Source organism: Streptomyces sp. NPDC093071 (genome assembly GCF_044754545.1).
In the GTDB taxonomy this organism is placed as follows: domain Bacteria; phylum Actinomycetota; class Actinomycetes; order Streptomycetales; family Streptomycetaceae; genus Streptomyces.
Genome location: NZ_JBIVPH010000008.1, coordinates 114140 through 171478, shown reverse-complemented (window position 1 = coordinate 171478; position 57339 = coordinate 114140). Strand labels below are relative to the sequence as shown.

The window sequence follows — 57339 nt, the reverse complement described above, 5'->3', positions numbered from 1 at the left end:
CGCGAAGGCCCCCGGCGTCACGGCCGTCTCTCCGCAGCAGGCCGGCGCCCTGGAGCTGAAGGGCTCGTTCGTCTCGGCCTCCGGCGTCACCCCCGGCGACATCGAGAAGGTCCTCAACCTCCACGTCGTGAACGGCTCGCTCGCCTCGCTGGGCAAGGGCCAGATCGCGGTCGCCGACAAGACCGCCGAGAAGCGCGGCCTGAAGGTCGGCGACACGGTCCCGGTCGAGTACCTGGACAAGGCCAAGGACAAGCTGACCGTCGGCGCGATCTACGAGGAGAGCGAGTTCGTCTCCCCCGTCATGATCGACCGCAAGCTGATCAACGCCCACGAGCAGCAGCCCTACACGCGGGAGGTCTACGTCGCGATGGACGGCGGCGCCTCCGCGGCCAACGCCAAGGCGCTGTCGAAGGCCATGGGCGACAACCCCGGCATCACGGTGATGAACCACAAGGACATCCGCGACGCCTTCGGCGGCCCGATCAACATGCTCCTGAACATCGTGTACGGCCTGCTCGGCATGGCCCTGATCATCGCCGTCCTCGGCGTGGTCAACACCCTCGCGATGTCCGTCTTCGAGCGCCAGCAGGAGATCGGGATGCTCCGCGCGATCGGTCTCGACCGGCGCCGGGTGAAGCGGATGGTCCGTCTGGAGGCCGTGGTCATCTCGGTGTTCGGCGCGGTCGTGGGCATCGGCCTCGGCGCCTTCCTCGGCTGGGCGCTCGGCGAGACGTTCAAGAGCAGCCTGCCGGGCTACGCCCTGGTGCTGCCCTGGGAGCGGATCGGGATCTTCCTGCTCCTGGCCGCCCTGGTCGGCGTCCTCGCCTCGCTGTGGCCGGCCCGCAGCGCGGCCCGTCTGAACATGCTCGCCGCCATCAAGGCCGAGTAGCCGCCCGCACCACCGGCGAAGGGCCGGCCTCCCGCCCGGGAGGCCGGCCCTTTCCCGTACGTCCGTCAGTCCGTCCCCCCGGTCCACGCGCGCGGTCGCAGCGGCATCCCGCTCGTCCCCGGCGCGGGGGTCTTCACGGCGAGGAACTGGTTCACGCCGATCCGGTTGCGCTCGAAGGATACGGCGGAGGCGGCCATGTAGAGCCGCCAGACCCGGGCCCGGCCCGGGGAGACGAGCCGGACGGCCCGGTCCCAGTCCGCCTCCAGGTTGGCCACCCAGCGGCGCAGGGTGAGGGCGTAGTGCTCGCGGAGCGCCTCCACGTCCCGGACCTCGAAGCCGGCGTCCTCCAGGGTCGTCAGGGTGCGGCCCATCGGGGCGAGTTCGCCGTCGGGGAAGACGTACGCGTCGATGAAGGGGTCGATCGCGTAGGCGGCCTCGTCGGGCTCGGGGCGCCGGGAGATCTGGTGGTTGAGGAGCCGCCCGCCGGGCCTGAGGAGCCCGTACAGGACGTCGGCGTACTCCCGGTACTTCACGGCGCCGACGTGCTCGGCCATGCCGATCGAGGAGATCGCGTCGTACGGGCCGTCGACGACGTCCCGGTAGTCCTGGACGCGGATCTCGATCCGGTCCGTCAGGCCCTCCTCGGCGACGCGCTTGCGGGCGTGGGCGGCCTGTTCGCGGGAGAGGGTGACGCCGACGACCCGGGCGCCGTACTCCCGGGCGGCGTGCAGGGCCATGGAGCCCCAGCCGCAGCCCACGTCGAGGAGCCGGTCGCCCTCCTTCAGGTCCAGCTTGCGGGCGACCAGGTCGAGTTTGTCGCGCTGGGCCTCCTCCAGGGTGCCGCCGGGCGTCCAGTAGGCGCACGAGTAGACCATCGAGGGGCCGAGGACCAGCGCGTAGAAGTCGTTGCCCACGTCGTAGTGGTGGCCGATCGCCTGCCGGTCGCGGCGCCGGGTGTGCCGGCCGCCGCTGCGGCCCCGGACCTCCTCGGCCGGCGGGCGCGGCGGGGGGACGGGCCCGGCGAGCCGCAGCAGCTCGCGGGCGGCGGCGCGCAGCCGGGGGTCGCGGGCGGCGGCGAGCGGGCCCGGGGAGCCGCCGTCGCGCTCCCAGAGGAGTCCGGAGACCCGGTCCAGGACCTCGTACAGGTCCCCCTCGACGTCGAGTTCCCCGGCCACCCAGGCGCGGACCAGGCCGAGTTCGCCGGGCTTCCAGATCATCCGCCGCAGGGCGCGGCGGTCGCGGAGGACCAGGACGGGGGCGTCCGCGGGACCGGCCTCGCCGCCGTCCCAGGTGCGCAGCCGGACCGGGAGCGGTCCTCCGAGGAGCTCTTCCGCGAGATTCGCCAGCCGCGAAGCGGCGTCGGCCATGGTGCCCACCTCCGTGATCGGTGTCCCGGAAACGTCCGTCCCCCAGGGAACACCGTGGGTGGGCGCCGGCACTCCCGCCGGGGCGCAACGAGTCGGCAAAACACGCGAAGGGCCGCCCGCACCACGGATGGCGGGCGGCCCTTCACAGGGGTACTGCCTACTGCTGGCGGAGCGTCAGGAGGCCTTGGCCTTCTCCTGCACCGGGGCGGCCGGGGCGGGGGCGGGCTTGGCGGCCTCGTAGAACTCCTCGCGCGGCGACTCGATGGCGCCGAGGGAGACGACCTCGCGCTTGAGGAACATCGCCAGGGTCCAGTCGGCGAAGACGCGGATCTTGCGGTTCCAGGTCGGCATCGCCATGCCGTGGTAGCCGCGGTGCATGTACCAGGCGAGACGGCCCTTGAGCTTGATCTTCACCTTGCCCATGACGATCATGGCGACGCCCTTGTGCAGACCGAGTCCGGCCACCGCGCCCTTGTTGGCGTGGCTGTACTCCTTCTGCGGGAAGCCGCGCATCCCGGCCACCACGTTGTCGCCGAGGACCTTGGCCTGGCGCAGGGCGTGCTGGGCGTTCGGCGGGCACCAGGCGTTCGGGTTGCCCGCGCGGCGGCCGACCATGTCCGGGACCTGGGCGTTGTCGCCCGCGGCCCAGGCGTAGTCGAGGCCGTTGATCTGGAGCTTCTCGTTGCAGTCCACGTGGCCGCGGGGGCCGAGCGGCAGACCGAAGCGGGAGAGCGCCGGGTTCGGCTTGACGCCGGCGGTCCACACGATCGTGTTGGAGTCGACCTCCAGGCCGTTCTTCAGCACGACGTGGCCGTCGACGCAGGAGTCCATGGAGGTCTCGAGGTAGATCTCGATCCCGCGGCTCTCCAGGTGCTCCTTGCCGTACTGGCCGAGCTTGGGGCCGACCTCGGGAAGGATCTTGTCGGCCGCGTCGACCAGGACGAAGCGCATGTCCTCGCGCGACACGTTCTGGTAGTACTTCGCGGCGTCGCGGGCCAGGTCCTCGACCTCGCCGATGGTCTCCGCGCCGGCGAAGCCGCCGCCCACGAAGACGAAGGTCAGCGCCTTGCGGCGGACCTCCTCGTCGGTGGTCGAGTCGGCCTTGTCGAGCTGCTCGAGGACGTGGTTGCGCAGGCCGATGGCCTCCTCGATGCCCTTCATGCCGATGCCCTGCTCGGCGAGGCCGGGGATCGGGAAGGTCCGGGAGACCGCGCCCATCGCGATGACGAGGTAGTCGAAGGGCAGGTCGTACGCCTCGCCGACGAGCGGCGCGATCGTGGCGACCTTGCGGTCCTGGTCGATGGTGGTGACCCGGCCGGTGAGCACCTCGGCTCCGCGGACGACGCGTCGCAGCGGGACGACGACGTGGCGCGGCGAGATGCTGCCGGCGGCGGCTTCGGGGAGGAAGGGCTGGTAGGTCATGTACGACCGCGGGTCGACGACCGTGACGGTCGCCTCCGCGTAGCGCATCTTCTTGAGGATGCGCCGAGCTGCGTACAGGCCTACGTACCCGCCGCCTACTACGAGGATCCTGGGACGCTCCGTGGTGCTCATGCCATCGAGTATCCACCCCGTCCGGGGGGTGCGTTCGTGCGCCCCTTCACAAGGTTGGTGGACACCTCTGCTACACTCCGCCGCCCACGTGATCCAGGTCATGTTCCTGCAAAGGAACCGGGGTGCAGTGGCGAACGTTGTTCACCCCCCGTGAACTGGACCGGAGAGCCTCCGTTAACCCTGAACCGGAGGCCCCGTTCACGCGATGGAAACACCGGGCGGATCGGCCTCCGCACCTGCGAAAGGGCCCCGAGACACCCCTCGGAGGGCCCAACGGCCCCCTTCGGACTCCCTCAGGGCCCTTTTCCTTGTGAAGAACTTCACGAACTTTCCCGGCGGAACCCCTCGGGAAGGCTCGATAGCGCCCCCCTATGCGACGCATAGGGCCTTCCCATCGAGGTCCGCGCGACCGACTACGCGACGGACAGGGCGATCCCGTCGAGGATGTCGTGCTCGCTGACGACCACCTCGCGGGCCCCGACGCGCTCGACGATCTCCCTCAGGACGAGGGCTCCGGCGACGATCACGTCGACCCGCCCGGGGTGGATCACGGGGATCGCGGCCCGCTCGTCGTGGGTGGAGGCGAGGAGCCGGTCGGTGACCTCGGCGACCTGCTCGGCGGAGATCCGGGAGTGGTGGACCTTCTCGGAGTCGTACTCCGGGAGGCCGAGGGCGATGGCGGCGACGGTGGTGACGGAGCCGGCGAGTCCGACGAGGACGTCGGCCGTGTCGATCGGCACGGCCCCGGCGGCCAGGTCGAGCGCGGCCCGGACGTCGGCGCGGATCGCCTCGGCCTCCTCGGCGGTCGGCGGGTCGTGGCGGACGTGCCGCTCGGTGAGCCGGACGCAGCCGATGTCGACCGAGCGGGCGGCCTGGACGCGGTCGGTGCCGGTGACGAACTCGGTGGAGCCGCCGCCGATGTCCACGACCAGGTACGTCTCCGTGCCGGGCAGCTCGCCGGTGGCGCCGGCGAAGGAGAACGCGGCCTCCTGGTCGCCGGTGATGACCTCGGGCTCGACGCCGAGGATCTCCACGACCCCGCGCACGAAGTCGTCGCGGTTCTCGGCGTCGCGGGAGGCCGAGGTGGCGACGAAGCGGATCCGCTCGGCGCCCAGCTCCCGGATCACGGCGGCGTACTCGCGGCAGGCGGCGAAGGTCCGCTCCAGGGCCTCGGGGGCGAGCCGGCCCGTCCGGTCGACGCCCTGGCCGAGCCGGACGATGGTCATCCGCCGGTCCAGCTCGACCAGCTCGCCCGTCTCCGGGTGCACGTCGGCGACGAGGAGGCGGATGGAGTTCGTACCGCAGTCGATTCCGGCGACCCGGGTCACTTCTCCTCCCCCTCACCGGAAGCGTCGGCGGCGTCGTCGTCGACCGGCTTGAAGGCGAAGTGGCCGCTCTCGTCGCCCTCGACCGTCCAGCCGTCCTCCTCCTTCGGCACCACGCACGGGGTGACGCACGGGCCCTTGGCCCACCACTCCGGCAGCATCGCGAGGGCCTCGTCGCCGAACGGGTTCACGCCCGGGCCCGCGACCAGCGAGTGGCCGACGAGGACGTGCAGGCACTTGACCCGGTCCGGCATCCCGCCGGCGCTCGGGAAGCCCTCCAGGACCTCGATGGCGTCGCGGCGGGCGAGGTAGTCCTCGTGCGCGGCCCGGTAGGCGTCGGCGAGCTCCGGGTCGGTGGCGAGCCGGGCCTGCATCTCCTTCATGACCCCGTTGGCCTCCAGGGTGCCGATGGCCGAGGCCGCCCGGGGGCAGGTCAGGTAGTACGTGGTGGGGAAGGGCGTGCCGTCGGGGAGCCGGGGCGCCGTCTCGACGACGTCCGGCTGCCCGCAGGGGCAGCGGTGCGCGATGGCGCGCAGGCCGCGGGGCGGCCGTCCGAGCTGGAGCTCGAAGGCGGCGACGTCCGCCTCGGTGGGCTCGGTGCGTTCGGTCTGCGGAGGGGGCGTTTGCATGTCTGCCTTGGGTGCCTAGGTCGTCGGTCGTACGGGAGGTCAGCGGCGGTCGGCGTTGTCCACGCCGTCCCAGAGGTTGTCGTACCAGGGGCGGTCCGCCGCGCCCTGATCGGCGCGGGGCCGCCGCTCCGCGCCGGGGTCGTTCACGGTGAAGCCGGTCTCGCCGGGAAGCACGTAGTGCAGGTGCTCGCGGGCGAGGCGGCGGACGTAGGCCGGGTCCTGGAGGCGGGCCTTCTCGTCCCTCAGCTCCTGCACCCGCCGGGCGGCCTCGGCGGCCCGGCGCTCCTGCTCGGCGATCTCGCCCTGCTGGGAGACGTAGCTGCGCATGGGATAGGCGAGGGCCACGACCAGAGAGCAGACGACGAGGGCGAGGAAGGCCGCGCGGCCGGTGAGCCGGGAGCGGCGGGCCTGACGGCGGGTCTGGGAGCGGTAGACACGGGCGGCGGTCTGCTCGCCGAGCAGCCTGATCCGGGTCGCGGTCGAGAACCGGTCCCGGTCCTTCACGGCCATGTCGTGTCGCCTCCCCTGTTCACGCGGACGTCCCCGCACACGGTACGGGACCGAGTGCGGGGACGTACGGATGAGAGCGGGTGTCCGCCTTCGATCAGCCCTTGCCGTGGCGATCAGTTCGCAGTGCGAAACCGCGGGAAGGCGCTGCGGCCGGCGTACACCGCGGCGTCGTCGAGGATCTCCTCGATGCGCAGCAGCTGGTTGTACTTGGCGACGCGCTCGGAGCGGGCCGGGGCGCCGGTCTTGATCTGGCCGCAGTTGGTGGCGACGGCCAGGTCGGCGATGGTGACGTCCTCGGTCTCGCCGGAGCGGTGGGACATCATGCACTTGAAGCCGCTGCGCTGGGCCAGCTCGACGGCGTCGAGGGTCTCGGTCAGCGAGCCGATCTGGTTGACCTTGACGAGCAGGGCGTTCGCGGACTTCTCCTCGATGCCCCGGGCCAGGCGCTCCGGGTTGGTGACGAACAGGTCGTCGCCGACGAGCTGGACCTTCTCGCCGAGCTTCTCGGTGATGACGTTCCAGCCGGCCCAGTCGTCCTCGAACAGCGGGTCCTCGATGGAGACCAGCGGGTACGCGGCGACGAGCTCCTCGTAGTACTCGGTCATCTCGGCGGCCGAGCGGGCCTTGCCCTCGAACTCGTACTTGCCGTCCTTGTAGAACTCGGAGGCGGCGACGTCGAGCGCGAGCGCGATGTCCTTGCCGGGCACGTAGCCGGCCTGCTTGATCGCCTCGAGGATGAGGTCGAGCGCCTCGCGGTTGGAGCCGAGGTTCGGGGCGAAGCCGCCCTCGTCGCCGAGGCCGGTGGAGAGGCCCTTGGACTTCAGGACGGACTTGAGGGTGTGGTAGACCTCGGTGCCCCAGCGGAGGGCCTCGGAGAAGGACTCCGCGCCGATCGGGGCGATCATGAACTCCTGGATGTCGACGTTGGAGTCGGCGTGCGACCCACCGTTGAGGATGTTCATCATCGGAACGGGCAGCAGGTGCGCGTTCGGGCCGCCCAGGTAGCGGAAGAGCGGGAGGTCGCTGGCCTCGGAGGCGGCGTGCGCGACGGCGAGGGAGACGCCGAGGATGGCGTTGGCGCCGAGCGAGGACTTGTCCGGGGTGGCGTCCAGGTCGAACATGGCCTGGTCGATCAGGCGCTGCTCGGTGGCGTCGTAGCCGACGAGCTCCGGGCCGATCTGCTCGATGACGGCGAGGACGGCCTTCTCGACACCCTTGCCCTGGTAACGGTTCGGGTCACCGTCGCGAAGCTCCAGGGCCTCGAACGCACCGGTGGAGGCGCCGGACGGAACGGCAGCACGGCCGGTGCTGCCGTCGTCGAGGCCGACCTCGACCTCGACCGTGGGGTTGCCTCGGGAGTCCAGGATTTCCCGGGCTACGACGACGTCGATGGACGGCACGAGCATCTCCTTCTGGGATGTGACGCTGGATGTGACGCAGGGCCTGTGCTGGGTCGCTCGGCCTTGCGACAAGAGCCTAACCGCCCCGGAGGCTCCGACCGGCCGGGCGCCCGCCCCCTGGGACGAAAAAGGACCCAAGGGCACGCACAACGGGGCGAAGGGCCCCAGATCTACTGGGCGGTAACCATCAAGTGGGTCGCGGAGGGGCTCCGGAGCCCCCTCGATACCCGCAATGCACAGCCCTCTCAATAAGGGGAACCCCGGTCCGGCGCGCACGGGGAAGCGCGCACCGGACCGGGGTGGTCACCGCGGGAGGGTCGTCGGGGGCGCGTGAGCCGCCGGACTCACGCGACCCGCCGGGCTCACTTCAGGTGGAGCTGCTGGCCCGGGTAGATCAGGTCGGCGTTCTCGACGACGTCCTTGTTCAGCTCGAAGAGCTGGGCCCAGCCGCCCTTGACGCCCTGGGCGTCGGCGATCTTGCTGAGGGTGTCGCCGGCCACGACCTTGTACTCGCCGTCGCCCTTCTTGACCGTCTTGCCGGTCGGGGTGGTGACGGTCTTCTTGGCGGCCTCGGGGGCGGCCTGGCGCTCCTTCTTCGGGGCCTGGCGCTGCTCGCTGCGGGTGGTCGGCTGCTCGGCCTTCCGCTCCTGCTTCGGCTGCTCCTGCTGCGGAGCGCTCTCGGCGGCGCCGCCGTCGTACGAGGCGCCGGAGAGGCCCACGCCGCAGCTCGGCCAGGCGCCCTTGCCCTGGCCCGCGAGGACCTTCTCGGCGATGGCGATCTGCTGGGACTTCGACGCCTGGTCGGCGGTGGAGGCGTAGGCGGTGCCGCCGTACGCGGCCCAGGTGGAGGCCGAGAACTGCAGGCCGCCGTAGTAGCCGTTGCCGGTGCTGATGGACCAGTTGCCGCCGGACTCGCACTGGGCGACGCGGTCCCACTCGGAGGACGTGGCGGCCGAGGCGGTGCCCGCGGTCATCAACGGGGCGGCGACGGCGATGCCGGTGACGCCGACGAGCGCGGCGAGCTGGGTGGCCTTGGAGGGACGGCGGTGTTTGCCCTTGACGGAAAACAGCATGGGGATTCTCCTCACCGACGCCTGCGAGGTGAGCTGTCGGGTTCGGGCCGAAGAGTTGCCCGGCCGCGTGTCCTAGCACGCGGCTTCACCCCAAGCCGGTCGTCGGCCGTCCGTCTCGACGGCCGGGGCCGGCACTTACCTTGGGTCCCCCGCTCCTGCCTACGGCGCTTGCGCGACGACTGTTCCCATCGGCCGACGGCAGGATTCGGCGTTTCGGTCGACGGGGCCCGCGGTGGCGAGCGGTGACGACCGTAGACACAGAACCCTCCGAAGTTCAAAGAGGCTCATACGACGAATTTCGCCTCTTCTTGCCCTTCGGAGGGGACTGTTTGCGCAGGTGAGGAGTGACGGAAGCGGAGTTTGCGGGCGCTGTGGGCCAGTTGGGGCAAAGAGACCCATGTCTCACTCGCCCGGAACCGGACATAAGCCGTCGAACTACCCCTCCGCCGGGACCGAACCCTTCGTCAGGTCGAGGTTCTGACCAGGGAGGATGAGGTCCGGATCGGTGCCCACGGTCCGCTTGTTGGCGTCATAGAGGGCGGTCCACCCTCCGGGCAGTTCGTTCGCCTGGGCGATGTCCGAAAGGCTGTCACCCGGACGCACGACGTATTCACCCGAAGAGCCCTGGCTGTCCGTTGCGTCCGAATTCTTCGCTTCGTCAGCAATCGGGGTCGAGTCAGGCTCTTCGGAAAGCTTGTCCTTGCCCGAGGCATGTCTACCGGATTCGGTGGAGCTGTCCGGCTTGTCGGTTTCATCCGGGGCGGCATCGCCCCGGTGCTTGCCCGTACCGGGCTCGGTCGACGACCCCTCGTCGCCCGGGACACCGGGCGTCACGGGCGCCACGGAGCCGTCGGGGGCGACCGGGACCGTCGGGTCGGACGGGTCGGACGGGAGCGTCGGGTCCGCCGGGTCCGCCGTCCCGGTCGATCCGGACGGCGCGGACGGCGTGGCGGGGGCGGTCGGCGCGGTCGGGTCCGCCGGGGTGGCGGGAGCCGTCGATCCGGCCGGCGCGGACGGGGTGGCCGGAGCGGTCGTCGGGACGGAGGCCTTCGGCGTCCCGGTGGACGGCGTGGTCGCGGAGGCGGCCGGCGAGCCGGAGTTCCAGCTCGACTCGGGGACGGGCGCCACGGAGGGCGCCGGGGCGGTGGCCGGACCCGGGTCCACCCCGGTGGGCTTCCCGTCGTTCGTCAGACCGGCGATCGGGGCGCAGGTGGCCCAGGCGTCGCTGCCCTTGGCGAGGGCCTTCTCGGCCACCGCGATCTGCTGGGCGCGGCTGGCCAGGTCGGGGCTGGGCGCGTACGCCAGGCCGCCGTGCCGCTCCCAGTCGCCCTGGGTGAGCTGGAGGCCGCCGTACATCCCGTTTCCGAAGTTGGCGCTCCACTGACCGCCGGACTCGCACTCGGCGACGCGGTCCCACGTGGCGGCGTCGGCGGCGGACGCGGATCCGGTGGCGAGCAGGGGCAGCGCCATGGCGGATCCGGTCACGCCCGCGGCGACGACGATGGCGGGGGCCTGACGGGGGCGACGGTGTCGTCCGTTCCCGGAACGCATAGGTACGCCTTTCGCGTGACGGCTGAGACTGCGGCGAAACGTAGCGGCATTCGAACGTCCGTCACAAGTCGATGGCCACTCGATCACATGAAGATCACATTTCTGACGGTCCGTTAGTGTGCGAGAGGGGTACGGAAGGGGAGAACTCCACCGGAAGCGTGCGCAAACCGCGCATGATGAGCCCGCCGCGCCACCGGAGTTCGGCCGGATCGGCGGCGAGCCGCAGGTCCGGCAGACGGGTCAGGAGGGTGGCGAGCGCCGTCTGTCCTTCGAGGCGGGCGAGGGGCGCGCCGAGGCAGTAGTGGATGCCGTGGCCGTAGCCGAGGTGCTGGTTGTCGCGCCGGGCGAGGTCGAGCACGTCGGGCCCGTCGAACCGCTCCGGGTCGCGGTCGGCGGCGGCGAGCACCACGAGCACCGGGTCGCCCGCCGGGATCTCCTGCCCGCCGATGGTCAGGGCCCGCGTCGCGTACCGCCAGGTCGCCATCTCCACGGGCCCGTCGTACCGCAGCAGCTCCTCGATCCCGGTCTCCAGGAGGCCGGTCTCCCCGGCGGCGAGGGAGGTCTGGAGGAGTCCCCTCTGTACGGGATCGCGGAGCAGCGCGTACAGACCGTTCCCGATCAGGTTGACCGTGGTCTCGAAGCCCGCGAAGAGGAGGATGAAGGCCATGGCGGCGGCCTCGTTCTCGGTGAGGTGCTCGCCGTGGTCGGAGGCCTTGATGAGCCCCGAGATCAGGTCGTCCCCCGGCGCCTCGCGCTTGCGGTGGATCAGCTCCGCGAGGTAGCCGCGCATCCTCTTCACCGACCGGGCGACGCCGCCGCGCGGGCCCCCGCCGTGCCGGATCATCATCCCGGCCCAGTCCCGGAAGTCGTCCTGGTCCTCCTCGGGCACGCCGAGCAGGTCGCAGATGGCGTAAATGGGGAGCGGGAAGGCGAACTCGTGGATGAGGTCCGCGCTCCCCTTCTCCGCGAACGCGTCGATGAGCCGGTCGGTCAACTCCTGGACGCGCGGGGCGAACTCGGCGACCCGGCGCGGGGTGAACGCCTTCGACACGAGCCGCCGGAGCCGGGTGTGGTCGGGCGGGTCGATGTTGAGCAGATGGGTCATCAGCTCGGCCTTGCGCTCGCCCGGAATGCCCGTCTTGCCCTTGGCGTGCGGGGACTCGTCGTGGTGCGCCGGGTTCTTCGACAGCCGCTGGTCCGCGAGGGCCTGCCGGGCGTCCGCGTACCGCGTCACGAGCCAGGCCTCGACCCCGCTGGGCAGCGTCGTCCGGTGCACGGGCGCGTGCTCCCGCAGCCAGGCGTAGGCGGGGTACGGATCGGTGGCGAACTCCCAGGTGAAGAGCGCGGGAGCGGGGTCCCTGCCGGGGGCGGGGTTCGCGTCGGGGGCCGGGGCCGCCCCGGAGGTCGGGCAGGAGGTCGGTGCGGGGTGCGGCGCGGGGTCCGGGGCGGTGCTGTCACTCACCCCCCGACCGTACAGCGCGCCCCCGCGCGCCCCCGGCGGCCCCGTACGGGACGGCCCGCACCTCCGCGCGTCCCGGCGGCCCGGACCGGACGGCCCGTGCCCTCACCGGGCCCGGCCCTCCCCTCTGTACGGCCGTACGGCGCTACCGCCTCACAGCCCCTCCGCCGCCCTGATCGCGTCCCGGTACGTCCGGGCAGCGGCCCGCAGCGCCGTCTCCGGGTCGACGCCCGCCGCCTCCGCGCGGGCCGCGAGGGCCAGGAGTTCGTAGCCGACGCCCCCGCCCGCCGGGACGGGCACGTCGAGGCCGGCCGACCGGACCCGGCCCGCGAGCTTCGCGGCGAGCGCGAGGCCGGGCTGGCCGAGCGGCACGCCGTCGGTGACGGACTCCCGCCGCTTCTCGACCGCCTTGGTCCGCTGCCAGTGGGCGTGGACCTCCTCGGGGGTCTCGGCGGTCGCGTCCCCGAAGACGTGCGGATGGCGGTGGATCAGCTTCTCCACGAGGGCCCCGGCCACGTCGTCCACGGAGAACGGATCCTCCGGGTCCTCCTCGGCGATCCGGGCGTGGAAGACGACCTGGAGGAGGACGTCGCCCAGCTCCTCCCGGAGCGCGGTCCTGTCCCCGTCCTCGATCGCCTCCACCAGCTCGTACGCCTCCTCGATGGCGTACTTCACGAGCCCCTCGTGGGTCTGCGCCGAGGTCCAGGGGCACTCGCGCCGGACCCGGTCCATGACCTGGACGAGGTCGAGGAGGCGGGCGCCGGGCAGGTCGTACGAGCCCGGCAGCAGTTCGAGCTCCGGCATCGCGATCCGGCCGGAGCCGGCGAGCCGGGCGAGGCCGTCGGTCAGGCGCCGGTCGCCCTCGCCGGAGGCGAGGAGCAGGACCGTGCGGCCCCCGGCGCAGGCCCCGACCAGCTCCTCGGCGGTGGGCAGGGCGTGCTCGACGGCGACGTCCGCCTCCCGCAGGTACGGCAGCTGGGGGTGGTGTCCGTCGGGGCAGAGCACCCGGTCGGCGGCGTGCAGCGCCTGCCACGCGGGCCAGGACAGGAGTCCGGGGGCCACGCGGTGGCTGGCGGTGAGCAGGACGATGCGGCCGGGGCTTTCGGAAGTCACCCCCCGAACCTACCCGGCCTCAGGCGCCGGTCCCGACGGCCTCCGGGGCCTTGCTGATCTGCCGCAGCCAGGGCGTGGAGGCGGCGGCCAGCCGGATCTGGGCGTCGTCCCAGGCGCCGAAGCGCGGGTTCACGTCGATGGCGAGGTCCTTGGAGGCCGCGGTGAAGACGTCCGTCAGCTTCTTCTGGCCCTCGGGGCTGTCGTCGGCGCCCACCTCGGCGGCGATCTTGTTGAGGAGGACGTTGCGGCGGACGACGCCGTCGATCTGGCCGGGGGCCACGCCCTGCTCCTGGAGGAGGGCGGCGGCGAGCCGGTCCTCGCCGCCGCTCTGGCGGACGAAGGCGGTGCGGGTCTGCTGGAGCTCGGCGCGGCTGGCGGTGACGCCGTTGTCGCGGGCGACCTTCTCGACGACCCGGTCGAAGATCATGCTGTTGAGCTTGCGGCGGCTGAGGTCGCCGGTGGCCGCGACGAGCTGCGCGGACTCCGGGGAGGCCGCCTGCGCGTCCCGGACGTCCTTCACCTGCGCCTGGAGGCTGGCGACGTCGATGCGCTCGCCGCCGACGACGGCCGCGGCCCCCGGGTGGGCGTCGTTGCCGCAGGCGGTGAGCAGCGGGGCCGCCGCGAGGAGCGCGGCGGAGACGGCGAGCGCCGTGCGGCGGTGCGTGCGGGGCTGCGTGCGGCGGAGCGTGCGGCGGTGCAAAGGAGCCTCCCGGGCTGGTCGTGCGTCAGTTGAACGACCTTGCGGTGATCGATGGTAGGGAGTCGCCGGGGCCGGAGCCACTACTTCGGAGCGACTGTTTCCCACAACGACTCACCCGTCACCCGGGTGTCGGCCCGCCCCGCCCGTTCCCCTCCTTCGCCCCCGGTCTCCTTCAGCAGGTAGTGGGGGCGGCGCTTCACCTCGTAGTAGATGCGGCCGACGTACTCCCCGATGAGTCCGACCATGACCATCTGGACGCCGGCGAGGGCGGTGACGGCGACGAGGAGGGTGACGTAGCCGGGGGTGTCGACGCCGTTGGCCAGGGCGTCGCCGACGATCCAGGCCGCGTAGCCGAGGGCGACGACGAGCAGCAGGAGGCCGAGGTGGACGGCGGCGCGCAGCGGCTTGTTGTTGAAGGAGAGGAGTCCGTCGAGGCCGTAGTTGAGGAGCTTGCCGAAGGTCCACGCGGAGCGGCCCTGCTCGCGGACGGCGTTCTCGTAGGAGAAGGTCGTGGTGCGGAAGCCGACCCAGGCGAAGAGGCCCTTGGAGAAGCGGTTGTACTCGCCGAGGTCGAGGACGGCGTCGACGGTCCGGCGGGAGAGGAGCCGGAAGTCCCCGACGCCGTCGACCAGTTCGACGTCCACGAGCCGGTTGACCGCCCGGTAGTAGAGGCGGGCGGTGAGGGTGCGGGTGACCCGGTCGCCGTCGCGGGTGCGGCGGGCCACGACCTGGTCGTACCCCTCGGCGTGCAGCGCGACCATGCGGTGGACCAGCTCGGGAGGGTGCTGGAGGTCGGCGTCCATGATGACGACGGCGTCGCCGGAGGCGTGCCGGAGTCCGGCGAGCATCGCGGCCTCCTTGCCGAAGTTCCGGCTGAAGGAGAGGTAGCGGGTCCGGCGCGGGTCGTGCGCGGCGAGCTCCCGCAGGAGCGGAAGGGTCCCGTCCCGGCTTCCGTCGTCCACGTAGACGATCTCGTACGCGCCGTCGAGGCGGTCGAGTTCACCGGTCACGCGGTCGTGGAAGCGGGCGAGGACGTCTTCCTCGTTGAAGCACGGCACGACGATCGAGAGCAGCACGCGGACCACGACAACGGAGCGCGGTGACCCGCCCGGTCCGGACGGATGGCCTCCAGGAGACCATCGCGTGAACGGCCCCTCCGGGCCCTGGCCTTCCCCGTTTTCGCTGGCATATTCGACCCGTCATGCCGAAGAACAGCCGCGCCTGCCTGCTGGCCGCCCTCCTCTCCGCCGTCGCCGTCTGCGGCGGGGACGCCGTCGCCCGGGTCTTCCCCTTCGGGCCGCGCCACCGGGCCGTCAACGACCTCGCCAACCAGTTCGTGCCGTTCCACGCGCACCTGTGGGACCTGCTGCGGGGCCGGGCGGACGGCGGGCTCCTCCTGGACTGGCGGGCGGGCTGGGGGACGTCCTTCCTGCCCGACTACGGCACGTACCTGTCGAGCCCGTTCGCCCCGCTGGTGGCGCTCTTCCCGCGCGCGGACGTCGAGTGCGCGGTGTACGCGATCACGGTCCTGAAGACGGCGGTCGCGGCGGCGGCGATGACGTTCCTGCTGCGCCGCCTCGGCCCGGGGGCGTGGTGGTGGGCGGCGGTGCTCGGGGCCTCGTACGCGCTGTGCGGCTGGTCGCTGGCGGAGGGCGCGTACAACCCGATGTGGCTGGACGGCCTGATCGCGTTCCCGCTGCTCTGCCTGGTGGGCGAGTGGGTGCGGGAGGGGCGGCGGCCGCTGCTCGGCCCGCTGGTGGTGGCGGTCTGCTGGGTCGCGAACTTCTACACGGCGTACATGGCGACGCTGGGCGCGGCCCTGGTCCTGTTGGTCCGGCTGGCGGCGACGGACTCCTTCCGGGCGCGGACGCTCGGGCGGGCGGCGGTGACGGCCGGGACCGGGGTGGGCCTCGCGGCCCCCGTCCTCCTGCCGGTCCTCCTCGGCTCCCGGCACGCCCACCCGGGCCTGGTGCGGGAGTTCGCCCCGGTGGCCGGGACGGACTTCCTCGCCCGGCTGCTCCCGGTGACGTACGGCTTCGCGACCCCGGCGGCCTTCGTCTGCACGGCGGCCCTGCTCCTCGCGGCGGCGCCGGCGTTCCACCGGGGCGTGCCGGTCCGGGAGCGGTGGCTGTGGCCGGGGCTGTGCGCGGCGGTGGCGGCGTCGATGCAGTGGGGCCCGACGCATCTGCTCTGGCACGCCTTCGCGACGCCGAACGGCAGCCCGTACCGGCAGACGTTCGTCCTCTCCGGGGTCCTGGTCCTGACCGCCCGGACGGCCCTGGCGCACGGCCGCCCGGACCGCCGGGCGGTGACCGGCGGCGCGGCCGTCGTCCTGGTCCTGGCGCTCGGGGCGCTGCCGAGCCCGGTCCTCACCCCCTGGGCGCTCCTCCTCGCGGGCGCGGGCCTCGCGGCCGTGGCGGGGGCGCTCCTCCTCCCCCGCCGGGGCCGGTACGGGGTGCTGGCCGCGCTCCTGGTGACGGGCACGCTGCTCGGGCAGGCGTCGGCGACGACGGCGTACGCGGACCGGGAGCGGCTCGTGCGGCTCGACGACTACCCGCCGCTGGGCGCGGAGCAGGAGCGGCGGGCGGCGGCCCTGGCGGCGGCGGACGGCTGGCCCGCGTACCGCACGGACCCGGGTCTGCCCCGGGTCGCGGGCAACGATCCGCTGCTCCTGGGCGGGCAGGGCGCCGCGTACTACAGCAGCCACACCCCGGCGGTCCTCACGGCCACCCTCGACGCGCTGGGCGGCGGCTGGACCTCGCGGGGCCGGAACCTGCTCGGCCTGGACAACCCGGTGACGGACGCGCTGTTCGGGGTGGGGGCCCGCTGGCGGGACGGCCGGGTGGTCCGTACGGAGACGTTCCTGCCGCTGGTGACGGTACGGCCGCCGGGTCCGCCCCCGGCCTACGGCCGCTCGCCCTTCCGCAACCAGGAACTCCTGCTCGGCTCCCGGGTGTACGAGGCTCCGCACGCGGGCGCGTGCCGGGTCGGCACGGAGGTCTTCCTCTGGGCCCCGGACGCCACGGGCCCGGCCCGCCTGGGCGGGCGCGAGGTCCGGCTCCTGGGCGGCCGCCCGAAGCGGCGGGCGGCGATGGTGTCCCTCGGCTTCCAGCGGACCCCCGGCCTGCGGCCGTCGCTCCCGGGGCCCCTTCCGGACTCCGGCGCGCTCGGCTGCCTGGACCACGACCGCCTGCGCACGGCGGTCACCGCCCTGCGCGCCCGTGCGGCGACCTCGGTGGAGGTCACCCCGTCCGGCCTGCGGGCCGTCCTCCCGCCGGGCGGCGGCACGGCGGTCGTGGCGGCCCCGCGCCTCGCGGGCTGGCACTGCGAGGGCGCCGAACCGACCGCGTACGGCGGCCTCCTGGCGGTCCCTCTCGGGGACGGTCGTACGGAACTGGCCTGCTCCTTCCGCCCGCCGGGGCTGCGGGCGGGGCTCGCGGTGGGGGCGGCCGCGGGGCTGGTGCTGCTGCTCCGGGTCAGACCCGGGTCCCTCCTCCGGCGCCGGAGGGCAGCGGCGGGGTGAGCCGCCGCGTCCGGGGCCGCCGGGTCCAGCGCCGGACCAGGACGGCGCCCAGGGCGGCGCCGGAGGTGTTGAGGAGGACGTCGTCGACGGAGCTGACGCGGCCCAGGGAGAGCGCGTACTGCGCCACCTCGACGGTGACGGAGAGCGCGGCCCCGGTGAGGGCGGTCTTGAGCACGCGGCGGCGGCCCGGCCAGACGAACGCGGCGGCCGCGCCGAACGGGACGAGCAGGAGGACGTTGCCGACGAGGTTGACGGCCCGCACGTCCGAGAGGTCCACGTCGGCGTGGGCCGAGGCGTCCAGGATCTCCCGGAGCGGGACCGCCGAGATCCGGTTCTCCGTCCCGTACCCGTGCGCGAGCGTGACGAGCAGGAACGGCACGAGGGCGAGGAGCGCCACGGCGGCGAAGACCGCCCTTCCCCGCCCCCGGTCGGCGGTCGGCGGACGCCCCGCCTCCCGCCGCGCCCGGCGGGCGCCGATCGCGGCGGCGAGCGCCGTCAGGCAGACGGAGACGAGGATTTCTCCTCCATGCGTTCCCAACACGGTCCTCCCGGAAGATCTCCTCCGGCGGCTACCCGGGCGCGGGGCTCGCAAGCCCGTCCGGGGGCGCGTCCGGGGAGGCCGTCCGCAGCTCCCAGCGGACCTCGCCGTCCTCCGTCCGGTCGGTGGGGGCGAGGCCGGCCGCGCGGGCGACGGCGGCGGAGGCCGCGTGGCGGGGGTGGACGTGGGCGACGACGGTCCGCACGCCCCGGGCCGCGAGGAGCCCGACCAGGCCCCCGGCGGCCTCGCGGGCGATGCCCCGCCCCTGCCAGGCCGTGCCGACGACCCAGGCGACCTCGGCGGTCCGGCCGCCGTCGGTGACGGTCGCCTGCACGGTGCCGGTGAGCCGGTCCTCGGCGCGGAGCCGTACGACCCAGTTGTGCCAGGTCACGGCCGGGTCGGGCGATCCGGCGGTCAACCGCTCGTAGCGCGCCCGCAGTTCGGGCGGGGGCAGCGGGGCGCCCCCGATGAAGGCGTGCAGGGCGGGGTCGGCCAGGACCTCCGCCATCTCCCCGGCGTGCGCGACGGCGAGCGGGACGAGGTCGAGTCGCGCGGTCCGTACGGTGCCGGGTCCTGGGGTCGGTTCGCTCACCCCGGGATCGTCGCACGCGGACCGTTGATCGGAACCCCTCCTCCGGAGTATCTTGCATAACATGGTTCCTGGCGAAGCAAGATCAGAGGCGGCCGGCAAGGTCGCCGTACAGCTGCGCAAGGGCGTCCTGGAGTACTGCGTCCTGGCGCTCCTCCGGGGCGGCCCCCGCTACGGCGTCGAGATCCTCGACGAGCTGGCCGCCGTCAGCGTCATGACCACCAGCCAGGGCACGATCTACCCCCTGCTGTCCCGGCTCCGCCGCGACGGTCTCGTCGACACCGAACTGCGCGAGTCGGCCACCGGGCCCGCCCGCCGCTACTACACGCTCACCTCGTCCGGCCGGGCCGCGCTCGCCGAGTTCACCGAGGACTGGCCGCGCTTCCGCGACGGCGTCGACCACTTCCTGACCGCGACTCCCGGAGGTTCCGCATGACCCGCACCGCACACCCCCTCGTGACCGACTACCTGGCCACGGTCGAGCGGGAGGCCTCCTTCCTGCCGGCCGGGCGCCGCGAGGAGCTCGTCGCGGACCTGCGCGAGCACCTCGACGTCGCCGTCGGCGAGGAGCGGGACCCGGAGCGGGTCCGCGCCGCCCTCGAACGGCTCGGCAGCCCGGCCGCGATCGTCGCCGCCGCCCGCGCGGAGGAGCCCGAGGCGGCCGTCGCCGCACCCCGGCCCGAGGGCACGGCCAAGAGCCGCACGACCCACACGGCCGTCGCGCTCGGCGCCACCGGCGTCGCCGGATACGCCCACCCCCTCCTCGGCCTGGCCGTCCTGATCGCGGGCCTCGTCATGCTGTGGACGTCCGACGCCTGGGACCGGGGCACCAAGGTCTTCGCGACCGTCCTCGTCTCCCTCACCCCCGTCGCCCTCCTCTTCGCCTTCGTGCTCGGCGGGGCGGGACGCATCGGCGTGTTCGAGCTGCTCGCCCTCCTCGTGGCCGGGGTCGCCCTCCCCGTCACGGCGGCGATCCGCCTGATCCGCGCCGCCCGCCGGGCGGGGACCCCCTGACGGACCAAGATCATCACGGGTGCAGAATGACCCGTATGCCCCTGACGAACACACCGAAGACGGCCGTGATCGACGACGCTCCGGTCATCGGCCGCACGCTGGCCTCCGCCTTCGGCGACGACCCGATGATGCGCTGGTTCTTCCCCGACGACGCCACCCGCGAGGCGGGCCTCGGCCGGTACTTCACCACCCTCTTCACCCGGCAGTACGGCCTCCACGGCGTGTGCGAGCGCACCGACGCGGCGGCGGCCTTCTGGGTGTCGCCCGAGGGCGCGGAGAAGGCCGTCCCCGACGCGGAGACGATACGGGAGCTCCAGGAGATCCTGGGCGACCGGGCCGGGGCCTTCCGCGACGCGGTCACGGCCGCCGCCGGGCACGGCCCGGCCGAACCCCACTGGTACCTCGCCGTCATCGGCGCCGACCCCGCCGCCCGGGGGCGGGGCCACGGCTCCGCCCTCCTCCGCTCGGGCCTCGCCAAGGCCGACGCGGCGGGCCTGCCGGTGTACCTGGAGTCCTCCAAGCCGGACAACCTCCCGGTGTACGAGCACTTCGGCTTCGTCGTCCGCGACGAGTTCCGGCTGCCGGGCGGCGGCCCGGTCCTGTGGGCGATGCGGCGCGAGCCCCGGGCGGCACTGGGCGCCTGAGCCTCCGGGAGCACACGGTCCGCACCCCCTCTTCCGGGCGGGGGTGCGGAGTTGCCCGAACGGCCCGCCGAGTGTGCGCGAACCGCCCTTCACCGCGCCGTCCCGGCCGCGATGTCCAGGAACGGAGACCCCGCCCCCCAGGAGAGGCCCGTTCCCCATGCGTACGCGAGAACCCGGCAAGTCGTCCGCCGAGGGGGAGGCCCGCCGTCCGCCACGCGGGGCCGGGACGCCCCCGGCGGCCTCCCCCTCGGCGCTGCTCGCCCTCCAGCGCACCGCGGGGAACGCGGCGGTCGTCCAGCTGCTGCGCGGGGCCGGGCGCCTCGGGGCGAAGGCTCAGGGGGCCGGGGAGGCCGGGGAAGCCCGGGAGGCCGGGGAAGCCCGGGAGGAGCACCGGCACGGCGCCGACTGCGGCCACGAGCGGACCGAGCGAACTGGGCCGGCCGAACGGACCGAGCGGACCGAGCCGACGGGTCAGGCCGAGTCGACGGGTCAGGCCGAGTCGACGGGTCAGGCCGATCCGGCCGGTCGACCCCCGGTGCAGCGCTCCACCGTGCACGACGTACTGCGGTCCGGCGGCAGTCCCCTGGACGAGGCGACCCGCACCGACATGGAGGCGCGGCTCGGCGCCGACTTCTCCGACGTGCGCCTGCACACGGGCGCCGCGGCCCGGCGGTCCGCCGCCGAGATCGGCGCCCGCGCCTACACCTCGGGCAGCCACGTCGTCATCGGCGACGGAGGGGACGACCGGCACACCCTCGCGCACGAGCTGACCCACGTCGTCCAGCAGCGCCGGGGCCCCGTGGCCGGCACCGACAACGGCGGCGGACTGAGCCTCTCCGACCCCTCCGACCGCTTCGAACGCGAGGCGGAGGCGACCGCCCACCGGGTGCTGTCCGGCCCGGCGCCGACCGGAGCGGTGTCCACGCGGCGCCGTGCGGGGGCGCCCGCGCGGGACGTCGTGCAGCGGCGCAGCGACAACCCGCACGCCAAGCCGAACAGCCACCAGGGGTGGGACACGACCGCCCACCACGTCATCGCCCACTCGACCCTGGCGAAGGCCCTGGAGAGCCTCTCCGCGGAGGAACGCAAGGAGGTGCTGATCGCCGCCGTCCCCTCCGAGATCACCGAGGAGATGCTGAGGAACCTCCGGGTGACCGTCCCGGCGGGCGAGGACGGCAAGGCGTTCAGGAAGCGGCTGCAGGACGTGGACCGCCTGGCCGAGGACACGAAGCTGAACCGGGCCCACATCAGCGGCTACACCTTCTTCAAGTTCGCGGAAGGCGACATCAAGGCCGGGAAGCACCGCTACCTGGCCTCCGACGGCAGGACCTACACGTTCCACGGCGTCCCCGTCACCGGAGCGCAGGAGCGCGGCGGGTACGTCTACGTCCCGCACCCGGGGGCCGAGGACGTCGCCGCCCCGGAGGGCAAGGGGGGCGCGGAGACGCTGTTCGCCAGCTGCGAGCGGACCGGGATCCCCACGTCCACCTTCCTCCCCAAGGGGGTGTACAGCCCCAACACCCGGCGCTGAGCGACCCCCTGGCCCCCGCGCCCACTCCGGGAAAGCCCTAGAAGAGCAGGTCGTAGGTGTTCCATCCGGAACCGACGCGGGTGCGGGCGGTGAAGGGTGCGGTGGCCTTGCCGGTGCCCGTGTACAGCCACAGGGTCCCGGTCCTGTCGCGGGCGACGGCGTCGGCACGCCCGTCGTCGGTGAGGTCCCCGGTCACGACGAGCTGGTCGTACCCCTGCCAGCCGCCGCCGATCCGTACGCGGGCCGCGTACGGGGCGGAGGCCTTGCCCGTGCCCTTGTACAGCCACAGCCCCCCGGACGTGTCGCGGGCCAGCAGGTCCGCCCGCCCGTCGCCGCTCAGGTCCGCGCCGCCGGCCAGCCGGTCGTATCCCTGCCAGCCTCCGCCCACGCGCACGCGTGCCTTGAAGCGGTTGTCGTCGGTGAGCCTGCCGGTGCCCCCGTAGAACCACAGGACGCCGGACTTGTCACGGGCCACGAGGTCCACGAGCCTGTCGCCGTCGAGGTCTCCGGCCCCGGTGATCCGGTCGTAGACGTTCCAGCCGGAGCCGACGCGGACGCGGGGCGCGTACGTGCTGCTCCGGCCGGCCTGCCGGTCGTAGTACCAGAGGGTGCCGGTCGCGTCACGGGCGACGAGGTCGCCCAGGCCCCGGGTGGCGGCGGACGGCCGGACGGCGTCCCACGAGAAGGGCTCCTGCGCGTAGGGGGAGAGGGAGCTGACCGTGTTGTAGGTCTGCCAGCCCGAGCCCATCTCGTCGCGCGGGGAGAAGGGAGCGGCGCTGTTGCGGGTGCCGGCGTACTCCCACAGCCTGCCGGTGGTGTCGCGGGCGTGCAGACCGTGCCACGGCCGGACGGCACGGCCTTGGACGAGGAAGGGAGCGCTGGTCTGCTTGACGTCGGACTCGTCCCAGACGCCCTGGTCGTAGATGTCGTAACGGGTGTGGGCCTGGAGCTTCTGGGCGTACTGTCCCGGGCCGGAGGTCAGCTCGTACCCGATGACGTGGTCTCCGGGTTCGAGCGCGCAGGCGACGTTGGGAAGGTCGTCGGGCAGGGTCGCGTAGCGGATCTCGCAGGTGGCGCCGGAGCCGGTGGTGACACGGCCGATGCGGAGGGGCGGCGTGTCACGGGTGAGCTGGTTCTCGGCGCGGGAGAAGCGGAGGGTCAGTCTCCCGGCGTCGTTGGCGTGGACGCGGAGCTGCTGGCGGACCGTGCCGCCGTCCGGGACGGCCGGGAGGTCGAAGCCGACCGTGTTCAGGAGCGCGTGCGCGCGGGACTTGACGGTGACCTTGCCGGTGCCGCGCCGCCCGTCCGCCGGGAGGGAACCCGCGCCGCGGGCCTCCTTCACGGCCGCGGCGAGGTCACCGCCGGCCGGCACGTAGGCGAAGCCCCAGTACAGGGTGGTGTCGGTGGCGGTGGCGGGGATCTGGACGGCGGGCACCTGGTACGGAGCCCCCTCGCAGACGAAGACACCGGTGTACTCGGCGGGCTGCGCGCAGTGGCCGGCGCTGGAGCGGTACCCCTTCGGAAGACCCGCGCCCGCGCCCGCCGGGTCGGTCATCGGCCGCGTACCGACCGCGACGACGACCTTTCCCGGGAAGGTCGTGCCGGATTCGACGATCGGGTAGAAGCGCGGCATCGCGCCCGGCGCCGCCACCACGTCGTACCCCGACAGCCGCAGTTCGTCGGCGGCGGTCGCGGAGTGCGGGGCGAGGAGGGTCGCCGCGGTGAGGAGTCCGGTGGCCGCGCTGAGCACGGCCGTGCGGCGGGTTATGTGTCTCATGCGTCCTTCACGAAGAGTGTGGTCATGCCGGTGATCGCGGTGGCCCACCCGGCGGGGCAGAGCCTACTCGTTCGGTTTTCCGCCGAATCGGCTTACTGGACCGGGGCGTTCGGGTCGGCGCGTCAGCCCAGTGTGACCGTGCGGAGGGGCCGGCCCGTCTCCCGGTCGAGGTCGATCAGGTGGACCCGTTCGGTGCCGTCCTCGGCGAACCCCGTGACCAGGCGGACGCGGTCGGGGCCGTCCCAGGCCGCCTCGACGAGGGCGTTCTCGGCGACGTCGCCGTTGAAGTGGCCCACCCGCCAGCGCTGCTTCGTCGGGCCCCATCCCTCGTCCACGTAGACCCACCACAGCGGGTCGATCATGTCCGCCCCCTCCTCGACCACGAGGCTGCGGTCGTCGCGGCCGGGGGCCGCCGTGTCCGAGGTCTCGGAGGCGGCCCCGAAGGTCCCGAAGAGGAAGAAGGGGAAGGACGCCAGGAGGACGAGCCCCAGGGCCACCCCGGTCAGGACGCGGACAACGAGACGGCGCACCGCGACGATCAGCGCCGCCGCGAACAGGCCCGCCACCAGGACGCCGAAGAGCAGCGGATGGTCGAACAGCCGGGCCGCCCACAGCAGTCCGCCGTCCCGGCCGGCCCAGCGGCCCACCGCCCCGGCCAGGACGAGGCACCCGGCCGCCAGCACCATCGCGCGCAGGGAGAACCGGACCTTACGGCCCTGGACGGCGGTCTCTTCGGTCATGCGCGGTCGCTCCCCGACTGGTCCTCGTGACGTCTCCCACCCATGACCCGCGCGGGACGGGAAAGGTTGCGGTCAGGGATGGTCCCGGTCCAGGTGCCGGCGCATCAGGACGTTCGCGTCCGTCTCCGCGCTGCGGTCGAACCGCTCCCGGGCCTCCCGCCGTTCCCGTACCAGCAGCGCGCAGGCCACGCAGTGCGGTACGGGTCGGGGCGGGCGGCTCAGGTCCGGCACCGGGACCGGCGCCCCCGCCCCCGTACGGGCCCGGTCGTTGGCCGCGCGCACGCCCGCGCTCAGCCGCTCGGCGGGAGTGGCCGGGCGCAGGTCGGCGGGGTCCGCCTGCCACTCCCGGCCACCGCCCACGGGCCGCAGCATCGCGTACGGCCCGGCCTTCCCCCGGAACTCCCCCACCACACGCGCCACCCGGTCGTACACGAGCGCCCCGCGCTCCGGTCCCTGCGACTCCATGCGCCCTGTCTCCTTCTCCTCCACCGCCTGCGCGGAGCGCCACGAGTGGACTACCGTGCGTGTTCCGGGTACGAGACGAGGATGGCCCGGTTCCAGGGAACGTGGAGCGCGGTCGGGCGGTACTTCTCCAGGTGGCGCGGGTAGTTCCACATCTTCCACAAGGGGAGGTCGCGCCATGCCGGCGAGACGGGCGGTCACGGGCCGGAGTCAGGAACCGAGGAAGCGGTTCGCGGAGGAACTGCGGCTGCTGCGGGCCGAACGGGAGCTTCCCCTGCGGAAGCTGGGCGAGGCCGTGGGCTGGGACTGGTCCCTGTTCTCGAAGATGGAGAACGGGGAGACACTGGGCGGCCCGGAGGTCGTCCAGGCGCTGGACCAGTACTACGGGACGCCGGGGTTGTTGCTGACGCTGTGGGAACTGGCGATGGGCGACTCGACCCAGTTCAAGGAGCGGTACCAGCGGTACATGAAGCTGGAGGCGGACGCGGTGAGCCTGTGGCACTACGCGGCGGGCGCGCTGCCGGGCCTCCTCCAGACGAAGAAGTACGCGCAGTTCTTCCTCTCGGCGGGCGGCATGGACGGTGAGGAGCTGACGACTCAGGTCGAAGCGCGGATAGGGCGCCGCGAACTGCTGTCGGGGGAGAACCCGCCCCCGTTCCGGTCGATCCTGTCCGAAGCCGTGCTCCGGACCCCGCTACCGAACAAGGACTCCTGGCGGGAGCAGTTGGAGTACTTGATCAAGATGAGCGAGCAACGGAACATCACCGTCCAGGTCGTACCGAACTCGGTCGGCCCGCACGCGCTGACGAACACCCACGTGGTGTTCATGCGCACTGCGGACGGGCCTGCGGTCGCATGGGTCGAGACGGGCTATTCGGGTGAACTGGTCGAGGACGCGGCAGCCGTCGAGCGACTTCAAGTCCGCTACGATCTGGTCCGTGATCAGGCCCTTTCCCCGGTCGAATCACGGGAGTTCATCATGGACATGCTGGAGGCAGTCTCATGCACATCGTTGACCTGAGCCGCGTCGCATGGCGTAAGAGCTCCTACAGCAACCAGGACGGCGGCGAGTGCCTGGAGGTCGCCGACAACCTCCCCCACGTCCCCGTCCGCGACAGCAAGACCCCCACCGCCCCCGCACTCGTCTTCGCGACGAGCGCCTGGGCGTCCTTCGTGGACGGGGTCAAGGGCGGGCCGTTCGGGGGGTGACGGAACGGCCCCCGCCCGCCAGGGGCGGAGGCCGCTCGGTCAGGGGTGTCAGAACAGCAGGTTGTACCGCTGCCAGCCGCCGCCGATCCGGGCGCGGGCCGCGAACGGCTTGGAGGCGACGCCCGTGCCCTGGTAGTACCAGAGCGTGCCGGAGGCGTCCCGGGCGACCAGGTCCGCCCTGCCGTCCGAGCTGAGGTCGCCCGGCGACACGACGGAGTTGTAGGCCTGCCAGCCGTGGCCGACCTGGACGCGGCCGGCGAACGGCCGGGACGCCGTGCCCGTACCGGCGTACAGCCACTGCCTGCCCGCCGTGTCGCGGGCCACCAGGTCCGGCCTTCCGTCGCCCGTCAGGTCGGTGCCGCCCACGAGCGAGTTGTAGGCGCCCCAGCCGGCGCCGATCCGCACGCGGGTGCCGAAGGGGGTCGTCGTGCTGCCCGTGCCCGGGTAGAGCCACAGCACGCCCGCCGTGTCCCGCGCGAGCAGGTCCGCCTTCTTGTCACCGGTCAGGTCGGACGCGCCGACCAGGGAGTTGAAGGCGTTCCAGCCGGCGCCGACGCGCTTGGGGGCCTTGAAGACGCCGCCGTCGCCGGAGGTGGGGAGGAACCACAGCACGCCGCTCTTGTCGCGCGCCACGGCGCCGGGGCCGGTGCTCTGGACGGTCACCGGGGCGAGCCGGGTGATCGCCGAGTACTGGTTCCAGCTGGAGGGCCCGCCGACCAGGTCGCTGTAGCCCAGCGGCTGCTTGCCCTTGCCCGTACCGAGGTAGAAGAACAGGTCGCCGGAGGGGGTGCGGCCGATGAGCTGGTAGCGCGGGACCACCGGGACCGGGCTGGAGACCGTGAAGTCCGCGGCCTTCTCCGGGTTTCCGGTGCCGAAGCCGTACACCTCGTAGACGGCGGTGTTGCGCAGCCGCCAGGCGGGCGACTTCGCGTCCGCCCTCAGGCCGTAGGTGATCGTGTAGTCGCCGGGGGCCTTGACGTCGCAGCGGATCTCGCCGCCCCAGCCGATCTCGCCGAACGAGTGGTCGCACTCGGCACCGGCGGCTCCGGTCGCGGTGACGCCGTCGACGGTCACCTTCAGCTCGTTCTCGTCCCAGCGCCGTTCGCCCGGCGCGGGGGACAGGCTCATGTTCAGCTTGCCCTTGTCCACCGCGTGCAGCTTCACCGTGTGCTTCACGGTGCCGCCCGCCGGGAGCGTCGGCGTGGACAGGGTCATGGTGTTCTGCGCGACGTGCGCCTTGGTCCGCACCGTGACCGTGGCGTGCGACCGGCGGTCGCCGATCGCCTTGGTGGCGGCGGTCTGCGCCTCCTTGATGCCCGCGTCGACGCTCTTGCCGCGCGGCACGTAGACGAAGCCGTAATAGGCCGTCGTGCCGTTCGCGGCGGAGCCCGTCGCCGAGATCTCGGGCGTGGGGAAGCCCACGTCCTTCAGGTCGCACAGGTAGACCCCGGCGATCCCCTGCTTCGGCGCGCAGCCGTCCGCCCGCTCCACCTTGAGGCCGGCGGGCAGGCCGCCGCCGGACCACGTGGCGTCCTTCAGCGGCTTCCTGCTCAGCGCGTAGACGAACGTGCCGTCCGGCCGGCCGGTGTTCTGCCCGCCGGAACCCGACGGCGACAGCTCGGCCCGGCCCTCGCCCGGCATGAGGACCTTGTCCTCGACCGGTTCGGTGTAGTACGTCGGGTCCCCGGCGGCCACGGCCGCCCCCGCCCCCACGAGGCCACCGGTGGCGAGCAGCACGGCCACGACACCGGTTCCCAGAAGTTTCCTCAACGAATCCCCCACTGTCGATTGATCGAACAATCGCGCGGAAAGTAGCACGGGGGTGGGACACCGCCACGCGGCGGGGCGCGGACGGACCGCTCGCCGGACCGCCGTCAGAGCCGTGCGCGGCGGATCGTCAGGCCGGCGACCAGGCTCGCGAGGGTCAGGAAGCCGATCACCCACCAGCGCGGGGCGAGGCCGTGGCCGGTCGCCGTCGCGCCGAGGCCTTCGCCCACGCTCTGGACGGCGAGGACGGCGGCCGCGAGGGCGCCCGCGTGTCCGGGGAGGACGGCGGAGGCCGTGGTGGACGAGACGGCGGCGGCGAAGAGCGGCGTGAGGGCCGTGCCGAGGGCCAGGCCCGTCAGGATCACGAAGGGGATCAGGGCCGCGTACTCGTCGCGGCTCCCGAGACCGGCGACGGTCGGGGCCGCCCCGGCCGCCGTGCCCAGCAGGCCCGCCACGACGAGCATGCGGGGCTCCACGCCCCGGTTCAGCAGCCGGGGGGAGACCTGGGTGGCGCCGAGGACGACCGCGGCGAGCAGCGGCAGCGCGGCCAGTTCGACCTGGCTCGCGGTGTGGCCGGAGGACAGGACGAGGCGGTGGGTCAGGGGCGGCAGCAGGGAGAGGACCCCGGCGGCGGTCAGCCCCAGGGCGAGCAGACCGCCGAGCCGGTCGCGGTCCTTGAGGAGGTACGGCGGGAGGAGCGGGCCCGCCGTGCGCCGCTGCCGTCCCAGGAAGGCCGCGAGCAGGACGGCGCCCCCCAGGAGGAAGATCAGGAACCAGGTCTCGGTCCAGCCGAGCGACGCCTCGGCGGTGGCGCAGAGGAGGGCCGCGAGGCCGAGGGTGCCGAGCAGGACGCCGGGCACGTCGAAGCGGGTGCCGGTGGGTTCCGGGCGGTCGTGCGGCAGGGCGCGGGTTCCGGCCAGGGCGGCCAGGGCGAGGAGCGCGACGACGCTCAGGACCAGTTCCCAGCGCATCCATCCGGACGGGAGGGACGCCAGCAGCGTCCCGCAGACGCCGACCGTGGCATAGACCCCGAAGGCCCTGGCCCGCGCCCTCGGTTCGGGGAAGCCGGTGGCCACCAGGGCCAGCGCCGCCGCCGTCACCAGGGCGCCCGAAGCGCCCTGGAGGACACGGGCCCCGATCGTCCATCCCAGGGCGGCCTCCCCGGGCAGGACGACGATCGTGCCGGCCGCCACGAACAGTCCCGCGAGACCGGCGGTCAGCGTCCTCCTGCGGCCCACGCGGTCGGCCAGGTGCCCGCCGAGCAGCAGGAACGCGCCGAAGGGGATGACGAAGAGGTAGGGGACCGAGCTTTCGATCCGGTGGAAGGAGAGGCCCTGGGGCGCCGCCCCGAACAGCACGGCCAGCTGCGCCAGGACGACCACCGCCAGGCCCCCTCCCCGCAGCGCGGGCGGGGCGGTGACGCCGTGCGCCGGGGCGGTCGGGGTGTAGGCGGGGGCCGGGGGGACGGGCCCGGGGGCCGGGGTGGTGGGCGCGGCGGCGTGGGCGGGGCCGTACCCGGGGGTCGAAGGGCCGTGCCCGGGGGTCGGGGGCCCGTACCCCGGGGTCGGGGGGCCGAATCCGGGGGTTCCCCCGGAGGGGACCGGCTGCGGCGCGGGCGCGGCGGCGGGGTGCTCGGGGCGCGGTACGGGAACGAAGTCCAGGAGCTGGGCCGCGTGCCGTCCCAGCTGGGCCAGGACCTCGCCCGGCAGCCAGACCCCGCGCTCGTCCCCGTCCGTGCGGGCGGCGATCTGCTCCGGGGTGGGCCGCGCGGCCGGGTCCTTCTCCAGGCAGGCGCGGACGAGGTCGACGAGCGACTCCGGCACGCCCGTGAGGTCGGGCTCCTCCTCGGCGATCCGGAAGAGGTGGGCGTGCAGGCCGGTGTCGGTGGCGCCGAAGAGGAGCCGCCCGGTGGCCGCGTACACGAGGACGGCGCCGAGGCAGAACACGTCGCTGGCGGGGGTGAGTTCGCGGCCCCTGACCTGCTCCGGCGACATGAAGCCGGGCGAGCCGATCAGCATCCCAGTGCGGGTGTGCAGGCTGTCGCCGGTCAGGCTGTCCATGGCGCGGGCGATGCCGAAGTCGATGACGCGCGGCCCGTCGACCGTCACCAGGACGTTGGACGGCTTCAGGTCGCGGTGGATCAGGCCCGCTTCGTGGACGGCCTCCAGGGCACGGGCGAGACGGTTGGCGAGGACGCGGACCGAGTGCTCGGGGAGCGGGCCGAAGTCCCGGGCGACGACGGTGGTCAGGTCGGGGCCCGCGATGTACTGGGTGGCCACCCAGGGCACTTCGACCCCGGCGCCCGCACCCGTCCCCGCTCCCCCGCCGTCCGTCCCCGTGCCCGTCCCCGTCTCCGCGTCGAGGACGTCCGCCGTCCAGCTCCCGCCCACGCGCCGGGCCGCCGCCACCTCGCGGGCGAAGCGCCTGCGGAACTCGGGCTGCGCGGCGTACTCGCGCTGCACGACCTTGACCGCGACCGTGCGGCCGACGTCGGAGCGGCCGAGGTAGACCAGGCCCATGCCGCCCGCGCCCAGACGGGCGATCAGGCGGTAGGGGCCGATGTGCGTCGGGTCTTCGGGAGTCAGCGCGTCCACGTCGGGAATCTAGCCGAGGCGGTGAACGCGGTCCGGGAAACGGGGAGATCGGCGCCCCGACGGGGACGGAGAAGGGCCGGGACCCGTCACGGGTTCCGGCCCTTTTCGGGAGGTACGCGCGCTTACTTCGCGGCGACCTCTTCCAGGCACAGGACGAACTTGTCCGAGTCCAGCTGCTGCGCGAGCGCCGCCTGGCCCTCGCCGCAGCTGTTCAGGTCGAAGGTGTTGTCGTTGACCTTGACGACCTTGAAGAGGTCGGCCTTCCCGGAGGAGCAGTCGACGGTGTCGACCTTCGGGTCGTCGTCCGGGCCGGTGACCGTGACGCACTCGCCGGCCTTGGCGTGCACCGGGGCGTCGCCGGTGAGGTGCGGGAGGCCGAGCTTCACGGCGACGGCGATGACGATCGCGATGACGACGCCGCCGATCTTCTTGAGGATCGCGGAGCCCTTCTTCGCGGGGGCGGGCTGCTGCTCAGGAGCGGAGGGCGCGGGCGGCGTCGTCATGAGGATTTCCTTGAAGGTATGGACATGATCAGACGCGAACGTTACATGCGCCAAAACCGGCAAAAAGGATCACGAAGATCCACTTCCCGATCATTTGCCGAGTCGTGATCCTGTCGCCCCGTCAGGGAAGCCGTCCCGTCGCGGGTGGCGCCCGTCAGGGAAGCCGCTCCGTCGCGGGTGGCGCCCGTCAGGGACGCGGGCCCATCATCCGCTGGTGGTCCAGCGCCCTGCGCAACTCCGCCGGAAGCGGGTGGTACGGGCCGTACGCGCGCTCCGCGTCGAACAGCAGCCGCTGGAGCTGGTCGCGGCCGGCCGCGTGCTCGCCCGCCGTCAGGAGCAGCAGCCCGATCCGCTGCCGGATGTCGAAGGCGCGCGCGGGCTCCCGCTCGTAGTACGGCAGGACCGCCCGGAACTCCGCGAGCGCGGCCGCCGTCTCCCCCAGCTGCTCCAGGCACAGCGCCGCGTCGTAGTGGAACTGGAGCGTCTGCGGGTCCGCCGGGCCCGCCTCCGCCTGCCGGTCCGCCGCGAGCCGCCGCAGCTCCGGCAGCGCGCGCCGGTACTGGCCGTCGTCCATCAGCGTCGACGCGTACTGCTTGCGCAGGATGCGGACGACCGGCGAGCGCTCCCCGTGCTCGGCCTCGGCCGCGGGCAGGATCCCGCCGAGGACGTCCACGGCCTGGGTCAGGGACCCCTCCGCGAGCAGCCGCTTGACCTCGTCCACGGCGGCGGCCACGTCCGGCCGCGCGAACGGCCCGGACCGGTCGTACACCCGGGGGTCGGCCCGCGGCCCCGGCACCGGGGTCGGGGCGTGCGTGGGCACGGGCGGGATCGGGACGGGGGGCGTCGGGACGGGAGGGGTCGGGCCCGCGGGCGTTTGCGCGCGGTCCGGCCAGGGCGCGTGCGGGCGCAGGAACGGCCGGGTCGGGTCCATCGGGCCCGCCGGGGCACCGCGCGCGGGCAGCAGCGGCAGCAGGTGCTCGTACACCTCGTGCGCGCCGGCCGGGCGGTCCCGGGGGTCCTTGGCGAGGAGGCGGAGGACCAGCGCCTCCAGCGGCTCGGGGACCTCGGGGCGCAGCCGCCGGAGCGGGACGGGCGGGTCGTACAGGTGGCGGTGCAGCACGCCGAGCGCGGTCGACCCGGAGAACGGCACGTCCCCGCTGAGGAGTTCGTGGAGCAGGACGCCGAGCGCGTACAGGTCGGTGGCCGGGCCGACGGCGCCGCCCATGGCCTGCTCCGGCGCCATGTACGCCGGGCTGCCGATGGGCGAGCCGGTGTGGGTGAGCCGGGTGGTGTCGGTGTCCAGGACGGAGGCCACGCCGAGGTCGAGGACGGTCAGCGTCCCGTCCGGGCGGACCATCACGTTCCGCGGCTTGAGGTCGCGGTGCACGATCGGCACCGCGTGCACGGCGGCGAGCACCGCGCACAGCTGCGCGGCCACGGACACCGCCCACTCCCACGGGTAGGGGGCGTGTTCGGCAAGGTGGTCGGCGAGGTCCGCGCCCTCCACGTACTGCATGACGAGGTACAGGTCCTCGCCCTCGCTGCCCGCGTCGTGCACGGTCACCAGGCCGGGGTGGGTCACGCGCGCGGTGACCCGGCACTCCCGCACGAAGCGGCGGCGCAGCTCGTCGGCGGAGGAGGCCTGCCCGTTCATGCCGGCCGGCCGCAGCAGCTTCACCGCGACCCGCCGGTCGAGGCGTCCGTCGTACGCCGTCCAGACCTGGCCCATGCCGCCCTGTCCGACGACGGTGGCCAGCTCGTAGCGCCCGCCGACGATCCGCCCGTTCACCGGCCGCCTTCGCCTTCCCGGGGCTCCCCGGTCTCCTTGCGCAGCAGGTCGCTCAGCTCGTCGAGCTCGGCGCGGACCTGGTCGATGCGGGGGCCGGGCGGCTGGGGCGCGGGGGTGGCGGGGGCCGGGACGACGGGCGCGTGCGGGGCGGGGGTGTGCGGAGCGGGCGTGTGCGGAGCGGGCGTGTGCGGGGCGGGCGTGTGGGCGACGGGGCCGACGTACGGGTTCGGGCGCACGTCCGTGCCCGGCACGGTCGCCGCGGTGCCGCCGCCGTACGTGTAGGCCGCCGGGCCGTACGCGGGCGCGGTGCGGGCGCGCTCCGCGTGCCGGATCTCCCCGAACAGGTAGTACGTGACCGAGCCCGCCACCAGGGCCACCATCACGCCGACGGCGGCGAAGGACTCCCCGGTGGTCGGCTCCTTGTCGCCGGTGGCCGCCGCGTACGCGAACAGGCCGGCCGACCCCAGGAACAGCAGGCCGCACACCACCCAGTCCCGCGCCCTGCGGGTGACGCACGCCAGGCGCAGCAGCGGCGCCCAGGACAGGAAGCCGCAGCTGAGCAGCGCGAGGAGACAGAAGAGGACGAGCAGCGCGATCCGGCCACCGGAGAGGGAGCTCCTCGGCGGCTTCGGAACCTGCGGGACCTGCGTGGGGCCGTACATCCTGCTGCTCCTGCTCGGACGGATCGGGGTGCGGGGACGAGCGTATACACCCATACGGACAACGGTTCCGGGATACCCGGAACCGTTGTCGAAGAGATGAGGAGCGGCGGCGGCGTCAGGGGGCCACGGAACCGTCCGCCAGGCCGTCGTACAGGCCCTGGACGAGCTGGTCGCCGAGGCGCGAGGCCTGGCGCAGGGACTCCTCGAAGGCGGCGAGGGCGCGGAACCGCTCGCCGAAGCGGCGCTGTTCGGCCAGGGGCAGGCGCGGCAGCTGGAGGCGGCGGACGTCGAGGCGGGTCGCGGTGGAGGCGTAGCTGCTGGCCTGCCGGGTGTTGGCGGTGGCCCGCAGGAAACCGGCCAGGAACCAGGGGTCGAGGGCCGCCGGGTCGGGGCGCAGGAGCTGGAGGTTGCGGCCGAGGGCGGCGCCCTCGGCGGTGGCGTCCACGACCCGGACGGCCGCTCCGCCGCCGAGGACCGGGACGACGACGTCCCCGGCGGCCAGCAGGACCGGCTCCTCGGGCGGGCCGTCGGGCAGGGTGCCGGAGGGCGGCTGGGCGGCCAGGACGTCGTGGTCGGTGAGGACGGCGACGGGGGCGGTCGGGGGGGCCGTGCCCGTGCCGCCCGCACGCAGCACCAGGGCCCCGGCGCGGGCCAGTTCGCCGACGGTCGTGGTGGGCCGGCCGGTCCCGGCGGCGGGCGGGTCGGCGACCGGGGGCGGGGTCAGTTCGCGGGCGCGGTTCAGGGTCTCCGCCAGGCGCTCGCGGACCCCGGCGAGCTGGGCCGCGCCCCCGGCGGCGGCCGGCGGCGGCAGGTGCCGGGCGGGCGCGAGGTCGACGTCGTCGTCGAGGAGTTCGATGACGGGGACGGAGCGGCTCGCGCCCGGGGTCCCGGCGAGGGTGCCGTCCCGGTCGAAGGGCGCCCAGGCGTCCAGTACGGCGGTGTGGACGGCCGGCCAGTCGAGCCGGTCGCGGCCCTCCCGGCCCGGTCCGGCGTGCTCGGACGCGGTGTCCACGAGGAGGAGTTCGGCGGCGGGCCGGCCGCCCGGGACGGGCCTGCGCAGCACCCACAGGTGGAGCGGGATGCCGTACGGGGGCGCGGCGCCGGCCGGGAGGGCGACGACCGCGCGGAGGGCGCCCCGGCGGAGCAGGTCGGCGCGGATGCGGCGGCCGGAGCGGCGGGAGGCGGCGGCGGGGGGCATGAGGAGGACGGCGGTGCCGCCGGGGCGGAGTCGGGCCAGGGCGTGCTGCACCCAGGCCAGTTCGGACTCGGTGCGGGCCGGGAAGCCGTACTCCCAGCGCGGGTCGTAGGCCAGTTCCTCGTGGCCCCAGTTGCGTTCGTTGAACGGCGGGTGGCACAGGACGGCGTCGGCCGCGAGCGCCGGGAAGGCGTCGGCGCGCAGGCTGTCGCCGGACCTGACCCGGATGTCGGCGTCGGCGGCGAGGGCCAGGCGCAGGGCGGTGAGCGCGGCGAGGTCGGGGTCGGCGTCCTGGCCGCAGACGGCGCCGGGGCGCTCGACCGCGCCGAGCAGTCCGCCGGTGCCGCAGGCCGGGTCGAGGACGGTGAGCGGGGCGGCGCCCTCGCCGGCGGGCGCGGGGGCCGCGAGCGCGGCCATGAGGGCGGCGGGGCCGGGCGGGGTGAGCGTGTACTGGCGCGGGTTGGCGTCGAGGTGGCGGCCGAGCAGGAACTCGAAGGCCTGGCGGGCGCCGATGTCGGCCGCGAGTTCGGCGGCGCCACGCAGGAGGGGCAGGGAGACGGCGAGCGCACCCGAGGTGGGGGTGAGGACGGCCCGCCCGGGGCCGAGGCGCTCGGTCAGCGTCTCCTCCAGGGCGACCGGCAGCACGTCCGTGAGCCGCTCGTCCGGGAGCGCGGCGAGCGAGGGCCAGGCCGCGGACCTGTCCCGGACGAGGAGGAGGGCGCAGCCCGCGTGGACGAGGGCGGTGACGGCGCCGGCCGGGTGGCCCGCGACCTGCTGCCAGACGCGCTCTCGGAGCGGGACCTCGGCCAGTTTGCCCTGGACGCGGAGCCACTCCTCGACGTCGGCGAGGGCGAAGGACGGGCTGGTCTCCGTGCCGCCGACGGGCTTGGGGAAGTCGGCGTGGCGGCGGCGCCAGTTGCTGACGGCGGCCCGGCCGACCCCGGCGAGCCGGGCGATCCCGGCGGCGGTGACCTCGGCGGGGACGGCCCGCCCGGACCCGTCCTGTTCCGCCGCGGCCCCTTCCGGGGCACCCGGTCCCGCCGCTCCCGCGCCCGCTGCGTTCTCCGGCAACTGACCCATCTCCCCTGGCTGGCCCGCTGATGACTCTCGTGTGACACCCATCCTACCGGCGAAGCCCCGGGGCATCACTTCACAGCGTGAGCCGATCCATATTCCGTGAACCATGTTGACTCGGTTCACAAGCTCTGCTGTGATTGATCCATCGCGCCAGACATCTCCACCGTCCGGGAGGACACACCCATGTCGTACGACACCCAGGTCCCGCCCGCCGTTCCGCACCGGGCCATGCGCAACGGCCTCGGCACCGCGGCCCTGATCCTCGGCATCATCGGCACGCTCTCCGGCCTCGTGCCGTTCTTCTTCTGGCTGGCGGGCATCCTCGGCCTGATCGCCCTGATCCTCGGACTCGTCGGCAAGGGCCGCGTGAAGCGCGGCGAGGCGAACAACAAGGGAGTGGCGCTCACCGGCGCGCTCCTCGGCCTCGCGGCCCTGATCCTCTCGGTCGTCGGCGCGGTCATCACGTTCACGGCCGTCAGCGACGCGGTCGACGAGATCGACAAGGCCATCAAGGACTCCGCGCCCAAGGACCCGGCCGCCCAGGACCCGGCCGCCAAGAACCTGGCGGACGGGGACACCTCGGTCTACGACGACGACCTCAAGGTCACGGTCTCGGACCCGAAGGCGTACAAGCCCAGCGAGTTCGCGGCCGGCCACACCGAGGGCAACAAGGCGTACCAGGTCACCGTCGTCATCGAGAACGGCGGCAAGGAGAAGTTCGACGCCACCCTGGTCACGCTGACCGGCCGCGCCGGGACGAACGGCGTCGCGGCCGAGCAGATCTTCGACGAGAAGGTCGGCGCGGGCTTCCAGGGCACTGTCCTGCCCGGCAAGAAGGCCACCGTCACCGTCGCCTTCGACACCCCCGAGGACGCCAAAAACCTGACGGTCGAGGTGAACCCGGGCCTCGACTACAACGCCTCGCAGTGGGAGCTGAAGCTCGGCTGACCCGGCCGACCCGACGGCACCCGACCACCACAAGGACAAGGACCGGGGCGCTTCGGTGCCCCTCCCCCGCACACCCCTCCCGGAGACGAACCGCCATGCGCGCCCACACCCGTACCTCCTTCGCCGTCACCGCCCTCCTGTGCGCCGCCGTCGCGGCCGGCGCCACCGCCTGCGGGCCGTCCTCGGAGGACGCGAAGCCGGCGGGGCCGTTCGCGGGCCTCACCGGGTCGGAGATCGTCGACAAGGCGTTCGCGGCGACGGCGGCGGCGAAGTCCCTGACCGTGGACGTCGACACGACGTCCGAGGGCGAGCGGACGAGGGCCTACGTCTCCTTCGACAGCACCGGGAAGTGCGCCGGAACGGTGACCACGGGCACGGCCGCCACGACCGAGCTGATCCGGGTCGACCGGAAGAACGTGTACATGCGCTTCGACGAGGCGTCCCTGAACGAGCAGGCGAAGGGCGAGTCCCCGGAGGTCCGGGAGGCCATGCTCAAGACCCTCAAGGGCCGCTGGGTCGAGATGGCGGCCTCCGAGCCCGAGGCGAAGGAGGCCATGGAGATGTGCGACCCGAAGACGCTCCTCGGCGGCTTCGAGCAGGGCGCGACCGGCATCGTGCGGGGCGGGGAGACCACCGTCGGCGGACAGAAGGCGCTCACCCTGACGGAGCCGGACGGCGACGGCGGGACGAGCACGGTCTACGTGGCCACCGAGGGCACGCCGTACGTCCTGCGCATCGTCACGAAGGGCGGCACCGAGCCGGAGACGATCACCTTCACCCAGTACGGGAAGCCGGTCGCGGCGAAGGCCCCGGCGGCGAAGGACATCGCGGACCTGGACTGAGCCCGGGGGGATCCGAGGGGGACGCGTGAGGGGGGCCGTCGCAGGGGAGCGGCCCCCCTCACGCGTGCGCGTGGCGGTGCGGGGGCGTCAGACGCGGTGTCTGACCCACACGTTCGGTTCGACGTAGACCGCGTAGCCGCGCGAGGCCTCGCAGTGGACCGGGACGAGGGCGCCCTCGACCTCGACCGGGCCGTCCGTGTCGAAGGGGAGGCCGGTCCACTCGCGCCACTGCTCGACGGAGCCGGGGACCGTCATCGACGCCGGGGCCACCGCCTCGATCGCGCCGCCCGCACGCACGTGGACGCGGAGCCACGGGTCGTGCGGCAGGCCGTCGGACGCGCGGGTCCGGAAGGCGTACTCGTGGATGCCGGAACCGGCCTCCAGGTGCTTGCCGTTGGGGCGGACCGGGGCGACCAGCTCGGAGAAGCCGCGCGCGGCCGCGTTCTCCCGCAGGGCGGTGAGCATCCGGTGCGAGACGCCCTTCCCCAGGAAGTCCTTGTCGACCGTGATCTCGATCGCGCTGACCGTGTCGGGCTCCCGGCCCTGCTTCAGGTCGGAGAAGGCCCAGAGCAGCACCTCGTCCCAGCCCCGGTCGGGCAGCGCGCGGCGGCCGTCCAGGTCGAGCCGGAAGGGGACGCTGAACCCGCGCGCGACGAACTTCCCGTCGGCGTCGGTGGCGACGAGCACGTACTCCGGGAGCTGCCGCACGATCTGGCCCATGTTCGCCCAGCCCACCGGGTCGTGCATCATGAACTCGGGCCAGAGGTGGCGCATGTCCCACATCGGCCCTTCCAGTTCGGGGCGCTCGGCGAGGGTCGATATGTTCAGGTCCATACGGGCAGAGTAAAGATCGTCTCGGCGGCGACCAACCGGTTTTCCTGCGACTTTCCCGCCGGATCCGTCACGGACCTCCCGCCGGTCCGCCTCCTCGCGGGAGTTCTTACGGGAGCTTCTGCTGCGGGCACTCGCGCAGGACCCGCTTCATCGCGTCCCGCTCCCCCTCCGTCACCCACACCCCGTACTTCTTCTTCACCGCGACCTGCCGGGCCACGTACGTGCAGCGGTACGCGCTGTTCGGCGGCAGCCAGGTCGCGGCGTCGCCGTCGGACTTGCGGCGGTTGGTGGCGGCGTCGACGGCGAGGAGGTTGAGCGGGTCGTTGGCGAAGCGGCGCCGGGTCTCCGCGTTCCACTGCTGCGCCCCCTTCTGCCAGGCGTCGGAGAGCGCCACGACGTGGTCGATGTCGACCTTGCTGCGGCCCCGGACGTAGGGGACGGTGGTGCCGGTGTACGGGTCGTCGGTGAGGGTGCCGGAGGCGACCTTGCAGCGGCCGTCCGTGTACCGGACCCCGGTCAGGTCCCGCTTGAGGATGTCGTCGCGGGTGCCGCAGCCGTTGCGGTCGACGTCGATCCAGCCGCGCCCGAACGCGTCCCGGTCGTACCCCGTCTTCGGGGCGCGGCCCTTGACGGTGAGGGCGTCCACGGCGGCGAGGGCCGTCCCCGGCGCGGGCGACCTCCCGGCACCGCCGCCGCCGGTCCCGGGGGAACAGGCGGCGACTATGAGGGCGGCGGCAACGAGGGCCGGGGCGGCGAAGGTCCTTCGGTTCGTCAGCACCCTTCAGATCCTAGGACGGACGACAAGAGCCGCTTCGTACCGGTGCGTCACACCTTGCCGATGCCGAGGGTGTTCTCGGCGGGCAGCAGGCCCGAGCCGATCACGGCGAGCCAGGGGCCGCCGAGGAGGTCGGCGAGCCGGTCGGCCTCCCCCGGCCCGAGGGCGGCCCAGGGGGCGGCGGCCAGTTCGTCCGTGCGCCGCTCGATCCCGGCCCGCAGGTCCCGCCCGGCCCCGGTGGCCGTGCCGTCCGCGTCCACGAGCCCCCGGGCGGCGAGCCGGTCCCGGGCGGCGGACCACTCGGCGGCGGACCAGCCCCGGCTCGCGAAGACGGGTTCGGGCGCGGCGCCGGCCGCCGCGAAGGAGACGAGCGCCTCGACCGGGTCGAGCCCGGCGGCCAGGAGCGCGGCGAGGTGCCCGTCGCCCCGGTGCTCCCGCAGGACCGTCGCGGCCTGCCAGAGGACGAGGTGCGGGGCGTCGGGCCAGGGCAGTGCGGCGTTGGCGGCGGCGAGCGGCCGGCCGGCGCACGAGGCGGCCTCCGCCGCCCGGCGGGCGAGCGCGGCGGCCTCGGCGAGGCCGGGGTCGGGGTCGGGGCCCGCGACCGCGTCCTCCCCGAGGAGGGCCCGGTAGGCGTGGTCGACGGCCCGGAGCCGGGCGGCGAGCACGTCGGCCGGGTCGGCGGTCGCCCAGGCCGCGGGGACGTACCGGGCGACCATGGCGGGGCTGAAGCTGTAGAAGGCGGAGGCCACCCGCAGCGGCCCGGCTGCGCCGAGGGGCGCGGCGCGCCAGGCGAAGTAGGAGGGCCAGCGCTCGCCGGTGTCGTACCCGAGGGCGGCGGCCTCCTCGAAGGCCTCGGGGGCGTAGTAGAGCAGGGCGTGCAGCGGTTCGAGCAGGTGCCACATCCGGCGCACGCGCCCGGATTCCACGAGTTCCCCGACCTCTCCGACCTCCCCGACCTCCCCGACCTGCACGGACTGCACGGACTGCACGGACTGCACGGACTGCACGGACTGCACGGCTCGCGCGGCTTCCACGGCGTTCTCCCTCACGTGCGAACGGCACATCGTCTTGTCACTGACAAGATTGCGCCCGGCCCCGTGAACTTGTCAATGACTAGACGAGGGCTAGGCTGCCGCCATGACGACCGGGAAGACGCACAAGAACACGGGCCGGAGCACCTACCACCACGGCGGCCTGCGGCAGGCCGTCCTCGCCGCCGCCCTCGACGTCATCGCCGCCGAGGGCCCCGGCGCGCTGAGCCTGCGGGACCTCGCCCGCCGCGCGGGCGTCTCGCACGCCGCACCCGCCCACCACTTCAAGGACCGCACCGGGCTCCTGACCGCCGTCGCCGCCGAGGGCTACGACCTCCTCGCCGGGGCCCTGGCCGGCGCGCCCGCACTGCGCGAACGGGGCGTGCGGTACGTGCGGTTCGCGGTGGAGCACCCCGCCCACTTCCAGGTCATGTTCCAGCCGGACCTGCTGCGCGCCGACGACCCGGACCTGCTCGCCGCCAAGGAGCGCGCCTCCGCCGAACTCCGCGCGGGCGTCGCGGGCCTGGACCGCGTCCCCGACGCGCGCGAGGCCGGCATCGCGGCCTGGTCGCTCGCCCACGGCTTCGCGACGCTGCTCCTCACCCACAACGTGACGGGCGCGCTGGGCGACCGGACCCCGGAGGAGTACTTCCGCTCGCTCACCGGCCTGCTCTTCACGCGGCGGGAGTAGGGGCGGCCCCGGAGGACCGCCCCGCCCCTCACGACCCGAGGATCGTCGTCAGGAACTCCCCCGTCCACGCGAGCAGTTCGCGGCCCACCACCGGCTTTCCGCCGATCTTGCCCGTCGTCGGGCGCGGGACCAGGATCTGGTGGACGGCCGGCTTGATCACCGCGCGCGGATGGAGGCGCTTGAGGCGCAGCTCCTGGGACTCGCGCAGCTCCACCGGCGCGAAGCGGACGTTCGGGCCCTGGAGGACGATCTCGCCGACCCCGCAGGCGCGGGCCAGCATCCGCAGGCCCGCCACCAGGAGCAGGTTCTCGACCGGCTCGGGCAGCTTGCCGTAGCGGTCGGTGAGCTCCTCCCGTACGGCCCTGACGTCCTCCTCCGAGTTCGCCGAGGCGATGGCCCGGTAGGCCTGGAGGCGCAGCCGCTCCCCCGGCGCGTAGTCGTGCGGCACGTGCGCGTCGACCGGCAGCTCGATCTTGACCTCCAGGGGCGGCTCCTCCTCCGCCCCACCGTCGAGCGACGCCCGGTAGTCCGCGACCGCCTCGCCGACCATCCGCACGTACAGGTCGAAGCCGACGCCCGCGATGTGGCCCGACTGCTCGCCGCCCAGCAGGTTGCCCGCGCCCCGGATCTCCAGGTCCTTCATGGCCACGTACATGCCCGCGCCCATCTCGGTGTGCTGGGCGATCGTCGCGAGCCGCTCGTGCGCGGTCTCCGTCAGCGGCTTCTCCGGCGGGTACAGGAAGTACGCGTAGCCCCGGTCGCGGCCCCGGCCGACCCGGCCGCGCAGCTGGTGGAGCTGCGACAACCCGAAGTTGTCGCCGCGCTCCACGATGAGGGTGTTGGCGTTGGAGATGTCGATGCCGGACTCCACGATCGTCGTGGAGACGAGCACGTCGAACTTCTTCTCCCAGAAGTCGACCACGACCTGTTCGAGGGCGCCCTCGCTCATCTGGCCGTGCGCGGTCGCGATCCGCGCCTCGGGCACGATCTCGCGCAGCCGCGCCGCCGCCCGGTCGATGGAGTCGACCCGGTTGTGGATGTAGAAGACCTGGCCCTCGCGCAGGAGTTCGCGCCGGATCGCGGCGCCGATCTGCTTCTCCTCATACGGCCCGACGAAGGTGAGGACCGGGTGGCGCTCCTCCGGCGGGGTGGTGATCGTGGACATCTCGCGGATGCCGGTGACCGCCATCTCGAGCGTACGGGGGATGGGGGTGGCCGACATGGTGAGCACGTCGACGTTGGCCCGGAGCTTCTTCAGCTGCTCCTTGTGCTCGACGCCGAACCGCTGCTCCTCGTCCACGATGACCAGGCCGAGGTCCTTGAACCTCGTCTCGGAGGAGAAGAGGCGGTGGGTGCCGATGACGATGTCCACCGAGCCGTCCCGCAGCCCCTCCAGGGTCGCCTTCGACTCGGTCTCGGACTGGAAGCGGGACAGAGCCCGCACCTTCACCGGGAACTGCGAGTACCGCTCGGAGAAGGTCCCGAAGTGCTGCTGCACGAGCAGGGTCGTCGGGACGAGGACCGCGACCTGCTTGCCGTCCTGGACGGCCTTGAAGGCCGCCCGGACCGCGATCTCCGTCTTGCCGTAGCCGACGTCGCCGCAGATCAGGCGGTCCATGGGGACGGTCTTCTCCATGTCCTCCTTGACCTCGGCGATGGTGGACAGCTGGTCGGGCGTCTCCGCGTACGGGAAGGCGTCCTCCAGCTCGCGCTGCCAGGGGGTGTCGGGGGCGAAGGCGTGGCCGGGGGCCGCCATCCGCGCCGAGTACAGCTTGATCAGGTCGGCGGCGATCTCCTTGACGGCCTTCTTGGCGCGCGCCTTGGTCTTCGTCCAGTCCGCACCGCCGAGCCGGTGCAGGGTCGGCGCCTCGCCGCCCACGTACTTGGTGACCTGCTCCAGCTGGTCGGTCGGGATGTAGAGCCGGTCGCCGGGCTGGCCGCGCTTCGCGGGCGCGTACTCCACGAGCAGGTACTCGCGGGTGGCGCCCTGCACGGTCCGCTGGACCATCTCGACGTACCGGCCGACGCCGTGCTGCTCGTGCACGATGTAGTCGCCGACCTCCAGGGTCAGCGGGTCGATGGTCTTGCGCCGCTTGGCGGGCATCCGCTGCCCGTCCTTGCCGGCCGCCTTCTGCCCGGACAGGTCGGTCTCGGTGAGGACGGCCAGCTTCAGGCCGGGGTCGACGAAGCCGTGGTCGATGGAGCCGCAGGCCACGTGGACGACCGAGGGCGCGATCTCGGTGAGGTCGGAGTCGAGGCGGGCGGCGATGCCCTCGCCGCCGAGGACCTCGACCGTGCGGGAGGCGGGGCCGTGGGCCTCGGTCACGTAGACCGTGCGCCAGCCGTCGGCCAGCCAGCCCTTGGTGTCGGCGAGCGCGCGGGCGGTGTCGCCCCGGTACGACTCGGGGGCGCGCATCCCGAGGGCGAGGACGTCGCCGTCGGCGTCGGCCGCGTCCGCCGCGAACGGCGACACCGACCACCAGGGCATCCCGAGCTCGCGGGCCCGGTCGCGGACGTCCGCGATGCCCCACAGGGAGGCCGCGCCGACGTCGATCGGGGCCTCGCCGCCACCGGCCGTCGCCGCCCAGGACGCCTGGAGGAACTCCTGGCTGGTGGCGACCAGGTCGGCCGCCCGGGTCCGGACCCGCTCGGGGTCGCAGACCACGGCCATGGAGCCCTTCGGCAGCACGTCGAGGAGCAGCTCCATGTCGTCGACGAGGACCGGCGCGAGGGACTCCATGCCCTCGACCGCGATCCCCTCCGCGATCTTGTTGAGCAGCTCGCCCAGCTCCGGGTGCTCCTCGGCGAGGGCCGCCGCCCGCTCCCGTACGGAGTCGGTGAGGAGCAGCTCGCGGCAGGGCGGCGCCCACAGGCCGTGCCCGGCGACCTCCAGGGACCGCTGGTCGGCCACCTTGAAGTAACGGATCTCCTCGACGTCGTCGCCCCAGAACTCGATCCGGAGCGGGTGCTCCTCGGTGGGCGGGAAGACGTCCAGGATGCCGCCGCGCACGGCGAACTCGCCGCGCTTCTCGACCAGCTCCACCCGGGAGTACGCGGCGGCCGCCAGGCCCGCCACGACCTCGTTCAGATCGGCCGTCTGCCCGGACCGCAGCGCCACCGGCTCCAGGTCGCCCAAGCCCTTGACCTGCGGCTGGAGGACCGAGCGGATGGGCGCGACGACCACGCTGACCGGCCCGGCCGCCGGGTCGTCGTCCCTCGGGTGCGCGAGGCGGCGCAGCACGGCGAGACGGCGGCCGACGGTGTCGGAGCGGGGCGAGAGGCGCTCGTGCGGCAGGGTCTCCCAGGAGGGGTACTCGGCGACGGTGTCGGGGTCGAGGAGCGAGCGCAGCGCGGCGGCCAGGTCCTCGGCCTCCCGGCCGGTCGCGGTCACCGCGAGCACCGGCCGCCCCGAGTCCCGGGCGAGCGCGGCCAGGGCGAACGGGCGCGCGGCGGCGGGGCCGACCAGGTCCACGTGCGGCCGGTTCCCGTCGGCTGCGGCCTTCACCGCCTCGGTGAGGGCGGCGTCCTTGACGACGGCGTCGAGCAGACCGTGCAGGCTCATGGGGCTTTTCCATCCCGGGACTGGAGGTGCGGACAACGCGAAGGGACAACGCGAACGGCCCGACACGTCGTACGGGCCGGGGTGTCCCACCCTACGACGTGCCACTGTCACCCGCCCGAAGGAACCCGGCCACTCGGGAGAGCGAAGCGGCCGGTTCCCGGGCGGCTTGTACGACTAAGATTAGTCCAGCACTTAGTCCACCTTTGCTCCACCTAGCTGTGAGAGGCCGCGATGGAAGCAGCCCGGCAGTACAACGTCCACGAGGCGAAGACCCACTTCTCCAAGATCCTGGAGGCGGTCGCGACCGGTCAGGAGGTGATCATCAGCAAGTCCGGGAAACCGGTCGCGAAGGTGATCCCGCTCCGGGGGAAGGTCCGGCGCACCGCCCGGGGATCCCTCACCGCGCCGGTCGTCCTCCACGACGACTTCGACGACATGTCCGACGACCCCGGCTTCGCCGAGGCCTTCGGACTCGGCCCGGAAGGCACCACGGAGTGAAGCTGCTGGTCGACACGCACGTCGTCATCTGGTGGCTGCTCGACTCCCCGCAGCTCTCCGACGACGTCAAGGACCTGCTCGACACGGAGGAGCACGCGTACGTCAGTGCCGTCACCCCGTGGGAGCTCTCCGTCAAGCAGGCCCTCGGCAAGCTCGACGGACCGGCCGAACTGCCGGAACTGGCCCGCGACTGCCAGCTCAGGCCGCTCCCGATCACCGGTGCGCACGGCATCCGCGCCGGACGGCTCCCGCCCCACCACCGCGACCCCTTCGACCGGATACTGATCGCCCAGGCGCAGACCGAGGGGCTCACCCTCGTCACCCGGGACAAGCACATCCCCCGGTACGACGTGCCCGTGCTCACCGTCTGAGCAGCCGTACGGCCCCGGTACGCGCGCGTACCGGGGCCGTCCGTGTTCCTCCGTACGACCGCTACTCGCTCGCGATCGCGTTCAGGACGTTCATCCGCCCCGCCCGGAACGCCGGGATCAGGGCCGCGAAGAGACCCACGAAGGCCGAGGCGACGAAGACGGTGAGGATCGTCGGCCAGGGGATCTCCAGGACGCCCAGGCCCTCCAGGGCCAGGAGCTTCTGGGCGGCGGTGCCCCAGCCCATGCCCAGGCCGAGGCCGAGGAGCGCGCCGAAGAGGGCGATGACCACCGACTCCAGGCGGATCATGCGGCGCAGCTGGCGGCGGGAGAGGCCGATGGCCCGCATGAGGCCGATCTCCCGGGTCCGCTCGACCACCGACAGGGCCAGGGTGTTCACGACGCCGAGGACCGCGACGACGATCGCCAGGGCGAGGAGCCCGTACACGATGTTGAGCAGCTGGCCGACCTGGTCCTGGAGCTGCTTCTTGTAGTCGGCCTGGTTGCTGACCTTGTACTGCGGGTAGGGCGCGAGCGCGTCCTTGAGGGCCTGGTAGGCCCGCGTCTCCTGGCCGTCCTTCGCGCTGGCCAGGAGCAGCAGGCTGTGCGGCATCCGGTCGGCGGGCAGGTACCGGGCGGCGGTGGTGACGTTGGTGTACATCGCCCCCTTGTCGACGTTCGCCTGGTCGGAGGTGATGGCCGCAACCCTCAGCTTCGCCGGCTTCCCGCCCTTGAAGGCGACGGTCAGCACGTCGCCGACCTTCACGCCGTGCGCGGTGGCGTAGTCGCTGCCGACGGACAGGGCGTCCGGCCCGTAGGCGTCCGCGAGCCGTCCGGCGGTGGTCTCCCGGCGCAGGTCCTGCGCGTACGTCGGGTCGGCGGCGGCCAGGCCCTGCTCGGCCTTCTTGCCGCGCGGGTCGGTGACGGTGACGTCGAGCCACTTGTACTCGGTGACGTGGTCGATGCCGGGGGCCTTCTCCAGGGCGGCCTGCGCCTGCGGCACGATCGGCTGCCCGGTGCCGGACTGGACGATGAAGTCGGCGCCGACGGAGCGGTCCAGCTCCTCGGTGGCGGAGGCCACCATGGAGGAGCCGACCACCGACAGGCAGGCGACGAGCGCCAGGCCGATCATGAGGGCGGCGCCGGTGGCGCCGGTGCGGCGCGGGTTGCGCAGGGCGTTGCGCTCGGCCATCCGGCCGACGGGCCCGAAGACCCGCAGGACGACGACGCCGAGGGCGCGGACGACCCCGCCCGCGAGGAGCGGGCCGACGACGACGAAGCCGAGCAGGGAGAGGACGACGCCGAGGCCGAGCCAGCCGGAACCGGGGCCGGCCTCCTCGGCGCGGGCGGCGGCCACGAGGGCGGCCGCTCCGGCGGCGGTGAGGGCGAGGCCGATCCCGCCCCGGACCCGGCCGGCCCTGCCGTCGGCGGGGGTGCCCGCGTCGCGCAGGGCGGCCATCGGGGAGATCCTGCCCGCCCGGCGGGCCGGGACGTAGGCGGCGAGGACGGTGACGACGACGCCGAGGACGAGGCCGACGACCGGGGTCGTCCACTTCACGGTGAGGTCGCCGGTGGAGAGCTCCATGCCCACGGCGGACATCAGCTTCATCAGGCCGACGGCGAGGCCGACGCCCGCCGCGACGCCGGCGGCCGAGCCGACCAGGCCGAGGAGCAGCGCCTCGATCAGGACGGAGCGGTTGACCTGCTTGCGGCTCGATCCGATGGCCCGCATGAGGCCGATCTCGCGGGTGCGCTGGGCGACCAGCATGGAGAAGGTGTTGACGATGAGGAAGATGCCGACGAGGAAGGCGATCCCGGCGAAGCCGAGCATGGCGTACTTGATGACGTCGAGGAATCCGGCCATCTCCTCGCGGCCCGCGTCGGTGGCCTCGGCGGCCGTCTGGAGCTTGTAGCCGTCGCCGAGGACGGCGGCGACGTTCGCCTTGAGGGTCTCGTCGCTCACGCCGGGCGCGGCGTCGGCCGTGATCTGGGTGAAGAGACCTTCCTTGCCGAGCAGTTCGCGCTGGGCGGTGGCGGTGTCGAAGTAGACGAGGGTGGCGCCGGGGTTGGTGACCTTGAAGTCGACGATGCCGGAGACCTTCGCGGTGAAGTCGCCGTTGACGGAGATGGTCCGCAGCTCGTCGCCGAGCTTCAGGCCGTGCTTCTCGGCGGTGGCGCCGTCCACGACGACGTCGGTGGGGCCGCGCGGCTCGTGGCCGGAGGCGATCTCCACCGAACGCAGCTCGTTCGGGCTCCAGTTGACGGCGATCGTCGGGGCGCCGCCGGTGGAGCCGAGGTTCTTGTTCTTCGCGTCGACGACGGTGACGCTCAGGGAGACGACCGCGCCCTGGACGTTCCGGGCGCCCTCGGCCTTCGCGACCTTCTCCAGGAGCGCGGCGGGGAAGGTCTCGGGCCGGCCGGTCTGCGGGATGTCGTCGTCGGTCGCCGCGCCCCCGGGGCTGACGGTGACGTCGGAGGAGGTGGTGGCGAAGAGCTTGTCGAACGTCGTGTTCATCGTGTCCGTGAAGACCAGGGTCCCGGAGACGAACGCGACGGAGAGCAGGACGGCGACGGCGGAGAGCGCCATCCGCCCCTTGTGCGCGAGGAAGTTGCGCAGGGAGGTCTTGAGGACGCTCATGAGGTCCGCCCGCGCGCGTCGAAGTCGGGGGTCCGGGGGTTCCCCCCGGGAAAGAGGCGCATGCGGTCCAGGACGGCCTCGGCGGTGGGCCGCTCCATCTCGTCCACGATCTTGCCGTCGGCGAGGTAGAGGACGCGGTCGGCGTAGGAGGCGGCGACCGGGTCGTGGGTGACCATGACGATGGTCTGGCCCAGCTCGTCCACCGAGGTGCGCAGGAAGCCGAGGACCTCGGCACCGGCCCGCGAGTCGAGGTTTCCGGTCGGCTCGTCGCCGAAGATGATCTCGGGGCGGGCGGCGAGCGCGCGGGCCACGGCCACGCGCTGCTGCTGACCGCCGGAGAGCTCGTTCGGCCGGTGCTTGAGCCGCTCGGACAGGCCGACGGTGTCGACCACCCGGCGCAGCCAGTCGGCGTCCGGCCTGCGGCCCGCGATGTCCATCGGGAGCGTGATGTTCTCGATCGCGCTCAGGGTCGGCAGCAGGTTGAACGCCTGGAAGATGAAGCCGATTCGGTCCCGGCGCAGCTGGGTCAGCTTCTTATCCTTGAGGCCGGTGATCTCGGTCTCGTCCAGGAAGATCTGCCCGCTGGTGACGGTGTCGAGCCCGGCGAGGCAGTGCATCAGCGTGGACTTGCCGGAGCCCGAGGGCCCCATGATCGCGGTGAACCGGCCACGGGCGATGTCCACGTCGACGGAGTCCAGCGCGACGACCCGGGTCTCCCCGGAGCCGTACGCCTTGACGACCTGGCGCGCCCTCGCGGCGACGGCCGTAGCCCCTCCAGTACCCCCGTGCCTGGGGATGGTCACAGCCGAAGTCACGGTTTTCTCCTCGGGTCGGAACGGTGGTGGTTTGTAAGTTCAAGTTAAGGAGTTCCGCCGGGACTTCTCCTCCTCCGCCGGTACGAACGGCCCCTGGGCCCTATGGGGGAGGAGCCCCTAGGGGTTCCTCCACCCGTGGTCCGAGTGGCACGCTGTCCCCGGGAATTTAGGTGTACGAAGAAAGGAAGGGCGTACGGTGACCGATCCGTCGACGACACGGACCGGGACCGGCCCGGCCTCCGCCCCCGCGGCGGCGCGGCGGGGGCCCGTCGTCGCCGCGCTCATGCTGGGGATGGGGCTCGCCGCGCTCGACGGCACGATCGTGTCCACGGCCGTCCCCCAGATCGTCGGCGACCTCGGCGGACTCGCCGTCTTCTCCTGGCTGTTCTCCGGCTACCTGCTCGCCGTCACCGTCACCCTGCCGGTGTACGGGAAGCTCAGCGACACCTTCGGCCGCAAGCCGGTCCTGGTCACCGGGGTCGTCCTCTTCCTGCTCGGCTCCCTGCTGTGCGCGGCCGCCTGGAACATGGCGTCCCTCATCGCCTTCCGGGTCGTCCAGGGCCTGGGCGGCGGCGCGCTCCAGGGCACGGTCCAGACGATCGCCGCCGACCTGTACCCGCTGAAGGAGCGCCCGAAGATCCAGGCGAAGCTCTCCTCCGTCTGGGCCGCCTCCTCGGTCGCGGGCCCGGCGGCCGGCGGCCTCCTCGCGGGCTACGCGGACTGGCGCTGGATCTTCCTGATCAACCTGCCAGTCGGCCTGGTGGCGCTGTGGCTGATCTGCCGTCACCTGGTGGAGCCGGCCCGCACCGCGCCCGCCGCGCGCGGACGGATCGACTGGGCCGGCGCGCTCTGCGTCTTCGCCACCGGCGTTCTGCTCCTCACGGCTCTCGTCCAGGGCGGCGTCGCCTGGCCCTGGCTCTCGGCGCCGTCCCTCGGACTCCTGGGCGGGGCGGCCCTCCTCGGCGCCGTGACGGTCGCCGTCGAACGGCGCGCGGCCGAACCGATCATCCCCGGCTGGGTCTGGCGCCGCCGTACGATCGCCGCCGTCAACCTCGCTCTCGGGGCCCTCGGCCTGCTCATGGTCGCCCCGACGGTCTTCCTCCCCACGTACGCCCAGGCCGTCCTCGGGCTCGGGCCGATCGCGGCCGGGTTCGTCCTGTCGGCGATGACCCTGAGCTGGCCCGTCAGCGCGGCGCTCTCGAACCGGGTCTACACCCGCATCGGCTTCCGCCGCACCGCGATCCTCGGGATCTCCGGCGCGCTGCTCGTCCTGCTCGCCTTCCCGCTGCTGCCGTTCCCCGGCGAGCCCTGGCAGCCCGCGCTCCTGATGCTGCTCCTCGGCGCGGCCCTCGGCCTCTTCCAACTGCCCCTGATCGTCGGCGTCCAGTCGACCGTTCCGTACGGGGAACGGGGCACGACCACCGCGTCCGTCCTGTTCTGCCGCCAGGTCGGCCAGAGCGTGGGCGCGGCCGTCTTCGGCGCCGTCGCGAACGGCGTCCTGGCGGCCCGCCTCGGCGACGGCGGCGACCTGGACGTCCTGGCCCGCTCTCTGGACTCCCCCGATTCCCTCCCGGCCGCGACGACGGACCTCCTGCGCCGCGCGGTCGACGCGGCGGTGGACTACGTCTACCTGGGCGCGGCGGGCGCGGCGGCCCTGGCCCTCCTGGTCCTGCTCGTCCTCGCGCCCCGCCGCTTCCCGGTGCTGCGAGAGGGAGCGGGGGACGGGGACTGACCCCGTACGGCTCCGGCCCGTGGGTGACGGCCCGGCAGTAGACTTCCGGCACATGACCCACTCCCCGTACGACACGCCCGAGACCGGGGACAGGGACGACGACGCGCTGATCGAGAGGCTGCGGGCCCGCGCGTGGGACCCGGGCCGGCGCTTCGACGCGGCGGACGTCCCCGTCGCGTGGTTGACCGAGCGGTACGGCGGCGGGCGTCTGGACCAGGACCGCGACGACATCGTGTCGTACGGCGGCGACGGAACGGTCCAGCTCAAGGCGGGAGCCGAGGAGGTGACCGCCTACTACGCCGACGCTCCCCGTGGACCGCTGTTCCCGCCGGTCACCCCGGCCGAGGTCGAGAGGGCGGAGCGCCGCATCGGACGCCCTCTGCCCGAACTGCTGCGGCGCGTGTACACCGAGGTCGCCGACGGCGGCTTCGGCCCCGACAGCGGACTCGCCTCCCTGACCGGGGGCAACCGTCCGCCCGGGCACCTCTCCGACTGGCCGTGCGCGGTCGACATCCACGAACGGAACCGGACGCGGGGCGTGCCCGCGTCGTGGCTCCACCTCGCGTACGGCGGCTGCACGATGGAGTGGCACCTCTCGTTGACCGCGGCCGACAACCCGGTGCTCCTCTACGACGCCGACGGCTGGGAGCCCGTACGGGACGAAGAGCCGCACGACGGCCTGCGCCACGCGTCGCCGTCACTGCGCCGCTGGCTCCGGACCTGGACCGACGGCGGCGACGTGTGGACCGAGGCCCTCGGCCGCCGCTCCGGCCACGAGTGACGTCCCGGCCTCGCGCCCCGCCGCTTCCCGGTACCGGGAAGCGGCGGGGCGCGAGGACTGACCGCGTACAAGCGGCGGTTGTACTACTCCGCGGAGGCGAGACCGACGAACCCGGCCCACGCGTCGCGCGGATCGAGGTGAGCGACACCCGCGCCGAGCGCGTACCGCCCCGGCCCGGACAGCTCCCCGGCCCCGGTCCGGAGCTCGCGGACGGGGGCCGGGGGCTGCTGCTCGTCGACGGGATCGCCGACCGCTGGGGCTGGTGCCCGAGGCTTCCGGGCCCGGGGAAGACGGTGTGGGCGGAGTGAACCCTCCCCTGAACGGTCCGTCTAGAAGACGGCGTTGTAGGTCGTCTCCTGGGTGAGGGACACGGCGGCGCCGCGCTTGAAGGGCGCCGACCAGCCGCCCGTACCGGCGTAGAAGGTCTCGGCGCCGTTCGAGGCGACCAGGTCGGCCCGTCCGTCGCCGTTGGCGTCGCCGACGGCCGTGAGTCCGGTGAACCCGCCCCACCCGCCGCCCACCTTGGTACGCGCGGCGAAGGTGCCGTCGCCCTTGCCGAGGTACAGCCAGAGGACGCCGTCCTTGTCACGGGCGACGAGGTCCCCGGCCGGGCCGCCGGCGAGGTTGCCGGTGGCCGCCAGCTGGTTGTAGATGCCCCAGCCGTGGCCGATCTGCTTCCGCGCCGCGAAGGGGGCGGTGGCCGAGCCCGTGCCCTTGTAGAGCCACAGGGCGCCCGCCTTGTCCGTGGCGACGAGGTCCGCGCGTCCGTCGCCGGTCAGGTCGCTGCCGCCCGCGAGCTCGGTGTACGTCTGCCAGCCGGACCCGATCCTCGTGCGGGCCGCGAGCGGCTTGTCCCGGTCGCCCGTGCCCTGGTAGAGCCAGAGGACGCCGCTCTTCTCCCGGGCGATCACGTCGGGCGCGGTCGAGCCCGCGACGTTCCCGACGGTCTCCAGCCGGTCGTAGGCTCCCCAGCCGCCTCCGACGCGCGAGCCCCCGGTGTCCGCGAGGGAGCCGCCGGGAGCGGCGGGGCGGGTGCCGAAACGCCACAGCACTCCGCCGGCGTCCCGGACGAGGAGGTCGGCCGTGCCGTCGTCGTCGAAGTCGTGCGGGGCCGCCGGCCGGGTCACGGTGAACCGGCCGGTGGAGACGACGTCGGGGCCGATGCCCTCGTCGGGGCGGGCGGTGAGCTGCCACTCGTACGTGCCGTTGCGCGCCGGGGCGTCCCAGTCGGCGGCCTCCAGGTCCTTGCCGTCCCAGTGCCAGGTGAGGTGGCCCGGCAGGCCCGGGGCGACGGGGTTCTGGGCGTACAGGCGGGTGCTGATCGCCCTGCCGCTGCCGACGTGGGTCAGGGTCAGCCACACGTCGGCGTCCGCCCGGGACAGGTCCCAGCCGAAGTCGAAGCCGCGCGCGGCCTGCTCGCCGGTCAGGGTCGTCGGGGTGGTGGAACGGGTGACGGCCAGGACGGTCGACTGCCCGGTGGACGCGACGAGTGCGACGTCCGGACGGCCGCCGTCGGAGCGCGGCGAGACCCGGTAGAGGCCCTCGCCGTGCTCGGGGGTGCCGCCGCGCACGAGGAGGCTGCCGTCGGGGCCCGCGACGGCGGACGAGAAGGCGGTGAGGAGCTGGACCTTCTCTCCGGTCGCGACGGACTGGGCCGTGAACGGCCGCACCGTCGGGCGGGGCTGGCCGGGCGCCGAGGTGGACGAATCGATGCGGGCCTTGCTGCCGGACGCCACCCAGCCGCCGACCAGGTACAGCGGGTCGCTCAGGTCGTCGTCGGACGGGATCCACCGCTCGGTGGTGCTGTCGCGCGCGAAGGCGACGATCCCGTGGACGGCCCGGCTGCCGGACATCCGGGCCTCGCGCCAGGCGACGTGGGTGCCGGAGACGGCGCCCTCGCGGGCCCACTGGTCGTCGAACTGGGGGTACCACTTCGAGGTGCCCGAGGCGAGGTCGACGAGGATCTTGACGGACGTCCCGGTCGCGTCGAGGCTGCACTCGTAGAGCGCGGAGGCGGTGTCGGTCCAGCCGTCGCGGCCGTCGGAGCAGTCGATTCCGGCGCCTCCGGCCACCGCGCGGGCCTTCGGCGGGTTGCCGTCGAGGGTGACGGCGTACTGCTTCTGCGGTCCGCCGGCCACGTACTGCCCGAGGAGCATGGTGGCGCCGGCGACACCCTCGAAGAAGAAGCCGTCGCCGAGGGCGTCGAGGTCCACCTCCTGGGGGACCGGGGCGGCTGTGGGCTTCGCCAGGTCGTAGACCCGGACCACCCGGCCGGCGACCGGGGCGGACCGGTCGACGGTGACGACGAGGTCCGCGCCGCCGGCGGCGGCGTCGGTGGCCCCCGGCAGCACGACGGACGAGCCGTCCGCGTACCAGGTCCAGCGGAACTCCGGCGTGGCGCCGCGGGTCTTCGACAGGAAGCCGCTCGGGCCCGCGCCGACGACGTCGGCATTGCGCGGGAACGACACGGGGGCCTGCTGGTCTTCCCGCGCCGCGGCGGGCGCGGGCGCGGGTGCGGCCGTGGCCGGGAGCGCGGTGAGCGCCCCGCCGGTGGCGGCGAGTACGACGGTGACGGCGACGGCCGCGAGACGGCGGGCGCGCGGGTGTGCGTGGTTCACGTGGATGTTCCCTCCCCTGGGAGAGGGGAGGTTATCCGACGTCAGACGGCCACCGGCCTTCGGGGGGAGGCGGAAAGGCCCCGCCTACCCCTCGGTCCCGGGCTCTGCCCCGGCCCCGTCCTCGTCCGTCGTCCCCGCCCGCCCCGTCAGCGCCGCCAGCGAGTCGCGGATGTGTTCCATGTGGGAGTGGATCTCGTCCCGGGCCTCCTCGTGCTCCCGCAGGATCCGGTCCGTCGCGCGCTGGACGCGTTCGGCGTCCAGGCGGGCCCGGGTGAGGAGTTCCGCCGCCTTCGCCTCCGCCTCCGCCTGGTCGTGCCGGGCCCGCTCGCCGGTCTCCGCCAGGGAGCGGCGGGCCTCCGCGAGGCGGGCCTCCGCCCGTCCGAACAGCTCCTCGTGGAGCGCGTCCTGCTCGTCCGTGCGGGACCGCTCCTCGCGCTCGGCCTCCTCGCGGACCGCCTTCTGCTCGGCGGCCCGCTCCGCCAGGAGCTCCGCCGCGCGCCGCTCGGTCTCCTCGAAGGCCTCCCGGGCCGCCGCCCGCAGCTCCGCCGCCTCGCGCTCCGCCTCCGCCGTCAGCTCCCCGGCCCGGCCCCGGGCCGCCTCCAGGGTCGCGCGGGCCTTCGCCTCCGCCGCCTCGCGGACGCCCTCCGCGTACGCCCGCGCCGACTCCGACGCCTCCCGGGCCGCCGCTCCGGCCGCCTCGGCGAGGGCCTGCGCGTCGGCCTCGGCGGCGCGCACCAGCGCCTCGTCCTCCGCCTCGGCGAACTCCAGGATCTTCCGCGCCCGCTCGCCCAGCGACTCGTACCGCTGCGGCGGCAGCCCCTCGGCGAGCTCGCGGAGCCCCGCGAGCTCCTTCTCCCGCTCCGTCACCAGGCCGGTCAGCAGCACCGCCCGCTCCCGGGCGTCGTCGCGTTCGGCGGAGAGCGCGGCGAGGAAGCGGTCGACCTGCTCGGGGCGGTAGCTCCGTCCCCGCCCGACAGCGAAACTCATCCCTGGCGTCCCTTCCCTGTGGCCGAACGTCCAGGATGCTCCATCAGAACGGACAAAAGGCGCCCAACGTGTACACACGTCGAGCGCCTTTCGTCACATTCCGTCCGGCCGCGGACCGGACCCGGTCAGAGCAGCCCGTCCCACATCTGCTCCAGGAGCACCGACCACCAGTTCTCCGGCGACGACAGCGCCGCCGGGTCCAGCATCGCCAGCTGCGCCTGGAAGTCCACCGTCCAGCGGCCCGCCTGCTCCGGGTTCAGCCCGAACCGCAGCCGCCACATCCGGCCGAGCAGCGCCATCGAGCGCGTGAACTCCGGCAGCCCGGTGTTCACGAACTGCGGCGGCACCGACTGCCCGCCCGGACCGGCCTCCACCGGCACCGCCACGATGTGCGCGGTCCCGTACTGGACGCAGATCGCCCGCCCGAAGTCCGAACCGAGCACCAGGTACGAGCTCGCGTCCGGTGCCGCCGGAACCTGCCGCTGCGCCGCCAGCTCCGCGAGCGTCGGCACCACCGGCACCGCGGGCTGCGCCCAGAAGAACGGACCGAAGTCCGCCGGAAGCCCCGCCCACACCAGCGTGCGCGCCACCAGCTCCGGCACGCCCTGCCGCGACACCGCCCGCTGGTCGAAGCGCAGGACGCCCGGACCGAACGCCCCGGCCAGCTCCTGCGCGATCGCCTCCGGCGGGACCGGCGGCGCCGGCTGCACCGGCGGCAGCGGCGCCCGCACCGGGGCGGGCCGCGCCGGGCCGTCCGCGACCTGGTGCAACTCGCCCTGGTGGGTGAGCAGTTGCCGCATCCCCTGCTGCCGGCCCGCGTGGTCGCGACCGTACGGGGCGATGCTGGTGATCCGCGCCTGCGGCCACGTCTCCCGGATCATCCGCGCGCAGTAACCGCCCGGCAGCTCGCAGGACTCCAGCTCCGTGTGCAGTTCGAGCACCTGCTGCGGCGGCACGTTCATCGCGCGCAGCTCGTGCAGGATCTGCCACTCCGGGTGCGGGGTGCCGGGCGCCGAACGCCGGATGATCTGCGCCTCGGAGCCGTCGGGCGCCCGGTAGCGCAGCACCGCCTGGTAGCCGGGACCGACCGTCGGCTGACCCGTCGGCTGCTGCGGATACCCGTATGCGGGCGGCGGCGTGTGCCCGCCGTGCACCGGCGGCGCCGGGGCGGGCGGGGGCGGCGGACCGGCCGGACCGCCGGGGCCGGGACCCGGGTGCGCCAGCATCGTCGCCGCGTGCGCGACACCGCCCGGAGGCGTACCGGGCACGCCCGGCGGCGGCGGGGGCGGCGGAGGCGCGCCCGGACCGGCCGGACCGGGCTGCGCCAGCATCGTCGCCGCGTGGTGCACGGGCTGCGGCGGCGTCGCCGGACCCGGCGGGGCGGGCGGCGGACCGGGCGGACCCGGCTGCGCGGGCGGCGCGGGCGGCTGGGGCCCGTCGGGCCCGAGCTGCGACACCAGCTGCGTCGGGATGTACGCGTTGCCGCCCGACGACGCGCCCGGCACGCCCGGGACACCCGGCGGGGGCGGCGGGCCGACCGGGCCCCGCCCGCTCTTCGGCGGCGGCGTGGCCTTGCTCGTCGCGGCGTCCGCGATGTCCCCGGCGCCCGAGGGCCCCGGCGGGGGAAGCGGCGGGGCGGCCGGAGCCGCCGGGGTGACGCCCGGCGGGGGGGGCGCGGCCGGGTCGAGCCGGGGCGCCACGGCGGTCGGCGGCAGCGCGCTGCCGCCCTTCATCAGGGCGGTCGGCGCGTCGGCGCCCACCACCGGCGGCGGGGCGTCCTCGTCGTCCGTCCCCGACAGCGGCGGCGCGAAGACGGTCGCGGGCAGCGGCACCGCCCCGTCCGCACCGCCGGAGCTCGCATTCGCGTCCACCCACGGGCCGCCCACGGGCGCGGGGGCCGGCGGGGCCGCCGGAACCACGGGCGGCGGGGGCGCGACCGGCGGCACGGGCGCGGCCGCGGGGACGCCGTCCATCGCGGTCGGCTCGTAGGCGTCGTCGGAGGCGGCGGCGGGGGTGGTGTCAGGAGCGGTGCCGGGAGCGGTCCCGGAGGTGGTGCCGGGAGCGGTCGCGGCTCCGGCCGCGATCCCGGCCGCCGGGGTCCCGGAAGCCGCGTCGGACACCGGGACCGCGTCCGCCACCCGGGCGTCCGGCGCTCCGGAAGCCTCGTCGGACACCGAGGACGCCTCGGACGCCTCCGGCCCGGAGCCCGTGGGGGACGTGGAGGACACGGACCCGGTCTCGGACGCGGACACGGACGCGGACCCGGACGAGGACCACGCCCCGGACCCGGACGGCGACCCGCCCTCGGCCGACGACACCGGCACCCCGGAAGAAGTGGAGGACGCCGACGACGCCGACGGCACCGGCCCCGTTCCGCCCGCCCCGTCCAGCACGTCCGACACGTCGTCCACCGGACCCGCCGCGCTCGCGCTCTCCTGCGAGGCGTGCGACTCCTCCCTCGGCAGCCCGATCTTGTCCGCCGCGTCCTGCAACCACTCCGGCGGCGTCAGCAGGAACGACGTCTGGTTCAGATCGATCCGGGCCGCCGGCACCGCCTCCTGCGCGGGCACCTCGTCGGAGGAGCCGTACTCCTCCTCGTACCGCCGGATCACCTCGCCCACCGGCAGTCCCGGCCACAGCGTCGCCTCGCCGCTGTCCCGCGCGATCACCAGCCGCTGGCGCCCGCCGTCCGACGTCGGGCCGCCCTCGCGGTCCTCCGCCCACACCACGAACCCCAGCTCGAACTCCCGCACCCGCACCTCGCGGTGCTGATAGCCCGGCAGATCGCCGTTGATCCACTCCTCGGCGCGCTCCTGCGCCTGCGCGAACGTCACCACAGCCAGCTCACTCCCCCACCGGGACCACGGGCACGGCGCGCGCGAAGCCGCCGTCCACCATCAGGTTCGCCACCGTCTCCAGCTCCGGCGGATTGCCCGCGAGCCGCTGGAGGAACGCGTCGAAGTCCGCGCCGCAGGGCAGCAGCAGGCGCTCCACCCGCTCGTTCACCGTCCAGCCCGCCGCGACCTCGCCGGCGT

General features: G+C 73.9%; 48 protein-coding genes, 1 pseudogene and 1 riboswitch (2 of these 50 only partly in view). Of the genes and pseudogenes, 16 read left to right on the top strand and 33 right to left on the bottom strand.

Annotated elements, in window-relative coordinates:
- A protein-coding gene (locus ACIQD7_RS26545) for an ABC transporter permease (RefSeq protein ID WP_402444815.1) crosses the window boundary here: on the top strand, positions 1-889 show its 3' end. Its footprint begins 1643 nt before the window's first position; only the last 889 of its 2532 coding nucleotides appear in the window; the start codon falls outside the window, past its left edge; it ends in the stop codon at positions 887-889.
- 65 nt (positions 890-954) lie between these two features.
- On the opposite strand, the gene ACIQD7_RS26540 is transcribed toward ACIQD7_RS26545, so the two are convergent.
- From ACIQD7_RS26540 to ACIQD7_RS26485, 12 genes are all read right to left on the bottom strand, one after another.
- Complete coding sequence (locus ACIQD7_RS26540; RefSeq protein ID WP_402444813.1) at positions 955-2256, bottom strand: class I SAM-dependent methyltransferase; 1302 nt, start codon at positions 2254-2256, stop codon at positions 955-957.
- Positions 2257-2430: 174 nt separating this feature from the next.
- Positions 2431-3810 carry an NAD(P)/FAD-dependent oxidoreductase gene (locus ACIQD7_RS26535; RefSeq protein ID WP_078968552.1) on the bottom strand — a complete coding sequence of 460 codons (1380 nt, stop codon included), beginning with the start codon at positions 3808-3810 and terminating at the stop codon, positions 2431-2433.
- A 413-nt stretch (positions 3811-4223) separates the two neighbouring features.
- Entirely contained in the window at positions 4224-5138 is a 915-nt protein-coding gene (locus tag ACIQD7_RS26530) for an exopolyphosphatase (RefSeq protein ID WP_402444811.1), read from the bottom strand.
- On the bottom strand, positions 5135-5764 hold the full coding sequence (locus tag ACIQD7_RS26525) for a DUF501 domain-containing protein (protein WP_402444809.1): 630 nt from the start codon (positions 5762-5764) through the stop codon (positions 5135-5137). Before ACIQD7_RS26525 ends, ACIQD7_RS26530 begins: the two co-directional genes overlap by 4 nt.
- Before the next feature lie 39 nt (positions 5765-5803).
- On the bottom strand, positions 5804-6274 hold the full coding sequence (locus ACIQD7_RS26520; RefSeq protein WP_121831641.1) for a septum formation initiator family protein: 471 nt from the start codon (positions 6272-6274) through the stop codon (positions 5804-5806).
- Between the two features lie 113 nt (positions 6275-6387).
- Positions 6388-7680, bottom strand: coding sequence for a phosphopyruvate hydratase (gene eno, locus ACIQD7_RS26515; protein WP_402444808.1), 1293 nt, complete (start codon positions 7678-7680; stop codon positions 6388-6390).
- A gap of 356 nt (positions 7681-8036) precedes the next feature.
- The gene (locus tag ACIQD7_RS26510; RefSeq protein WP_402444806.1) at positions 8037-8747 is read right to left on the bottom strand and encodes a transglycosylase family protein; all 711 of its coding nucleotides are present in this window, start codon (positions 8745-8747) and stop codon (positions 8037-8039) included.
- Positions 8748-8750: 3 nt separating this feature from the next.
- A riboswitch (cyclic di-AMP (ydaO/yuaA leader) is annotated at positions 8751-8968 on the bottom strand.
- Positions 8969-9182: 214 nt separating this feature from the next.
- A complete protein-coding gene (locus ACIQD7_RS26505) occupies positions 9183-10232 on the bottom strand; it encodes a transglycosylase family protein (RefSeq protein ID WP_402444804.1) in 1050 nt (349 codons plus the stop codon).
- Between the two features lie 160 nt (positions 10233-10392).
- The gene (locus ACIQD7_RS26500; protein ID WP_402444802.1) at positions 10393-11760 is read right to left on the bottom strand and encodes a cytochrome P450; all 1368 of its coding nucleotides are present in this window, start codon (positions 11758-11760) and stop codon (positions 10393-10395) included.
- Positions 11761-11910: 150 nt separating this feature from the next.
- Positions 11911-12870 (bottom strand): nucleoside triphosphate pyrophosphohydrolase, encoded by a 960-nt coding sequence (locus tag ACIQD7_RS26495; protein WP_402444800.1) that lies wholly within the window; start codon positions 12868-12870, stop codon positions 11911-11913.
- A 19-nt stretch (positions 12871-12889) separates the two neighbouring features.
- A complete protein-coding gene (locus ACIQD7_RS26490) occupies positions 12890-13570 on the bottom strand; it encodes a SurA N-terminal domain-containing protein (RefSeq protein WP_402444798.1) in 681 nt (226 codons plus the stop codon).
- An 80-nt stretch (positions 13571-13650) separates the two neighbouring features.
- Positions 13651-14646 carry a glycosyltransferase family 2 protein gene (locus tag ACIQD7_RS26485; RefSeq protein WP_402444796.1) on the bottom strand — a complete coding sequence of 332 codons (996 nt, stop codon included), beginning with the start codon at positions 14644-14646 and terminating at the stop codon, positions 13651-13653.
- Between the two features lie 125 nt (positions 14647-14771).
- Here ACIQD7_RS26485 and ACIQD7_RS26480 point away from each other — a divergent pair, with 125 nt between their 5' ends.
- Positions 14772-17093 carry a YfhO family protein gene (locus ACIQD7_RS26480; RefSeq protein WP_402444794.1) on the top strand — a complete coding sequence of 774 codons (2322 nt, stop codon included), beginning with the start codon at positions 14772-14774 and terminating at the stop codon, positions 17091-17093.
- On the opposite strand, the gene ACIQD7_RS26475 is transcribed toward ACIQD7_RS26480, so the two are convergent.
- Positions 17047-17634: a VanZ family protein gene (locus ACIQD7_RS26475; protein ID WP_402444792.1), complete on the bottom strand. Its 588-nt coding sequence runs from the start codon at positions 17632-17634 to the stop codon at positions 17047-17049. The two genes, ACIQD7_RS26480 and ACIQD7_RS26475, sit on opposite strands and share 47 nt — an antisense overlap.
- A gap of 28 nt (positions 17635-17662) precedes the next feature.
- Positions 17663-18223, bottom strand: coding sequence for a GNAT family N-acetyltransferase (locus ACIQD7_RS26470; RefSeq protein WP_402444790.1), 561 nt, complete (start codon positions 18221-18223; stop codon positions 17663-17665).
- A gap of 61 nt (positions 18224-18284) precedes the next feature.
- Here ACIQD7_RS26470 and ACIQD7_RS26465 point away from each other — a divergent pair, with 61 nt between their 5' ends.
- From ACIQD7_RS26465 to ACIQD7_RS26450, 4 genes are all read left to right on the top strand, one after another.
- Complete coding sequence (locus ACIQD7_RS26465; RefSeq protein ID WP_121831632.1) at positions 18285-18656, top strand: PadR family transcriptional regulator; 372 nt, start codon at positions 18285-18287, stop codon at positions 18654-18656.
- Positions 18653-19234 (top strand): HAAS signaling domain-containing protein, encoded by a 582-nt coding sequence (locus ACIQD7_RS26460; protein ID WP_161373909.1) that lies wholly within the window; start codon positions 18653-18655, stop codon positions 19232-19234. The genes ACIQD7_RS26465 and ACIQD7_RS26460 overlap by 4 nt, the downstream gene beginning before the upstream one ends.
- A gap of 26 nt (positions 19235-19260) precedes the next feature.
- Entirely contained in the window at positions 19261-19878 is a 618-nt protein-coding gene (locus tag ACIQD7_RS26455) for a GNAT family N-acetyltransferase (protein ID WP_402444787.1), read from the top strand.
- 157 nt (positions 19879-20035) lie between these two features.
- Positions 20036-21409, top strand: a complete 1374-nt coding sequence (locus ACIQD7_RS26450) for a DUF4157 domain-containing protein (protein WP_402444786.1) — start codon at positions 20036-20038, stop codon at positions 21407-21409.
- A gap of 37 nt (positions 21410-21446) precedes the next feature.
- Here the strand turns inward: ACIQD7_RS26450 and ACIQD7_RS26445 are convergent, their stop codons facing one another.
- The 3 genes from ACIQD7_RS26445 to ACIQD7_RS26435 all read right to left on the bottom strand — a co-directional run bounded on the left by ACIQD7_RS26445 (position 21447) and on the right by ACIQD7_RS26435 (position 24391).
- Positions 21447-23186, bottom strand: coding sequence for an FG-GAP repeat domain-containing protein (locus tag ACIQD7_RS26445; RefSeq protein ID WP_402444784.1), 1740 nt, complete (start codon positions 23184-23186; stop codon positions 21447-21449).
- A gap of 122 nt (positions 23187-23308) precedes the next feature.
- The gene (locus tag ACIQD7_RS26440; protein ID WP_402444782.1) at positions 23309-23926 is read right to left on the bottom strand and encodes a hypothetical protein; all 618 of its coding nucleotides are present in this window, start codon (positions 23924-23926) and stop codon (positions 23309-23311) included.
- A gap of 72 nt (positions 23927-23998) precedes the next feature.
- Positions 23999-24391, bottom strand: coding sequence for a hypothetical protein (locus ACIQD7_RS26435; RefSeq protein ID WP_402444780.1), 393 nt, complete (start codon positions 24389-24391; stop codon positions 23999-24001).
- A 175-nt stretch (positions 24392-24566) separates the two neighbouring features.
- Between ACIQD7_RS26435 and ACIQD7_RS26430 the strand changes: the two genes are divergently transcribed.
- Together ACIQD7_RS26430 and ACIQD7_RS26425 are read left to right on the top strand one after the other, a co-directional pair.
- On the top strand, positions 24567-25409 hold the full coding sequence (locus ACIQD7_RS26430; RefSeq protein ID WP_402444778.1) for a helix-turn-helix domain-containing protein: 843 nt from the start codon (positions 24567-24569) through the stop codon (positions 25407-25409).
- Positions 25391-25597: a DUF397 domain-containing protein gene (locus ACIQD7_RS26425; RefSeq protein WP_402444776.1), complete on the top strand. Its 207-nt coding sequence runs from the start codon at positions 25391-25393 to the stop codon at positions 25595-25597. Before ACIQD7_RS26430 ends, ACIQD7_RS26425 begins: the two co-directional genes overlap by 19 nt.
- A 48-nt stretch (positions 25598-25645) precedes the next feature.
- Here the strand turns inward: ACIQD7_RS26425 and ACIQD7_RS26420 are convergent, their stop codons facing one another.
- The 6 genes from ACIQD7_RS26420 to ACIQD7_RS26395 all read right to left on the bottom strand — a co-directional run bounded on the left by ACIQD7_RS26420 (position 25646) and on the right by ACIQD7_RS26395 (position 35064).
- Entirely contained in the window at positions 25646-27367 is a 1722-nt protein-coding gene (locus ACIQD7_RS26420) for an FG-GAP repeat domain-containing protein (RefSeq protein WP_402444774.1), read from the bottom strand.
- A gap of 104 nt (positions 27368-27471) precedes the next feature.
- Entirely contained in the window at positions 27472-29958 is a 2487-nt protein-coding gene (locus ACIQD7_RS26415) for a bifunctional serine/threonine protein kinase/MFS transporter (protein ID WP_402444772.1), read from the bottom strand.
- Between the two features lie 122 nt (positions 29959-30080).
- Positions 30081-30461 carry a hypothetical protein gene (locus ACIQD7_RS26410; RefSeq protein ID WP_121831625.1) on the bottom strand — a complete coding sequence of 127 codons (381 nt, stop codon included), beginning with the start codon at positions 30459-30461 and terminating at the stop codon, positions 30081-30083.
- Positions 30462-30648: 187 nt separating this feature from the next.
- Complete coding sequence (locus tag ACIQD7_RS26405) at positions 30649-32250, bottom strand: protein kinase (RefSeq protein WP_402444770.1); 1602 nt, start codon at positions 32248-32250, stop codon at positions 30649-30651.
- Positions 32247-32912 (bottom strand): hypothetical protein, encoded by a 666-nt coding sequence (locus ACIQD7_RS26400; protein WP_402444768.1) that lies wholly within the window; start codon positions 32910-32912, stop codon positions 32247-32249. The genes ACIQD7_RS26405 and ACIQD7_RS26400 overlap by 4 nt, the downstream gene beginning before the upstream one ends.
- Before the next feature lie 115 nt (positions 32913-33027).
- Complete coding sequence (locus ACIQD7_RS26395) at positions 33028-35064, bottom strand: N-6 DNA methylase (protein ID WP_402444906.1); 2037 nt, start codon at positions 35062-35064, stop codon at positions 33028-33030.
- A gap of 303 nt (positions 35065-35367) precedes the next feature.
- On the opposite strand from ACIQD7_RS26395, the gene ACIQD7_RS26390 reads away from it, so the two are divergent.
- Positions 35368-36132, top strand: coding sequence for a DUF4352 domain-containing protein (locus ACIQD7_RS26390; protein ID WP_402444766.1), 765 nt, complete (start codon positions 35368-35370; stop codon positions 36130-36132).
- A 95-nt stretch (positions 36133-36227) separates the two neighbouring features.
- Positions 36228-36974, top strand: coding sequence for a hypothetical protein (locus ACIQD7_RS26385; RefSeq protein WP_402444764.1), 747 nt, complete (start codon positions 36228-36230; stop codon positions 36972-36974).
- Positions 36975-37061: 87 nt separating this feature from the next.
- Here ACIQD7_RS26385 and ACIQD7_RS26380 read toward each other — a convergent pair whose 3' ends face one another.
- From ACIQD7_RS26380 to ACIQD7_RS26370, 3 genes are all read right to left on the bottom strand, one after another.
- Positions 37062-37808 (bottom strand): N-acetyltransferase, encoded by a 747-nt coding sequence (locus ACIQD7_RS26380; protein ID WP_402444762.1) that lies wholly within the window; start codon positions 37806-37808, stop codon positions 37062-37064.
- 106 nt (positions 37809-37914) lie between these two features.
- Positions 37915-38586 carry an HNH endonuclease family protein gene (locus ACIQD7_RS26375; protein WP_402444760.1) on the bottom strand — a complete coding sequence of 224 codons (672 nt, stop codon included), beginning with the start codon at positions 38584-38586 and terminating at the stop codon, positions 37915-37917.
- Between the two features lie 47 nt (positions 38587-38633).
- Positions 38634-39485 (bottom strand): hypothetical protein, encoded by an 852-nt coding sequence (locus ACIQD7_RS26370; RefSeq protein WP_402444904.1) that lies wholly within the window; start codon positions 39483-39485, stop codon positions 38634-38636.
- A 235-nt stretch (positions 39486-39720) separates the two neighbouring features.
- Here ACIQD7_RS26370 and ACIQD7_RS26365 point away from each other — a divergent pair, with 235 nt between their 5' ends.
- Positions 39721-40305 (top strand): TetR/AcrR family transcriptional regulator, encoded by a 585-nt coding sequence (locus ACIQD7_RS26365; RefSeq protein WP_402444758.1) that lies wholly within the window; start codon positions 39721-39723, stop codon positions 40303-40305.
- 28 nt (positions 40306-40333) lie between these two features.
- Here ACIQD7_RS26365 and mfd read toward each other — a convergent pair whose 3' ends face one another.
- Entirely contained in the window at positions 40334-43867 is a 3534-nt protein-coding gene (gene mfd, locus ACIQD7_RS26360) for a transcription-repair coupling factor (RefSeq protein WP_402444756.1), read from the bottom strand.
- 231 nt (positions 43868-44098) lie between these two features.
- On the opposite strand from mfd, the gene ACIQD7_RS26355 reads away from it, so the two are divergent.
- Both ACIQD7_RS26355 and ACIQD7_RS26350 read left to right on the top strand, forming a co-directional pair.
- Positions 44099-44365, top strand: coding sequence for a type II toxin-antitoxin system Phd/YefM family antitoxin (locus tag ACIQD7_RS26355; RefSeq protein ID WP_402444754.1), 267 nt, complete (start codon positions 44099-44101; stop codon positions 44363-44365).
- On the top strand, positions 44362-44736 hold the full coding sequence (locus ACIQD7_RS26350; RefSeq protein ID WP_402444753.1) for a type II toxin-antitoxin system VapC family toxin: 375 nt from the start codon (positions 44362-44364) through the stop codon (positions 44734-44736). Before ACIQD7_RS26355 ends, ACIQD7_RS26350 begins: the two co-directional genes overlap by 4 nt.
- 61 nt (positions 44737-44797) lie before the next feature.
- On the opposite strand, the gene ACIQD7_RS26345 is transcribed toward ACIQD7_RS26350, so the two are convergent.
- Positions 44798-47371 (bottom strand): ABC transporter permease, encoded by a 2574-nt coding sequence (locus tag ACIQD7_RS26345; RefSeq protein WP_402444751.1) that lies wholly within the window; start codon positions 47369-47371, stop codon positions 44798-44800.
- Entirely contained in the window at positions 47368-48186 is an 819-nt protein-coding gene (locus ACIQD7_RS26340; protein ID WP_402444749.1) for an ABC transporter ATP-binding protein, read from the bottom strand. The genes ACIQD7_RS26345 and ACIQD7_RS26340 overlap by 4 nt, the downstream gene beginning before the upstream one ends.
- 196 nt (positions 48187-48382) lie before the next feature.
- Between ACIQD7_RS26340 and ACIQD7_RS26335 the strand changes: the two genes are divergently transcribed.
- From ACIQD7_RS26335 to ACIQD7_RS26325, 3 genes and pseudogenes are all read left to right on the top strand, one after another.
- On the top strand, positions 48383-49918 hold the full coding sequence (locus ACIQD7_RS26335) for an MFS transporter (protein ID WP_402444747.1): 1536 nt from the start codon (positions 48383-48385) through the stop codon (positions 49916-49918).
- A 52-nt stretch (positions 49919-49970) separates the two neighbouring features.
- Complete coding sequence (locus ACIQD7_RS26330) at positions 49971-50699, top strand: SMI1/KNR4 family protein (protein ID WP_402444745.1); 729 nt, start codon at positions 49971-49973, stop codon at positions 50697-50699.
- A gap of 104 nt (positions 50700-50803) precedes the next feature.
- Positions 50804-51007 (top strand): annotated as a pseudogene (locus tag ACIQD7_RS26325) (ATP-binding protein); the annotation flags it as partial.
- Positions 51008-51028: 21 nt separating this feature from the next.
- On the opposite strand, the gene ACIQD7_RS26320 reads toward ACIQD7_RS26325, so the two are convergent.
- The 4 genes from ACIQD7_RS26320 to ACIQD7_RS26305 form a co-directional block, all read right to left on the bottom strand.
- Positions 51029-53317 (bottom strand): FG-GAP-like repeat-containing protein, encoded by a 2289-nt coding sequence (locus ACIQD7_RS26320; RefSeq protein WP_402444743.1) that lies wholly within the window; start codon positions 53315-53317, stop codon positions 51029-51031.
- 84 nt (positions 53318-53401) lie between these two features.
- On the bottom strand, positions 53402-54304 hold the full coding sequence (locus ACIQD7_RS26315; protein WP_402444741.1) for a cellulose-binding protein: 903 nt from the start codon (positions 54302-54304) through the stop codon (positions 53402-53404).
- Positions 54305-54429: 125 nt separating this feature from the next.
- Positions 54430-57141 carry an SUKH-4 family immunity protein gene (locus tag ACIQD7_RS26310; RefSeq protein ID WP_402444739.1) on the bottom strand — a complete coding sequence of 904 codons (2712 nt, stop codon included), beginning with the start codon at positions 57139-57141 and terminating at the stop codon, positions 54430-54432.
- 7 nt (positions 57142-57148) lie between these two features.
- Positions 57149-57339, bottom strand: partial view of an SMI1/KNR4 family protein gene (locus tag ACIQD7_RS26305; protein WP_121833959.1) — the final stretch only. The gene runs 808 nt beyond the window's last position; the window shows 191 of its 999 coding nt (coding positions 809-999); the start codon falls outside the window, past its right edge; its stop codon occupies positions 57149-57151.

Excerpts from the sequence above, each read along its gene's own strand:
- ACIQD7_RS26540 (WP_402444813.1), bottom strand. The coding sequence starts at position 2,256 with ATGGCCGACGCCGCTTCGCGGCTGGCGAATCTCGCGGAAGAGCTCCTC.
- ACIQD7_RS26535 (WP_078968552.1), bottom strand. The coding sequence starts at position 3,810 with ATGAGCACCACGGAGCGTCCCAGGATCCTCGTAGTAGGCGGCGGGTAC.
- ACIQD7_RS26525 (WP_402444809.1), bottom strand. The coding sequence starts at position 5,764 with ATGCAAACGCCCCCTCCGCAGACCGAACGCACCGAGCCCACCGAGGCG.
- ACIQD7_RS26520 (WP_121831641.1), bottom strand. The coding sequence starts at position 6,274 with ATGGCCGTGAAGGACCGGGACCGGTTCTCGACCGCGACCCGGATCAGG.
- eno (WP_402444808.1), bottom strand. The coding sequence starts at position 7,680 with ATGCTCGTGCCGTCCATCGACGTCGTCGTAGCCCGGGAAATCCTGGAC.
- ACIQD7_RS26510 (WP_402444806.1), bottom strand. The coding sequence starts at position 8,747 with ATGCTGTTTTCCGTCAAGGGCAAACACCGCCGTCCCTCCAAGGCCACC.
- ACIQD7_RS26480 (WP_402444794.1), top strand. The coding sequence starts at position 14,772 with ATGCCGAAGAACAGCCGCGCCTGCCTGCTGGCCGCCCTCCTCTCCGCC.
- ACIQD7_RS26465 (WP_121831632.1), top strand. The coding sequence starts at position 18,285 with ATGGTTCCTGGCGAAGCAAGATCAGAGGCGGCCGGCAAGGTCGCCGTA.
- ACIQD7_RS26460 (WP_161373909.1), top strand. The coding sequence starts at position 18,653 with ATGACCCGCACCGCACACCCCCTCGTGACCGACTACCTGGCCACGGTC.
- ACIQD7_RS26455 (WP_402444787.1), top strand. The coding sequence starts at position 19,261 with ATGACCCGTATGCCCCTGACGAACACACCGAAGACGGCCGTGATCGAC.
- ACIQD7_RS26450 (WP_402444786.1), top strand. The coding sequence starts at position 20,036 with ATGCGTACGCGAGAACCCGGCAAGTCGTCCGCCGAGGGGGAGGCCCGC.
- ACIQD7_RS26445 (WP_402444784.1), bottom strand. The coding sequence starts at position 23,186 with ATGAGACACATAACCCGCCGCACGGCCGTGCTCAGCGCGGCCACCGGA.
- ACIQD7_RS26440 (WP_402444782.1), bottom strand. The coding sequence starts at position 23,926 with ATGACCGAAGAGACCGCCGTCCAGGGCCGTAAGGTCCGGTTCTCCCTG.
- ACIQD7_RS26435 (WP_402444780.1), bottom strand. The coding sequence starts at position 24,391 with ATGGAGTCGCAGGGACCGGAGCGCGGGGCGCTCGTGTACGACCGGGTG.
- ACIQD7_RS26430 (WP_402444778.1), top strand. The coding sequence starts at position 24,567 with ATGCCGGCGAGACGGGCGGTCACGGGCCGGAGTCAGGAACCGAGGAAG.
- ACIQD7_RS26425 (WP_402444776.1), top strand. The coding sequence starts at position 25,391 with ATGCACATCGTTGACCTGAGCCGCGTCGCATGGCGTAAGAGCTCCTAC.
- ACIQD7_RS26410 (WP_121831625.1), bottom strand. The coding sequence starts at position 30,461 with ATGACGACGCCGCCCGCGCCCTCCGCTCCTGAGCAGCAGCCCGCCCCC.
- ACIQD7_RS26400 (WP_402444768.1), bottom strand. The coding sequence starts at position 32,912 with ATGTACGGCCCCACGCAGGTCCCGCAGGTTCCGAAGCCGCCGAGGAGC.
- ACIQD7_RS26390 (WP_402444766.1), top strand. The coding sequence starts at position 35,368 with ATGTCGTACGACACCCAGGTCCCGCCCGCCGTTCCGCACCGGGCCATG.
- ACIQD7_RS26385 (WP_402444764.1), top strand. The coding sequence starts at position 36,228 with ATGCGCGCCCACACCCGTACCTCCTTCGCCGTCACCGCCCTCCTGTGC.
- ACIQD7_RS26380 (WP_402444762.1), bottom strand. The coding sequence starts at position 37,808 with ATGGACCTGAACATATCGACCCTCGCCGAGCGCCCCGAACTGGAAGGG.
- ACIQD7_RS26370 (WP_402444904.1), bottom strand. The coding sequence starts at position 39,485 with ATGTGGCACCTGCTCGAACCGCTGCACGCCCTGCTCTACTACGCCCCC.
- ACIQD7_RS26365 (WP_402444758.1), top strand. The coding sequence starts at position 39,721 with ATGACGACCGGGAAGACGCACAAGAACACGGGCCGGAGCACCTACCAC.
- mfd (WP_402444756.1), bottom strand. The coding sequence starts at position 43,867 with ATGAGCCTGCACGGTCTGCTCGACGCCGTCGTCAAGGACGCCGCCCTC.
- ACIQD7_RS26355 (WP_402444754.1), top strand. The coding sequence starts at position 44,099 with ATGGAAGCAGCCCGGCAGTACAACGTCCACGAGGCGAAGACCCACTTC.
- ACIQD7_RS26345 (WP_402444751.1), bottom strand. The coding sequence starts at position 47,371 with ATGAGCGTCCTCAAGACCTCCCTGCGCAACTTCCTCGCGCACAAGGGG.
- ACIQD7_RS26330 (WP_402444745.1), top strand. The coding sequence starts at position 49,971 with ATGACCCACTCCCCGTACGACACGCCCGAGACCGGGGACAGGGACGAC.
- ACIQD7_RS26315 (WP_402444741.1), bottom strand. The coding sequence starts at position 54,304 with ATGAGTTTCGCTGTCGGGCGGGGACGGAGCTACCGCCCCGAGCAGGTC.